The sequence below is a fragment of the Dyadobacter koreensis genome (assembly GCF_900108855.1).
In the GTDB taxonomy this organism is placed as follows: domain Bacteria; phylum Bacteroidota; class Bacteroidia; order Cytophagales; family Spirosomataceae; genus Dyadobacter; species Dyadobacter koreensis.
Window position 1 is genome coordinate 519,045 of sequence record NZ_FNXY01000006.1, and the last position, 57,381, is coordinate 576,425.

Genomic DNA, 57,381 nt, shown 5'->3' on the forward strand with positions numbered 1-57,381 from the left:
CATTGAAGAACGTGACGCAAACGGGCCGTTTAAAGATATTTTTGATTTTATTATTCGGGTAAATTTAAGGACTGTAAATAAGAAAACGCTGGAAAGTCTTGCTTACGCGGGTGGGTTCGATTGCTTTGAAGAATATCATCGTGCACAATATTTTACCTCGGAAGCGGGCGGTGATGTTGGAACATTTATTGAGCGTCTGATTCGTTACGCAAATAATTATCATGCAGAAAAAGCATCTGCCCAGTCATCGTTATTCGGAGCTTTTGGCGGAAACGAAGCTTTGATGGTGAAACCAAAACCAGCCGATGTTCAGCCTTGGGATGATTTGGCTAAATTGCGTTACGAGCAGGAGGTGGTAGGGTTCTACATTTCTGGCCATCCGCTGGATACTTTCAGAATAGAGCTCGATAATTTCTGCAACGGTACACTGGATGAACTGATGGTGATTCCCGAAGGTGAACGAGCGCCGAAACATTTTGGAAAGGATATCAGCGTCGGTGGAATTGTGACAAGTGTTATGGAGCGGATGTCGAAAAACGGAAACCCTTTTATTATTTTCAAAATAGAAGATTATAAGGGTTCTGTTGAAATGCTGCTTGGAGGCGAAGATTGTGTAAGGTTTAAGAACTACCTTGAAATCGGCCGCTTTTTATATATAAAAGGTAAAATTCAAAATCGATGGAAGCAAGAAGATCAGTTTGAATTTAAAATTTCTTCTATTCAGTTACTGACCGAAATCCGGGATAAGATGTGCAAAAAAATAAAAATTAGCCTGACGCTAGACCAGATCGATGCGGAATTTATAGAACTGTTAAGTGACACATTTAGTAATAATCCTGGTCAATGTCCTGTGAATATGACAGTTAAAGATCCGGAAAGTCACCTTGAAGTCGAAATGGCACTTAGAAGTTACCGCGTATCGCCGACGAATGAGTTATTTAAAACGCTGAAGGGATTTCCTGGTGTGAATTTTTATCTTAATTAGAACGGAAATTCAAGAATTCCGGAACTTTTATACCGCTTATTTCATTATTATCTCAACTAATTAATATCAAAAAATAGACACTTATTGACATGGGAAAAGCACTTGAAATTACCGATAGCACCTTCGAAGAACTTATTCAAGGCGATCAGCCTGTACTTGTTGATTTCTGGGCTGAGTGGTGTGGTCCTTGTAAAATGATCGGACCGGTTGTTGAGCAATTGGCTGGTGAGTATGAAGGAAAAGCCGTTATTGGTAAAATGGACGTAGATATGAATTCAGCTATCCCAGCTAAATTTGGTATCCGTAGTATCCCTACTTTAATGATCTTCAAAAATGGTCAGTTGGTAGATAAAGTGGTAGGTGTTGTGCCTAAAACTACATTGGAAGATAAATTAAATGCACAGATCGTAGCGACTGTTTAATTCAAGCAGTCTGAAGATTTATATAAAAAGGGCTCCTCACGGAGCCTTTTTTATTGATGTTCGGTATAGCGAAACCTGCCATGTTTTTTGCAGGAAAGAAAGCACTTGCGGAGCCAAACCGACAGCGTGGGAGCTAATTTTATTACCAGGAAACTCCATAAGCTTGCCGTAACGTGTTACTTTACATTCAAATAAATCATCTCCGAAATCCCGGCCAGCATTTTTTTATTTGATTTTTCATCATCCCAGTCTTTTGAAAGAAGAACAAGTACATATTTTCGTCCGTCAGGTAACAACACAATACCGCTATCATGTTGAACTTTTGAAATTGAGCCGGTTTTGTGGGCAACCCTAACATTCTTTGGCAGCTTTCCGGGAATAATATCATTGAATTTTTGGTCCAGCAGAATTTTAATCATTGCGTCACAGGATTTCTGATCAACAACCTTTCCATTCGCTATGCCTTCAAATATTATCTTAAGATCGTAGGCATTAACAGTATTGTTCAAATTCTGTTGGAACGCTTTGGAATCTTCAACGCCGCGCAGAATCTGAATATCCTTCGCTCCAAAATCCCGCATAGTCTGGGTAACATTCTTAGCGTCAATCAGATCGATAATAATATTAGTCGCCAGATTGCTGCTGACGATAATCATTTCGTATACCAAATCTTTGATTGCCCTTTTTTGGCCGATCTGCCGATAGAGAACATGGTCACTGTCCTGAATTGAATCAAGGCTGAATAAACTTCCATCGACAATACTTTTAAACTCATTTTTTATCGTAACAGAATCCGTCAGCGCGAATTTTCCCAAAGCTGCCTGTTTGAAAACTTCGATCATAACCGGTGTCTTCATTGTACTTGCAGCGTGAAAGTTCTCATGCTCATTGATCAGCAATTCATCACCAGACGACAAATCTTTGAAAGCGACGGCATACGTCCCTTTATATTTATGAAGTTCAGCTAAAATTTTCTGCTTCAGCTTAATTGTATTCTGCTTAGGTTGAGCAAAAACCGGCAAATAACTAAACCAGGCCAGGATAATAAAGAGACTCAGTTTCTTCATGAATTATTCTTTGATCTCAATCGAATAAGAGGCTTTAAATGTGTTGCCTGCATCCAGTTTCAAAATTCCTTCTTTTGTTTCAAAATTCTGATCACTATCAGCAGTTTCTGCAATACCCAGCCAAGGTTCGATGCACACGAAATGCGCATTTGGTTTGGCCCAGATTCCCAAATATGGAAAGTCTGAATATTCAACGTGTAAAACCTGGGAAGATTTTTTGCTTTTCAGACTCACACTTTTTGAATTCAGGTTTTTAAAAATTAATGCATCGTTATCAAACATGCTGGAATCCAGCGGAAGGATATTTGTGTTTTCGATCATCAGCTTAGTTTCCCTGCCGACCAAACCGTCTTTGGCCAAAAGCCATGTAGAGGCATTTTCTGTTTTTTCAAATTCGAGGTAATAATCCTCATATACTTCGTCGTCGTTGACCGGACATTTAAATGCAGGATGGCCTCCCAGTGAGAAAAACATTGTTTGCTTACCGAGATTGACAATCTTGTGAGAAACAGTGATTTTATTTCCTTCTAACGAAAAAGTGATCAGAAAATCAAATTCGTACGGATAAATCGAAAGAGTTTTTTCACTGAATTTCAGTCCGTAAGTCAAACTGTCCCTGGATTCTTCGATAAGTTTCACGTTCGGGTTGTTCCTCACAAAACCATGTCTGGGAACTTTAAATTCTTTTCCTTTTATTAAGACATAACCATTTTTAACTGCACCGATCACCGGAAAAAGCACGGGTGCGTAGCTACCCCAGATATCCGGATTAGCGTCCCACATATATTCTTTTCCAGATAATTTCGACTGGATCTGGCAAAGTTCGGCACCAAGTTCATTTACGCCTATTTTGAGGATATCGTTTTCTATTGTAGCCATGGTTTTGTTAGTTTAATAATGCCGGTCGTATTCTTTTAAATTAACTGAAATTTAACCCAATACTTCCAAAATAACAGCGCATCCCTCGCGAATTTGTTCTTCCGTGATAATCAACGGTGGAGCAAGCCGCATGGAATTGTCGCAAAACAGGAACCAGTCAGTGATCACACCTTTTTCGATACACTGATCTATGGTTTGTTTCAAGGCGTCGAATGATTCCATTTCTGCGGCAAGCATCAATCCTTTTCCACGAACTTCCTTTATCTTCGGATGAACTAAGAGTGACTTAAATAATTCGCCTTTGGCAATCGCTTTTTCCGGCAACTTTTCTTTTAAAGTAACCCGTAAAGCGGCAAGTGCTGAGGCGGAACTTACCGGATGCCCACCGAATGTAGTGATATGGCCGAGAATCGGATTGTTTTTAAAAACGCTCATAATTCTCTGAGAAGACATAAAGGCGCCGATCGGCATGCCACCTCCCATTCCTTTTGCGCTCAAAAGGATATCGGGATAAATGTCGTATTGTTCAAAAGCCCAAAAGGATCCGGTACGGCCGAAGCCGGTCTGAACTTCGTCCAGAATTAAAAGTGCGCCAACTTCGGAGCATCTTTTCCGTAACATTTTGATATAATCGGCGGACGGAACCCTAACACCCGATTCTCCGCCAACGATTTCAATAATTACGGCCGCGGTTTTTGAAGTGATTTGTAGTAGATCTTCTGGATTTCCGTGGGTGATATTTTTAATTTCAGGAAGTAGCGGGCGGAAGCTTCGTTTGAAATGTTCAGCACCGGAAAGGCTCAGTGCGCCTTGTGTCGCACCGTGGTATGCGTTAAAACAAGAAATAAATTCGGCGCGACCTGTGAATCTTTTGGCAAGTTTCATGGCGCCTTCCACTGCTTCCGTTCCGGAATTCGTAAAATAGACGTTGTCAATTTTCCCAAAAGGAGAAGCAATTTCAGGTTCAAAAGAAAGTGTGTCAACAAGTGCTTTCGCCAGCTGAACCTGTGTGCTTTGGACAAATTCGCCATAAACAAGCAAATGCATATGCTTATCAAGCTGCTGGTGAATTGCGGCAAGTACTTCCGGGTGACGATGACCAACGTTGCTGACACCGATTCCGGAAATTAGATCTAAATATTTTTTTCCATCGGTTCCGTACATGAAAACCCCTTCGGCACGGTCAATTTCAAGAGCAAGCGGATAGTCTGAGGTCTGGGCAATATGGTCAAAAAAATGTTGACGGTGCGAAATATGCATTTAAAATATTTTATACTTTTTAAAATTATCTTACTTATCCCAAAACCGGGTGGAACCTGATTATTTTTCAAAAAAACAAGCGGTTCCACCGACCCAGGTGAAATCCTTATTGAATCGAACTCCAATCATCTCACCACGGCTCAGTCGACTTAGACTGGTAACCAGTTCAGGTTGAGACGCTCGGTCCGGCCAAATGTACATCATCCTGATTTCGCATTTTACAAGTCCGTCGGGTGCCTGAATAACGGGCTCGTAGACAACCTTCTTTTGGAGAATATAATTACTTGGATCTGTTATACTATGAAGAATTTCTCTGGTAACATGTAATTGAACACCGGCTCCTGCAAACGAGAATAAGGGTTTTAAGACATAATTGTCAAGGTCAGCAGGAAAATTTCCCATATAGTCGGAAACGAATTTGGTTTCAGGAACATATTTACTTTTCAAAAAAGGTAAAGTAAACTTACTGATCCGAAAAAACCAGTTGGGGTGACCAACCCAGGTAACATCGACCTCATCCGTGAAATGATAGCTTGTTTCCAGGTCTGGATAGTTTTGAAGGTCGTCAAATATAAGGCGGTTGTAGATTCGTTTCACCTTTATCTTTCGCCCATCCTTTTCATAGAACAAACTTTTTCCCTCTTTGATCAGTTTGGTGTAACAGACAGCCTTTACGCCCAATAATTTTTCGGTTAAAGCAAAGTCAATTCTGGTTTTTTGCTTTTCCGGAAATATTTCAAGCAGGATCACTTGCTCGGGATTTTCTTCTCCAATAATAAGATCTCTCAGTTTTCCTACGTAAGCGTTAAGGCTGTCAGCGCCGAAAGTATACTGAAAGTTATCCTGAATCGAGAAATGAGCTTTAAACTTTTCGGACAAATAACCCTGGTAGGCATAAATGGAAGCAAACCCCTGGAGTTCAATTAATTGAGGAATCAGCCCGCCATTTTCGTCTTTGCAAACCGCGAAATCAATAGCCAGGAACGAAGAATGTTCATTTTCGCCCGGAACGTTTTGGTCAGCGGGAATCGCCCGTTGTGTCTTGCCTTTAAAGTCATTTGCAGTAATCGTCGCAATGATTTCTTCACATGCTTCGATAAGATTTTCCTTCAACTTTGCAGGAACGAAAACAGGAGTTTCCGCAACGCGAAAGTCCAGCTCCCCAGGGTAATCTGACTCGATAGCCTGTAAAAATGCCTGATATTTATTTTCTGTAAAAGATTCGTTGTAAGCCTGGCGCGCTTCTTTATGCATCTTTTGAGCTGGTTAGTGTGAAGGTGAAGCAGTTCGTTACCGAATTTCCTCTGCTGATACTGCTACTGGCATTTTATCCAATGCAATTTTTAAAAACGTCGGGATGACAGTCGCTTCCGTCATCCGGATCTTATCCGGGTCGTTCAAATGCTCTATCATATCGTTATATTTTGCCTCGCCGTGGTTTGTAATTATGCTGGTTTTCTTGTCTTCTCTTAAAAAATACCGCAGCATACCTTCGGCGTCAGCTTCCGGATGAAATTGTGTTCCCACAATTTCCTTAGAAAAACGAATAGCCATTATGGCGCGTTCAAGACTGACATGCGGCCGGATCTTTTCCAGGCAAAGAATCTTGGCGCCCATGTTGTCTATTACCTGCTGGTCTGGCTGGATAACCTGGAAATCTCTGGAATCAACAATCCAGAAGGGATCATTCAGGGGATTTAGTAATGGATCTTTTCGGCCACCGGATGTTTTGTGAACCGGAAATGTCCCGAAAGAGGTTTTTCTTCTTTTTCCAACCGCACCGATCTGCCAGTGGATACAGGCCATTTGAAAAGAATGGCAAATCAAAAACAGATGTTTTTTTGTTCGGTTATGCCTGCTTGCATTATATTCAGTTAATGAATCGAGAAAACGGAAAAATTTCCTTTCCCAAGCTTCTCCGGCAGGCGCAGGATTTCCTGGTCCGCCCGTGGAGATATAGGCATCGAAATTCATTCCAGGAACTTCCAGTTTCTGGCGTACGTCAAAAATTTCGTAGCTGAGATTTAATGATTCTTTTTCACCAAACTCTGTAATAATTTTCTTAATACAACGCATCCCCTCATTTTCAAAGCCGTTGTACATATCCAGAATAGCAATTCTGAACTGTGTCTTGTCGTTGTTCATTTTGTTTTTTGGGCCCAAAAATCTGATAAAATAACCTTGGCATTCCCTGTGTTTACATAAAATAAAACGCAAATTTCCGTATTTGATTCAATAAAAAGAAGAATTCTCTTCGCACAGGCAAGAAAAGAATTCTTCTTAGTTACAGAAAAATCGAAGATCCGGTTCTTAAATAATTCCGATTTTCGTCTCGGAAACAATGTAGTCGACTACCGCTTTCAGGTCATTGGTTTGCTCAAAAACTGCCAGCTGTCTGTCTGCTCCTGTGCCCATTTCCAGGATCTGGTGAATATATTCTATTTCTTGACGACTTCCGAGTTCATCTACGACGTCGTCAATAAATTCGAGCAGCTCAACCACGAGCAGCTTGTATTCAACTTCTTCCTGTTTTCCGAAATCAATCAATTTCCCCTGTATGCCGTAACGGGCAGCCCGCCATTTATTTTCGTTGATCAGCATGCGGTGATATGGGCGAAAACTTAAATTCATACGATGAAGTTTGTGAATTTTTGCCACGAGAGCCTGCATGATTGCGGCCAGGCAAATCGTCTCATCCGTGCGCATGGGCACATCACACATCCTGAACTCGATCGTATTAAAAAATGGATGAAGCCTGATGTCCCACCAGATCTTTTTCCCGTTATCGATACATTTAGTTTTAACCAGCAGGTTGACATATTCGTCGTACTCGGCCGCGCTTGAAAAATAGTCAGGAATACCAGTTCTGGGAAATTTATCAAAAACTTTTGAGCGATAGGATTTAAAACCGGTGTTACGACCGCACCAGAAAGGTGAATTAGTAGAAAGTGCGTAAATGTGCGGTAAAAAATAACGGACCGCATTCATTATCTCAATACCTTCATTCCGGTTTTCTATTCCCACATGGACATGCAGACCAAAAATTAAATTGCCACGCGCAACATCCCGCATCTCGTCGATAATTTCGTCATATCTGGGATCGGGCGTGATCAATTGTTCGACCCAATCGGCGAAAGGATGTGTTCCGGCTGCCGCAACCTGCAAATTCTGCTTCGCTGCAAGATCCAGTATCATCTTTCGCAGGTAGGTAACTTCCTCTCTTGCTTCCTGGATATTATGACAAATGTTAGTACCAACTTCCACCACCGCCTGGTGCATTTCAGCTTTTACCCGCTCTTTCAGCGTTATTTTCCCGTCCTCAACCAATTTGGACATGTGGGAACGCAGATTTCTTGTATCAGGATCGATTGTTTGAAATTCTTCTTCAATACCGAGTGTGAAAGTCGCCATACAATGGAGCTTGGGTTAAAATTGTTAGCCTTATTTTTTCTTCGGTGCCTTTGTGCCTGCTTTCTTTGCCGACTCCGGCGCCGGAGTTTTAGGTGTACCCGCTTTTTTTGCGGGAGCAGGGGCAATAGCTTTTGTTTCAGCCGCTTTTTTGGCCGGTGCTTTTTCTTTGGCTTTCACGGGAGCAGGCGCTATTGGCTTAGGCTCCTCCTTTTTCTCTGCCGAAGGTTTTTTTGGTATATCCTCAAAGGGAACCGGTGCTGGTGCTCCAGCTTTTGTAGTAGCAGCTGGTTTTTTCGTTTCCGTGGCTGGCGCTTTAGCCGGTGCAGCTTTTTTAGGCGCTGCTTTTTTAAGTTCAACTGGTTCGGCGACCTGAATTTCAGCCGACGGTTTCGGAGCGCTCGCGACAACAGAAACAGAATCTTTGACAAAGGTTCCCCACGTAAGATTCGTCTGACCTGGCTTATGCTGTTTTGCTCTCTCGATGGCCATATTGGCAGCAGCTTCTACAACCCATTCAAAATTATCTGCACCTACCGAATTTACATCCGCATCCGGCGCAGGATTACAGAAATCGATAGCAATTGGAATTCCATCGCGAACGGCGAATTCTACGGTATTGAAATCGTATCCCAGTGCGATATTAAGTTTTAGCGTATAATCTTTTACAGTCGCAAGAAGTTTTTCAGCTTCCTCGCCCTGCGCTTTAATTTCCGACGCATAACGAAGGTGGTGCGGATTTCTTGGTTCATAAGGCATAATCAAAACATCCTTTTGACCGATGCAATAACACCTGAAATAATCTGTAAACTGAATTTCCTCTTGCAGCATCATGATCAGCTGGCCAGTTTCCTCATGTTTTCTCCACATATCGTGCGGATCATTTACCTGGTAAACACTTTTCCAGCCGCCACCGTCGTGCGGTTTCATATAGGCAGGAAAGCCGATATATCTAAACATTTCCTCCCAGGCCAGTGGAAAAGCGAGGTTTCGAAAGGAGGTTTCGGAAGTATCTGTCGGACGCTCCTTTGAAGGGATAAGAACTGTCTTTGGAACAGGAACACCGATTTTTTCTGCAAGTGCGTTATTGAAAAATTTCTCGTCTGCGCTCCACCAGAATGGATTGTTTATTACGGCTGTTCCGCTAAGTGCAGCATTTTTAAGATATGCTCTGTAAAACGGAACGTCCTGAGATATTCTGTCAATAATTACTGCATATTCTGTCGGATCTGCCTGAACAACTTTTTCTATGGTAACGGCTTCTGCAACAATTCCTTTTTCACCTTTGCTGTTTACACGATCTATAAATGCTTGTGGAAAAGTATTTTCCATTCCGTAAAGTATGCCTATCTTTTTCATGATCAATTGATTGTTAATGAATTTGTTTACAGGTTGTTACTACATCATTTTACTCAAATATTCGGGGAACATTCTATTCCAAAGCGGCCAGTCATGTTTTTCCCAACCCCTGATGTCGAGCCAGTGATCAATCCCTTTGGTATTGAGAATATCGGACATCTTTATATTGCTGTTCAGGCAAATATCCCATTCAGAGGTCCCCAAGATAATTTTCATGTGATTAAATCGCCAGCTTTGTTCATTCGGCATAAAATCTACCGGGTTGCTGAAATAGACATTATCATCATAAAATCCATCCATAAAGCTTCTGACATCGAAAGCGCCGCTCATGCTGACAAGATATGCAACCGCCGATGGATGCCTGAATGCAAAATTTGCTGAATGGAATCCGCCGAAACTGCAACCAGCGACGCCGATTCTATCAACGTTACACTCATGCCTGATGTATGGGACGAGCTCCTGGTCCAGGAATTTGTCATACTGGATATGGTTCAGAACCCGTGCCTCGGGGTTGAGATGTTTGGCATACCAGGAGTCTGCGTCCATAGAATCTATACAGTAGATTTTGTATTTGCCGGATTCAACCAGTCCGCGGACCGACTCAATCAGTCCCATGTCCTTCGCCTGATAATACCGGCCAAGCGTAGTGGGGAAAAGTAGGATCGGATAGCCCCAGTTTCCAAAAACCAACATGTCGATATCACGACCGAGGTGGTGCGAATAGTACTTTATGTGCTTCTCCTCCAATATGATCTGTTTTTAGTTGTTTCTGAAATATACGAAACAAATTATAACAAGCAAATTATAGTGAAAAGAGGTTTTTGACATAACTGGAATGTGTTTTTTGAGTTTTCTTTTAATAGTTATAAAACGAAGACATTGATTTTTGATCTCATTTTGTATGAAAAAACTGAGGTATGTTAAAATTATTTCCTCCGTTGATCAGAGTGTTAAAAATCACTGAATTTCGTCGATTTTTATAAGATTCACATTTACATTATCTTGCAGTTTTATTTTGATATAATTGTTTTGCTTTCATCCGATCCTCAACTTTTGTCCATCGAACAAAGTATTTCTTCTTTGTTTCTTCTCCGGGAAGTTCATGTTTCTGTCAGGTTGCCGCTGCATTATAATGACGCCGGTATTTATCCGTTGTTACTGATCAACGACGGGCAGGATTTTGAACGATTAAACCTGAATACGATCCTGACTGACTTACAAAAAGAGGGAATTATTGATCCGGTAATTGTTGTCGGGATTCATGCCGGCGCCGATCGCTTGCAGGAATACGGGACAGCGTACAAACCGGATTATGCAAACCGGGGGAGCAAAGCCGGAAATACCACCGATTTTATCCTGAAAGAATTACTTCCCTTTCTGGAGAAACATTATGCTTTTGACAATGCTGACATTTCATATGCCGGTTTTTCGCTCGGCGGATTGATGGCTCTGGATATCGCCTGGAATCACGATGCAATTTTTTCAAAAACAGGTATTTTCTCTGGTGCACTTTGGTGGAGGCAAAAGGCTCTCGACGCGGGCTATCGCGATGCAGATAGAATTATGCATGAGCAAATCCGTAATTTCCCGATCAAGCCCAGTTTGAAGTTTTGGTTTCAGACGGGTACCAATGACGAAACGGACGATCGTGATCAGGATGGGATTATTGATTCAATTCAGGATACTTTGGAATGTATCGCTGAATTGGAGTATAAAGGATATAAGTGGGGGACGGATATTGCTTATTGTGAAATAGCGGGAGGAGAGCATAATCCGGAAACCTGGTCGGTAGCGATGCCGGAATTTTTGAAATGGGCTTTCGGTAAGAACAAATAATGATAAGTGAAAGGAGAAACTCCCCTCACTCATTTGTTATAAGTTTGTCAGGAACGCCATCGTGTCAACTGAATCTGCATAATCTGAAATTTCAGGCTGCTGTGTTTTTCCATAGGGAACCGTATTTGGGATCGCCTCAGCACTACTCACGATACATTGAATTTTCTCAGCATTTTCGGTCAGATACTGTTTTACGGTATCAAGCTCTTCATAAGTCTCATAATGTACAACACTGATGGGAGACACTGTCGCTGCGCTTTCCGTTAACATTAAAAAGCCGTTATCGTAGTGTGGTACGCCGTTAATCAGCAAAATGGACTTGTTGTATTCGTAATTGTTAAAATACTTATGATGGTTAAGATACAGTTTATCAGCGGATTGTATGGCTTCGAAAAACTTGGTAAAATCATATCCTTTCGGCACAAACAGCTTGGAAACGTTGCGGCATCCCAGCCCGTAGTACTGTAACATATCCTTTCCCAGTGCAGTCAGTTCCTCATCGGTTTCCAGGCCGGTAATGACTGCAAGCGAAGTCCTGTTTTTACGAATAACATTGGGTTTCTTCGAAAAATAATAATGAAAATAGCGTGCAGTATTGTCGCTTCCGGTAGCAATGTATGCGTCAGAATCGTTTAGTCTTTCAACAAAATTTATGTAATCCGCATAAGCCGGCTCGATTTCTACCAATTTTTTCAGCAGCGCAGGGATAAGGACCGGATCGTCAGAGCTGGTTTTTGCCAGCAAAGTATGCCCCGTGATTAACACGCAAAGTACATCGTGAAAACCGACGGCTGGAATATTCCCTGCCATGATAACCCCGATTTTTTGTGGTGATCTGACTTCCGGATACTGATTTAACCAGGGAAGAATTTTCTCTTCAGCAAGAAACTTTTCACCGATGGCTTTTAAGGATTCAATCGTATTTTCAGGCGTAAACCAGTTGTTTTTTCTGTATGCAGCAGTTGCCAGTTCTTCCAGATAATCTGCATTCAGAGGATCTGTGAGAAATTTTCCCAGATTAATAAAGGCATTTATTCGTTGATTTCTTGATATCATTCCAGGGTAACTAAAAATAATTAAATTTAAAAATGTGTTTTTATTTTTCTGATTGTCGGGAAACTATAAATAGTTATATTTGTTAGTCTATTAAGGAGAAAAATAGGAACAAATATAAACAATCCGGCGACTATGGCTATAATGATAACCGATGAATGCATAAATTGTGGGGCGTGCGAGCCAGAGTGCCCCAACACTGCTATTTATGAAGGAGGTGTGGAATGGACTTGGGGAGATGGAACGAGTTTGGACGAAGTGGACTTTGGTGATGGAACCGTAATTAGCGGTAAAGAAAAGCAATCACCGGTTTCTGACGAATTCTATTATATAGTAACAGATAAATGTACAGAGTGTGTCGGCTTTCATGAAGAACCTCAATGTGCGGCTGTTTGTCCGGTAGATTGCTGTGTACCTGATCCGGACAATGAAGAAGAAGAAGAGACTTTATTTGCTAAGAAAGCATGGATGCATGGTGAATAGTTAATATGTACTCGTTAAAGAAATTTGAAAGCCCGCTATCAGCGGGCTTTTTTTGTGCCCCACCTTTTTTAAATGGTAAAATTATAATAAAAAATCTTCGGCCGGTAGCATATTGACTATTAAGAATATTTTGTATATCACACCAAAAACAGAATAAATTAAAAATTCTTAATAAATGTCATTTGCCTTATTTATGTTTATATATTTATAGAAAAGAGTAAAAAAAAAGGAAAATTCAATTTTTTATGATAAAAACTGACTATTATATTTGATAAATATATTTTTAATACAATATTTGATCCAAAAATAATCCGGATAAGTAACAATAACGTAAACAGAAGAAAATTATGAAAAAGGTCTATTGTACAGTATTATCTTTAATGATCCCCTTTTTGGGTTTTAGTAAGTCGGAGTTGGATGAGGAGAAAAAAACCAAAACAACAGAAGCAAGTAAAATCGAAGAGGTCAAGGAAGGTGAAGAAGGAAAAGGATCTTTTGCGTTTTCAGGTTATCTGGATTCTTATTACATGGCTAATTTCAATAAGCCGGCATCCAGGTCGAACCTGGGTCAGGCAGGAACAGCCCGTGTATTTGATCAGAAATCAGGTCAGTTCCAATTAGGGTTGGTACAGGCAAAAGTTGCTTATACAAATTCAAAATCTGAGGCAGTTGTGGATTTGACGTTCGGTCCCAATGCAAACCTTGGAAACTATGGTAACGCTGCTTTCAATACAGCATTAGCAATCAAACAAGCATATTTTACTTACAAGTTTACAGACAAGTTCTCGATGACCGCAGGCCAGTTTGGTACGCATATCGGCTACGAGGTAATTGACGCGCCTGCTAACTTTAACTACTCACTTTCAAACTTATTCAACAACGGGCCTTTTTACCACACAGGTCTGAAAGCAACTTACGCGTTTACAGACAGAGTTTCTTTAATGGTCGGTGTTGTTAACAACGTCGATGGATTAGGAGACAATAACCGTAAAAAGGGGATTATTTCTCAATTCTTTGTTTCTCCTGCTGCAAACTGGAATGTGTATCTTAACTTTATTAATAGTAACGAAGCAAATCCTGACGAAGAAGGAGATTCTCCAAGTGCTCACTACCGCGTATTTGATGTAACAACCAGCTACCAGGTGACTGAGAAATTCCTTATCGGTCTGAATGCGGCTTACGGTTCTCAAAAAGGTGATTATCAGGGTGCTGGTGGTCCTGTTGGATCTGAATCCTGGGGCGGTGCTGCCATTTATTCAAATGTAGCTGTTTCTGATAATTTTGCAATTGGTGCTCGTTATGAGTACTTTAATAACGATAATGGCGTGAGAGGTTTGCTGGCGTATCCTGACGGAACTGAGACTGGAGACCCGGTTGGAACTCACGTAAATTCTGTAACTTTAACAGGTAACATTACTTTGGCAGACGGACATATCTTGCTAAAACCTGAATTCCGCCTGGATGCATATCCAAAAGCTGCGAACGGAAAGCTGGAGCAATTTGAAGACTCGAAAGGAGCATTCACAAAAAGCAGTCAGACAACCTTCGGTCTTGCATTTATTTACAAGTTCTAATTCATCGAATACCTTCTTAAATTATATAAAAACAATCTCTACAAAAAACAATGGAAAAACGTAATTATCTACCACTAATTATCCTGCTGGTCATTGCTCTTCTTGGAGCCTTTGTTCCCAGCGTGCCGACCAAAATTGTTACGGAAGGCTTGAATTCAGGTGATATTGCCTGGATGTTAGTATCATCCGCACTGGTACTATTAATGACGCCGGGTCTAGCTTATTTCTACGGGGGAATGGTAAACAACAAGAACGTTATCTCGACAATGCTTCAAAGCTTCATTGCAATGGGGGTTATCAGCGTTCTTTGGGTAGTTGTTGGTTTCAGTCTTGCATTTGGTGATGACTTCGGCGGATTTATCGGCGACCCTACGACTCACTTCATGTTCAAAGGTGTTTTGGATGGTCCTGCTTTCGGAACAATTCCTTTCGCTCTTTTCGCGATGTTCCAGATGAAGTTCGCTGTGATCACGCCAGCGCTTATCACAGGTTCTATGGCTGAACGTGTAAATTTCCGTTCGTATGTTCTTTTCATGATCTTGTTCTGTATCTTCGTGTATGCGCCGCTTGCTCACATGACATGGCATTCAGAAGGAATTCTTTTCAAAATGGGTGTGCTTGACTTTGCTGGTGGTACTGTTGTTCACATGTCTGCTGGCTGGGCTGCATTAGCTGGCGCGCTTTACCTGAAAAGACGTAAGTCGGTACTTGACGCGCATGTATTGCCTCCTGCAAATATTCCTTACGTTCTTTTGGGAACAGGTTTACTTTGGTTCGGATGGTTCGGTTTTAACGCTGGTTCAGCCTTGACCGCTTCTCCTTTGGCTGTTTCGGCTTTCGCTGCTACGAACACAGCTGCTGGCGCTGCCGGTTTGGCTTGGGTATTGTTTGATGTTGCAAGAGGCAAAAAAGTATCTGCTCTTGGTTTCTGTATCGGAGCGGTTGTAGGCCTTGTGGCAATCACACCAGCTGCTGGTTTCGTAACGGTTCCTTCTTCAATCTTTATCGGTGCTGTTGCAGCTTGTATCAGTAACTACGTAGCTCACCTACGCACACGTTCAACTTTGGACGATACACTTGACGTATTCCCTTGCCACGGTGTTGGCGGTATGGTTGGTATGTTGATGACAGGTATCTTTGCAACAGGCGCAGTGAACCCATTGGTAACTGATCAAGGTCTTGCTTTCGGTGAAACTACTCTGTTCATCAACCACGTGATCGCTTTGGTAGGTGTGTCTGTATTCGCTTTCGGAGGTTCGTTCCTTCTTTTGAAAATCACAGATCTTATCATGCCACTTCGCGTATCTGAGTCAGATGAAAAAGCTGGATTGGATATCAGTCAGCACGACGAATTTCTTGTAGAAGCATAAGAATTCAATCATATAAAGAAAAACACCGGACAGTATATTCTGCCCGGTGTTTTTCTTTATATGATGTTTTGTAAAATTATCCTGATAAAAAACAGGAGTGATGAACCGAGATTCTAATTGAACTGATCTGAAAATTAAAAACTAGGTAATCAGTGTGCAGGTTCGTAATGCTCAGATTCCATTACTTCCATTAAACCGGCATCATTCTGATAAATGTACTGAACCTCCTTGGTTTCGTTGATCAGCAAGGGATCATATTTAACAGCAACACGTACATAATTTTCAGTGAAACCCAGCATTTGTCCATTTTGAATTTCGTCTTCAAATAAGACAGTTCCGGTTTTACCAATCTGCTGATCGTAGAAATGTCTTTTTTTCTTCTCAGAAAGTATATGCAGCATTTTTGATCTTTCAGCTCTCTCAGATTTTGGTACAACAGGTTTGATCGTCGTAGCCAAAGTATTTTCTCTCTCAGAATATGTAAATACGTGCAGATAAGAAATATCAAGTTCGTTCAGGAATTGATAGCTTTCCAAAAACAACTCATGGGTTTCACCTGAATGTCCCACAATCACATCTACGCCAATGCAGCAATCCGGCATTAGAGACTTTATTTTTGCAACACGTTCCACATACAATTCTCTGCGATACCGGCGTCGCATTAACGACAAAACTTTATTAGAACCTGATTGTAACGGGATATGGAAATGTGGCACGAAACGTTTCGACTGCGCAACAAATTCAATTACTTCGTCTGTCAATAAATTAGGCTCAATTGACGAAATCCTGAACCTGGAAATTCCTTCTACTTCATCCAGTGCCTTGATCAGATCAATAAATGTTTCTTTTCTTTCTCCGTTCTGGATACCAAAATCGCCGATATTCACGCCCGTTAGAACAATTTCTTTCACATCTCTCGCGGCAATATCTTTCGCAGCCTTGACGATATTAGCGATACTATCCGACCGGCTTTTGCCACGCGCAAGCGGAATGGTGCAGTATGCGCACGGATAATCACATCCATCCTGCACTTTCAGGAATGTACGTGTCCGATCGTTAAGTGAGTAGGAAGTATGATAATCTACTGCATCTTCAATGGAAGAAGCTAATATTTTAGCCGTTTGATTCACCGGCTCTTTCTCAAAAGTATCCAGTAACTCGACAAGACGAAACTTTTCAGCTGCACCCAGAACAGCATCGACGCCAGGAATTTCCGCGATTTCTGCCGGTTTTAACTGCGCATAACAGCCAATGATCGCAACATATCCGTCCGCATTTATTTTCTGCGCTTCCCGGACAATCTTGCGGCATTTCTTATCTGCATTTTCAGTGACTGAGCAGGTATTGATTATAAATATATCTGGCTTGTCGTTGAATTCTACCTTTGAATACCCCTTGTCTTCAAACATTCTTCCGATCGAAGAACTTTCAGAGTAATTAAGTTTACAACCCAACGTATAAAAAGCGACTTTTTTCATAGTATTGACAATAAGGTTGCAAATTTACACCTTTTCCTTTTAACGCTTCAAATAATCACCAAAAGAAGCTTGCAAATAGGATTTTCCATATTCCGTCTCGGCAGCTTTAAGAGCCCCGCCTTTTTCCGTAATATTTCCTCCGATGTTATCCCGGACAATAAATCCGTTAGGTCTCATCCATCCAAATCCGTTAGTAAATGCAAAATAGGCGAAAGGGATACGTTTTGGCATAAAAATATCGTTGCTCCAGCTAAATGCTTTCGAAGGAAGATTTAACTGGTTTAACAAGGTAGACGCCAGGTCCGTTTGTGAGCAGAGAGAATCAACGGTAATATTCTTTTTTTCTAAAACGCCACCCAGCCATAACATCGGAATGTGGAATTCATTTGGTTTTGATGCTGGCTTTTCCGGAAGTGGGTGTCCGTGGTCCGCTAAAATCACGACCAATGTGTTTGCCCACCAGGATTTGGTTTTAGCCTGCCGGATAAAGTCCCCGATTGACTGGTCTGAATAATGATGAGCGTTCAGAAACAAATGCTCCGGATCATTACCGGGAATAACGGTCTTTACAGGTACTTCGAAAGGTTCGTGACTGCTTAATGTAAAAATCGTTGTAAAAAATGGTTGCTTTTGCTTGTCAAGATCAGCGAGCAGGCGATTTAGCACCACATGATCATGAGCTCCCCATTTCGAATTCATATCTTTTTCTTCGAAAGCATTTTTATCAACGATTGTATTAAATCCCTGTTGCAGAAAATATGTTTTCATATTGGCAAACTCCGTTTCTCCGCCGTAGTAAAAGGAAGTAGTGTAACCGGCGTTTCGAAATTCTCTCGGCAGGGACGGCAGCGAAACTGTTTTTGTCGGAATCTTGATAATAGAAGTCGTCGGCTGTGCGGGATATCCGCTCAGAATTGCAACCATACCTTTATCGCTGCGGTTGCCGCTTGCGTACATATTTGTAAACAAGATCCCATCCTTTGTAAGCGCGTCGAACTGCGGCGTTATACCTGGTACTCCATTTAACTTGGCAACGACTTTAGCGGTGAAACTTTCCCAGATAATCACAAGTACGTTTACCGGCTCTGCCCCGACTTTTATGATCTGATCATGTAAGGGATTTTGGTGATAAAATGCTGCCACCTGTTCATTCGCCTGCTTGTCTTCAAAATAGACAAATGGATTTTTCTTGTTATAACCTTCGTGAAGCACCGAGCGGCTGTAATTCCAAGGAACATTGACAGCCGCATAATTTGCAAAACTTTTATCAGAAAAGAATACAGCACTTTCGTTCATGGGGGCAAGTTGAAATCCTCCCCTGATCGGAATGATCAGCGCGCCGGCCAGAAATATGAAAAGCAAGGCTGTGAAAATCGGAGAAGATCTGTCAAAAAAAGGAATCGTCCTTTTTTGAATAGTTAGAAGTACTCTGAAAACAAGGAAATAGAGCCCTGCTAGTAACAGTAAAAGCGGGATAATCGGTGCAGCGCCCATAGAAGCAAGCGCTTCTTTGGGTGTTTTTAGGTAAATCAGTGACGATGCATCAATACGATAACCCCAGGCCCGGAATAATTCAAGATCAAAAACAGTCAGAGTAACAATGAGGAATGTAACAATTCCTGTAAACCACACCATCGTTTTTTCGTACCAGTTCCATCTTACACTTGACGCGACGATCAGTAAGGTTGGAAGCATAATAATATAACCGGCGAATGAAATATCCATTCTAAGTCCATGGAACATACTTTGTACCAATAAACTTCCGCCAAGTTCAACTGATTTCTGTGAATGATAAGCTAAAAAAAGAATACGGAAAAGCTGAAAAAACAATATCCAGCTTAAGCCGTACAAGGCAAGAAATTGAATTCTTTTAAGCATGATAGGGGACAAATAATTTGCAAAAATTCAAAAAATATCTTGAATTTGAGTGGTGTACTAATTTATAAAGTGAAAATTCAGAAAATTTCATGCAGTTTTGGTACTTAGTGTGCCGAATTAAATAATTTTGGCAAGAAATACTATAAAATCAATATCCTTATGACATTTCGTTCCAAAGCTTTTGAGATCGCATTAAACCGTATAGCCCCGGTATTGACTCCGCCACATGAAAAAGTAGCGGACCTGTACGGAAGTAACACGTTTAGTGACGATGTAATGAGAACACTACTTTCTCCGGAAGCTTATGTTAAAATTTCAAATGCAATCCGTTCTGGTTCTACTATTGACAGAGAAGTTGCAGAAGAAGTTTCCGCAGCGATGAAATCTTGGGCAATTTCCAAAGGCGCGACACATTATACGCATTGGTTTCAGCCACTTACAGGGAGTACGGCCGAAAAACACGATTCGTTTTTTGACCTCACAATCGATGGGAAAGCGGTCGAAAAATTTAAGGGAAGTGCGTTGGTGCAGCAGGAGCCAGATGCTTCCTCGTTTCCAAGCGGAGGCTTACGGGCAACTTTTGAAGCAAGGGGTTATACTGGCTGGGATCCAAGTTCACCGGCTTTTTTGATGGATAACGGGGCGGGAGGGAAGACACTTTGTATTCCTTCCGTGTTTATATCCTATACAGGTGAGGCGCTCGACTACAAAGCACCGTTGCTTCGCTCACTGGTAATGCTCGATAAAGCGGCAACTTCCGTCTGTCAGTTTTTTAACCGTGATGTTGATAAGGTAACACCGACACTGGGTATTGAACAGGAATATTTTTTAGTCGACAAAGCTTTATACTATGCCCGGCCTGATTTGTTGATGACAGGCCGTACAGTTTTCGGTCATAGTCCGGCCCGTGGGCAGCAGTTGGATGACCATTATTTTGGATCCATATCTCCACGTGTAAATGCGTTCATGGTGGATTTTGAGTTTGAAGCATTGAAACTTGGCATTCCCGTTCGCACCCGGCATAATGAGGTGGCTCCGGGACAGTTCGAATGTGCGCCAACTTTTGAGGAAGTAAACCTGGCGATCGATCATAATGCTCTGCTGATGGATTTGATGCAGAAAATTGGTGAAAAACATAATTTCCAAGTCTTGTTCCATGAAAAACCTTTTGCTGGAATTAATGGCAGCGGAAAGCATAACAACTGGTCTTTGTCAACAGACACAGGAATTAATTTGCTGGCACCAACAACGAAGCCAAAAGAAAATCTTCGTTTCCTGACGTTTTTGCTGAATGTGGTAAAGGCCGTTCATGATCACGCTGATTTGTTACGTGCTTCTATTTCATCTGCCGGAAACGAGCACCGTCTGGGTGCAAATGAGGCCCCGCCTTCGATTGTTTCTGTATTTTTAGGCGGAGAGCTTACGAGCATGCTGGAAGAACTGGTAAATAAGGGCGAAATTACACTGGAAAAAGGAGAGAATTTCTACTATAAATTAGGCATAACGCGTATACCGAATCTGCAGCGGGATAACACAGACCGGAATAGAACTTCACCTTTTTGTTTTACGGGTAACAAATTCGAATATCGTGCTGTTGGAAGTGCCTTGAACAGTGCCTCTCCAATGATCGTTCTGAATACAATTGTGGCTAACCAGCTGGCGGAATTCAAGCGTGAAATGGACGAAAGGCTAAGTTCAGGAGAAGAAAAGAAGGTTGCGACAGTAGCGATTTTGAAAAGATATTTTACAGAATCGAAAAAAATACTGTTTGAAGGAAACGGATATTCCGAAGAATGGGTTGAAGAGGCTAAAAGAAGAGGATTAAGTAATATCAGTGCGACGTATGATGCATTGTATGCTTACGTGACGGAAAGCACAATCAGAGCCTTTGAGAAAACAGGTGTATTGACTTCCAGAGAGTTGCATGCACGATATGAGATTGAGCTTGAAAATTATGTAAAAAAATTGCAGATCGAATCGCGTGTAATAAGTGACCTGGCACTGAACCACGTCGTCTCTACGGTTGTGAAGTATCAGTTTAAACTGGCGCAAACGGCCCGGGCATTGACAGATCTCGAAATGTTGGAAGAGGCGGAGCCGATTAAAGAGATTATAAAAGACATTTCATCGCACGTGGTGGTCATTAAAAAACTGGTGCATGAAATGACTGAAAAAAGAAAAGTTGCCAATAATCTGGAGGATCTTCTGGAACGTGCGCGAATGTATGGTTCTGAGGTGAAAGGATTTTTTGAAGAGATCCGTTATCATGTAGATAAACTTGAATTATTAATTGACGACGAAGACTGGCCTTTGGCAAAATACCGCGAAATGTTATTTTTAGAATAATTTTTACCCATTGCTTAAAAGAACAATAATCAAATTAAAACTATGAATCCGGGATTCGATCCAGAAGAAATTGCACAGCTTAAACGGGAATGTAAAGCTGAACGATTGAACTTTGTGTATGTGACAGACGAGTTCGAAGACGAAGAAGAAAATAATGAACATGCCCACGTTCAATTTGTCGGTTATTATAAGGACAAGGAAGTGGTTTATGACGCATTGATCTACACTCTGAGATTGCATCATTCGACCTTGGTATACGACGCAGCACTGGAAAGATTGAAAGTCCAGATGCCCGACTACGTTTCTCCGGACGAAAGAGGTGAAACTGATCCGGTTGACTTTGAGCAAGATGAAGAAGCCGAAATTCTTCTAACAGAATTTATCGAGGAAATTGAAGAAAATGAAGAGATAACCGTACGCGAGCACGTTGAGGTTGATGATAAATTTGACTATGGTATTGGTCTTGAAGTTGGCCTGAATAAAACCGAAATCAATGAAAAAATCATCAACGATTTTATCATTCGTTTCAATTCAGGACGTTTGCAGCTTGATACGAATGTATATTCGTTCACGACGGAAGACGAAGAATAATTTTTTTCAGAAATTACTGATAACAAAAAAACCACCATTAGGTGGTTTTTTTGTTATCAGTAATATGTATCTCTTAAAGAGCTCCTTTTACAGTTTTGATAATACGTGCTGCTACTTTGTAAGGATCAGCCGCTGAATTTGGACGACGATCTTCAAGGTATCCGCTCCATCCTTTTTGAGGAACAAGAACAGGGATACGGATAGAAGCACCACGGTCAGAAACTCCGTAGCTGAAATCATGAATACTTGCAGTTTCATGTTTTCCTGTCAAACGAAGATGGTTGTCTGCACCGTAAACTTCGATGTGTTCTTTAACAACAGGACGGAAAGATTCGCAAACTTTGTCGAATACTTCTTTGCTGCCGGCAGTTCTCAAAGCAGTGTTTGAGAAGTTTGCATGCATACCGCTACCGTTCCAGTCAAGGTCGCCAAGAGGCTTGCAATGCCAGTTGATAGAAACGCCATATTTCTCACCGATACGTTCCAAAAGGTAACGTCCCAACCAGATTTGGTCACCAGCTTCTTTTGCGCCTTTTGCAAAAATCTGGAATTCCCACTGACCTGCAGCAACTTCCGCGTTGATACCTTCAACGTTAAGACCTGCATCAAGACAAGCATCCAGGTGTTCTTCGATAATTTCACGCCCGTATGCATTTTGTGCACCTACCGAACAGTAGTAAGGGCCTTGTGGTGCCGGGTAACCATTTGCCGGGAATCCAAGAGGTTTGTTTGTTTCAATATCCCAAAGGAAATACTCTTGTTCAAAACCGAACCAAAAATCATTGTCATCATCTTCGATAGTAGCTCTGCCGTTTGTAACGTGAGGTGTTCCGTCAGCGTTCAAAACCTCGCACATTACCAGGTATGCATCTTTACGTTGCGGATCCGGAATAATGTAAACAGGCTTTAAAAGACAGTCAGAAGAACCGCCAAGTGCTTGCTCAGTAGATGAACCATCAAATGACCAGTTGCTGCAATCTTCCAGTTTACCACTAAAGTCGCTTTCGATTTTTGTTTTGCTGCGTAAACCTTGGGTTGGCTTGTGGCCATCCAGCCAAATGTATTCCAGCTTAGATTTTGACATAATAATACTAGATAAAGTGGTGACGAATTGATATTACGACACAATATTAATGCTAAATTGTATTTCTAAAAAATAAAATCTAGGAAAATTTACTCGAATACCGAATATAATTGTGTTTATGGTAGTATTGTCAGTAATTAATGTATTATTTTAATAAAATCGGCCAGGATTTAAAAATAAACCTTTCAAAAGGCAATTTTATCCTTTGCGCAAAATCGGGCTTTTATATTCACGGTATTAATTAAAAAAATTGAAAAAATACAAAAAACAGGATTTGATCGAGGCCTTTGTAAATCTTGGTATTGTCACTTTTTGTATTGGACTGAATATATAATAAATTCCTACTTTTGGGAAGTAATCAGGAGAGCAACCATACCTGGAATTTAAATTATCTTTATGCATTTGTTTTATCAGCCCGATACCCGGATTTTTGAATTAGACGAAGAAGAGTCGCGCCACTGCACAAAAGTGTTACGGCTTTCAACAGGTGATATTATTCACGTGACAAACGGAAAGGGCCTTTTACAAAAATGTCGTCTTAATATAGGAAGGAAAAATGTTACCTATGAAGCGGTTGAGTCCATCACCATCCCGAAGCGGTCCTATTCGATAAGTATTGCGGTCGCACCGACCAGGAAAGCGGAAAGAAATGAGTGGATGGTAGAGAAAATGACCGAAATGGGTGTCGAACGAATCGATTTTATAGTCACCGAGCACACGCATAAAGAGACTGTTTCCCGCGTTGTTAATCTTGCAAGATTGAAAAGAATCGCAGCCTCTGCAATGAAACAATCACAGCAGTATTATATGCCGGAAATTTCGTTAATTACAGATTATAATTCTTTTATAAACGAAACGGACGCAACAACCCGGTTAATTGCATACGTTCCCGATAATCATCTGACGGAACATGTTGTAAAAAAGGTTGTTAAAGATTCGGGTACCATTTTGCTGATCGGCCCCGAAGGAGATTTTACTCCCGAAGAAGTAAAATTGGCGATGGAAAACGGCTTTGAAGCGGTTTCCTTGGGAGCTACCCGACTGAGAACGGAGACTGCTGCTGTGGCGGGCTGCCATTCGATTAATGTGGCACAACTATTATAAAGTTTGTTAAAAAATATTCATCAGCTATGGCGCGCGGCATTTTCAGGATTACGTATTGTATAATGTTTTTTTTGCTGGCTTCTATTACAGCAGGCCGGGCTCAGTCTTCTTTAAAAATTGCCAAGCTTAAATATGGCGGGGGCGGAGATTGGTATGCAAACAAAACCTCATTGCCAAATTTGATCAGTTTCTGCAATTCAGAGCTGAAAATGAATATAAATCCTGCTGAAGATGTTGTGGAAGTCGGCAGTCCTGATCTCTTTACGTACCCGTTTGTGCATATGACCGGGCACGGAAACGTTGTCTTTACAGACGCAGAAGCAAGAAATTTACGAAACTATTTACTGGCTGGCGGTTTTCTCCATATCGATGACAATTACGGCCTGGATCCTTACATCCGCAGGGAAATGAAAAAGGTTTTCCCCGAATTATCCTTTGTGGAGCTGCCTTTTGATCACCAGATTTATCATCTCAAATATAATTTTACCAATGGGCTTCCCAAAGTTCATGAGCATGATGGAAAGCAGCCGCAAGGTTTTGGTTTAATTTATCAGGGGAGACTTTTATGCTTTTACTCTTTTGAAACAGACTTGGGTAACGGCTGGGAAGATCAAAGTGTGTACAAGGATCCGGAAGAACTAAGGAGGAAAGCCTTGCAAATGGGAGTTAACCTTATGGCTTACGCTTTTACAATTTTGTAATTTTCCAAGTCAAGTATGGTACTTTAAGTGTTTTCTAGAATGAATATAAATAAGTAGCTAAATTAACCGGTAACAATGATGGGATTTCGACTTCTTACACTTAAATTTGTGATTATCGATTTTTAACCATCATACCTTTTCATGTATATAGTTCTTGCCGTCTTTGTTGTACATTGGTATTTGTCTCTATTCTGCCAAACATTCTTTTTGCACCGTTACTCTGCTCATAAAATGTTTATCATGAGCAAGCCATGGGAGCGGTTTTTTTACCTTTTGACCTATTTATCACAAGGTTCTTCGTATTTAAGTCCTCGTGCTTATGCGATCTTACATCGTATGCATCATGCTTTCAGTGATACTGAAAAAGATCCACACTCGCCGCACCATACAAAAAATGTGTTTACGATGATGTGGGAAACCAAAGATATCTATAATGCTGTCTTAAACAGAAAAAGAGCAATTGAGTCCCAGTTCGAACGTAATTATCCAGAATGGAGACTAATTGAGAAATTGGGTGATTCTTGGGTTTCGAGAGCCGGATGGGCAATTCTTTATTCTGCTTTTTATATTCTTGCGTACCTTTACCTGGATATGCACTGGGCATTTTTCTTCTTGTTGCCAATTCATTTTTTAATGGGACCGATACATGGAGCTATCGTTAACTGGAGTGGTCATAAATATGGCTACCAGAATTTTGATAATGACGATAAATCTAAAAATTCATTAATTTTCGATTTCCTGATGATGGGAGAGTTGTTTCAGAATAATCACCACAAACGTCCAAACAGCATTAATTTTGGATCAAAATGGTTTGAAGTCGACCCGACTTATCCGGTAATCAAAATGCTTAATAAGCTGAAAATTATAGAGATTAGAAAAAAGATCTAAATACAGATAATTTTATATGGAAAAGCAGTGGACAAAAATGTTCACTGCTTTTTTGATTGCACTGCTGGTCAAAAGCTTTTTCGACATTTCCTTATTATAATTCACAGGGAAATCTATTTGTCAATCGCCTTAAAAAAACTTTGGCAGGTGTGAGAGACACCTGCCAAGTTTGCTTATTAACACCACAAAAAATGAAATCTAATTTTACGCGTTCGATTATATTGTCTGACGCTTAAAAGAACACTACAAATAAAGAAAGTAATACTTAAGATGGGCTTAACAATAAATTAGAATTTGCTTAGAAGCGTAAAAAATTCAGTATGAAGGTAGTTCCCTTTGGCTGATTCGTTTGAATTGACACATTCCCGTTGTGCAGTTTCACAATTCTTTCAACCAGCGACAGCCCGATTCCATAGCCTTTTACATTTGCTGTATTGTCGCCCCGATAAAATGGTTGGAAAATCAAGCTTTGATCCTGGGCGGGAATACCTTTGCCGCTGTCTGCAAATTGTAGAACTAGCTTTTTTGCGGAAGCCCTCAATGTAACTTTTACAGTCTGGTTTTCGGAAAATTTACAGGCGTTGTCCATCAGGTTCAAAAATGCTGTTTTAAGCAATGTCGAGTTTCCTGCAATTTCAAGCCAAGTATCGTCTTCCGGAAGTTCTTCCAGATCAACCTGAATGTTATATGCTGCGTTTGCCTGGCTCAGGCTTTGACGGCAGTCCCATAGCAGATCATCAATCCGGACAATTTCGGTCAACAGGTCGCGCTGATCTTCGCTGACTTTCGCGAGTTCCAGCAGGGTATTAGAAAGTTGAGCAAGTTCCTGAATATCTTCTAAAACAGATTGGATCGTCACCTTATAATCTTCCGGACTCCGTTCTTTAAGCATACTGACTTCTAATTGTGACCTAATCTTGGTCAATGGATTTTTGAGCTCGTGAGATACATTAGCCACAAAAATTTTCTGCATTTTAAAGGCTGTTTCGATTCGGTCCAGCAACTTATTGAAAGTCGTCGAAAGGCGGCCTATTTCATCTTTCTGATTCGGTATATCCAGGCGCGTGTCCAATTTCTGAGGCAGGATACCTTCTACCGCATTCATTACTTTTGAAATGGGGCGAAGGGCACGTTTTGCGAAGACCCATCCGGCGAGCCCGACGATGATGACAACAATGAAAAAGATGACCGTAAGCAGCGTTTTTAAGTTTGCAAGGTTAGCTTGTCCATACAGATCCTGGGCACCAAGCATAACGACTGCGCGTGTAAACGGATATTTGTAATAAAGTCCGACAACCTTATAATCTCCATCGGTGTAACGGATCTGGCCAGACTTTCTAATCTGATCGAGCCAATAGTTAGATACGTGAATTGATTTGGTTTTCGCCGTAGTGTTGGTATAGATAAGCCTGTTTTGCTCATCAAAAATAAAAATGTTCTCGTTGTATATGAGGTCCCTGTTTGATCCTTCAAAGGCCCTGAGAACATCTGTGTTCACCTGCGGTACAGTTGATAACAATTCCGTTGTCGACCGGGCTTTTGATCGAAGCCGGTCGTAGAAATCTTCCGTTACGTTATAATACGTGAAGAAATAAATTGCAAAAAACGTCACCGCGAGGATACCGCTTACCAGCAAAAGAAATTGGAAAGTAAGTCGGGTGCGGATCTGCATAACTACTCGATTTTTAAAACATAACCCATTCCAAACTGCGTGTGAATGAGCTTGACAGGATAATCTTTATCGATTTTTTTACGTAAATAATTTACGTAAACTTCGATAACATTTGTTCCCGTGTCAAAACCAATATCCCAAACCTGTTCTGCGATTTCGACTTTAGAGATAACTCTTCCCTGATTTCTTATAAGGTATACCAGCAGATTAAATTCTCTCGCAGTAAGATTAATCTTGTTGCCTGACCGATGGACCGTTTTGGCATCCATAGAAACTTCCAAATCAGCAAAACGAAGAATTTGTGCAGTCTGCGAAATTGTTGAACCGCGTTTTGTCAGTGCTCTTACGCGTGCCAGTAATTCTTTGAATTCAAACGGTTTAACCAGGTAGTCGTCTGCGCCGGCATCGAGTCCTGTAACCTTGTCATCTGTCGAGCCGAGAGCAGTTAACATAAGTATAGGTGTCTCGTCTCCCCAGTTTCTGATTTCACGACATAATTCGATTCCATTGATACCAGGAATAATAATATCACTGATAATCAACTGATAACCTCCTTTTTTTGCCAGCTGTTTTCCAATCAGACCGTCATAGGCGATATCAACTTCGTAACCATTTTCTTCCAAACCCTGTTTCAGGGATTGCACTGTTTTAGGTTCGTCTTCTATTAGTAGTAATTTCATTTATTCGGTAAGAATAATTCAGCAACTTCTTTCCAATTCGCTACTCTTCTATGTGACCTATCGCGGAGATTATGCGCTGCTGAGAATAAAATTCCTTCCCCTTTAAAAGCATCCAGATTCCGAACCTGGTCATCGATCAGGTAGTCTGAGTGGATTATGCTTTTGTGACCGCAAAAAACAATATTGGACCAGGGGATGAAATCGAAATGTTTTTTTAACCAGTCAAATTTATCTTTAAATGAATTAGGAAATTCCATAGCTGCCGTGGCAACGTAGATTTCATAATAATGCGATAGTTTATATATGGTTTCTCTGGCATCCTGCTTAACTTCAATATCAGCAAAGAAACCAGGCTCGTCCATGATTTTCCTCAGCCTTGCCAGTTGTTTTGGATGAAGCAGTTCCCGGATCGGTGTTGCCTCAAAATCTTTTTCAAATAAAGTTGTTTTAAAATCTTTCAGGATAATGCCGACCAGCTTTTTATGTGTGTCGGCCATGACATCGTCCATATCAAGTGTTAGTCTCAGCATTACAATAGCGTTCTGTGAGCATCATAATTTTCAAGGTAATCAGATACTCTTTTCAAAAACATTCCACCCAGTGAACCGTCTACAACGCGGTGGTCATAAGAGTGGGAAATATACATAAGGCTTCGTATTCCCAACAAATCGCCTTGTGGAGTTTCAATTACAGCAGGTTTTTTCTTGATAGCACCAAAGGCCATGATGGCGACCTGCGGCTGAACAATGATAGGGGTTCCCATCAGGTTTCCGAAAGCGCCGATGTTGGAAACGGTGTATGTCCCACCGGCAAGATCATCTGCTTTCAATTTGTTTTCTCGCGCCCTTTTCGCGAGCTCATTAACTTTTCGCGCAAGTCCTGCCAGGTCATACTGGTCGGCGTGATGAATAACCGGAACAATTAAATTTCCGTCAGGCAAGGCGACGGCCATTCCAATGTTAATATCTTTTTTCTTGATAATGTTATCGCCTTCAACTGAAATATTAATCATCGGATAATCTTTAATCGCCTTCACAACCGCCTCGATCAGGATAGGCGTGAACGTGATACTGTCACCTGATTTTTTTCTGAAATCATTTTTTACCGCTTCCCGCCATTTTACGACCGTAGTCATATCAGACTCGATAAAAGAAGTTACGTGGGCAGAAATACGTTTTGATTCAACCATTCGGGATGAAATCATTTTACGCATGCGATCCATTTCGATAATTTCAGTAGCCCCGTTGATCGAAGCCGCTTTTTTAGGAGCAACATCTTTCCTCGTTCCGCGATCGCTCAAATAAGCAATAATATCGTTCTTTGTAACGCGATTTTCAACGCCTGTTCCTTGGATACTGGATAGTTCCTGCGCACTTAGTTTTTCTTCACGTGCAATACTTAAAACCAATGGAGAATAAAATGTATTCGAGTCTGCGTCATTTTTTAAAGCTGATGGAGAACTTCCCGTTTCATTTGTCCGGTGAACTGCTTTATGCAGATCATTTTCAAGAAAAGCGACCGCATCAAACTCTGGCGCTTCTTTATCCAAAACAGGCTCAGAGCTTCCTTCTTCCTGGTCAACATCGTCTTCAACCTGAAAATTAGCAACAGGACTACCGATTGCAACTACGTCACCTTCCTTGACCAGCCACTCGGTTAATACGCCTGAATATGGGGAGGGAACTTCGGTATCCACTTTATCAGTAGCTACTTCCAGAACGGAATCGTCGGCCGTTATAGCGTCGCCAGCTTGTTTAAGGCGCGTCAGAACGGTGCATTCCATGATACTCTCACCCATCGGGGGCATTAACATTTCAACTATTTTCATATTTTTCTATATTTCATCCCAAACTTCCGGCCCCTCGATACGAATACTATATCTACAAATAAAATTAAAATATCAGATTTTTTCAGCTGCCGTTTTCAATATCGTTTTTCTCAACAGATTTAAAACGTAGGAAGAAGTCAGCTCAATATTTACTTTTCTTATACTTCTCAAAGTCAATAACTGTGTTACGGTTTCGGTAGGTGTTGCGCAGGCGATCCAGACAGTTCCGACAGGTTTTTCGGGCGTTCCGCCATCTGGTCCGGCGATTCCGGTGGTAGAAATTGCATATGTAGTATTTAAAACTTTACGCGCACCTTCCGCCATTTCCCGTGCCGTCTGTTCACTGACTGCGCCGAAATCTTCAAGAGTTTGTTTTGAAACACCGAGCACATTCATTTTGATCGTGTTGCTGTAACTAACCACCGAACCCTCGAAATATCGCGATGAGCCCGGGATATTGGTCAGCTGGCTCGCTACAAATCCTCCCGTGCAACTTTCCGCAGCACCAATTGTGGCATCCCTCTCTATTAATAACCGTCCGATCACCGATTCAAGTTCATCTGCGTCATAACCAAAAACAAAATCCTGAATTAAAGGCAGCAGTTTATCAACCTGATGTTTTAATTCCGAATCAAGTATTTCCTGATTATTTCCAGTCGCCGTCAGGCGCAATTTAACTTGGCCGAAATGAGGTAAGTAAGCCAGTTTAATATGGGTTGGCAAGGCATTTTCCCAATCCTCAATGGTTTCTGCCAGAAAAGATTCACCGATTCCGATTGTCCGGATAATTTTATGCTGAATAATGTTGGCAACGAAACGGTCTTTAAGTCTGGGCAGAATCGCGTGTTCCATCAGACTTTTCATCTCATATGGAACGCCGGGAAGCGAAACATAAATGACTTTATCTTTTTCAAACCACATTCCTGGTGCCGTTCCCCAAAGGTTTGGAATGTAAGTACAGTTTGTAGGAAGGGCCGCCTGTTGTATATTAAGCTCGGTCATTTCACGGCCTCTCTTCGCAAAGAATTCCGTGACCAATGCCAGCGCATCTTCATTTATTTTTAATTCTGAACCAAAATATTTGCAAAAAGTATGTTTTGTGATGTCATCTTTCGTCGGTCCGAGACCTCCGGTGACAATAATAACGTCCGCTCTTTGGCTTGCTTCTGTCAACGCTGATATGATATCTTCCTGAAGATCTCCAACCGAAGTTTTGCGAACCGGCCGAATGCCAATATTAGTGAGCTCAGCACCAATCCATTGTGTATTTGTATCCGTGATTTGTCCAAAAAGAATTTCATCACCGATGGTAATTATTTCGGCCCTGATAATGGGATTCATAAATGCGAATGAGGTTGAATTGAACCGTTTATTTTTCCAAAAATAAGTAAAATTAATCGTTATTGATTACGTTTGAACCTTAGTATGCATTAAACAGAGTAACTCCTATGAATAGAAAAATAACATTAATAATCTTTTTGATGATTTCATCCAGCTGTGCTTCAATGGCTCAGTTCAATCTTGGAAAGGTATTGGACTCATTTAAAAAACCAGAAGGGAATACTTCATTGTCGGAGGGAGATATTGTTAAAGGACTGAAAGAAGCATTGACTGTCGGAATAAATAACGGCTCTGCGGAGGCTTCTAAAAAGGATGGTTTTTTCAAAAATGAGCTTATCAAAATCGTAGTGCCTCCGGAAGCACAGAAAGTAGCTGAAACATTACGAAAACTGGGTTTGGGAAAACAAGTTGATAAATTTACACTGTCGCTTAACCGTGCTGCTGAGGACGCTGCGAAAAAGTCAAAACCGATTTTCGTGAAGGCAATTACTTCTATGACGATTACAGATGCTGTCAGTATTTTGAAGGGCGAAGATGATGCGGCGACTAAATATCTGCAAAAAACTACTAACCAGGACCTTTATAACACATTTTTTCCGGTTGTCGATAGTACGCTAAATTTGAATAAAGCGACTCAGTATTACGGAGATATGGTAAAGACCTATAATGAGATTCCATTGGTTAAAAAAGTAAATCCGGATTTAAAAGCATACGCGACGCAGAAAACTATTGATGGATTATATCTGCTGATTGCTCAGGAAGAAAAGAAAATCAGGAAAGACCCGGTTGCACGTGTCAGCAGTATTTTAAAAACTGTTTTCGGACAATCAGGAAAGTAACGAACCTGAAATTGTCAGGAATTGTTACTTTGTCTTACTTTTGCGAAAAATATTAATCCTTTTATGAAAAATTCTGAGATACATTTCACCGTTGAACTTGACAATCAAAATATACCTGAAAAAATTCACTGGAACGCGACAGACAATCCAAACGAAGGGATCAATGACACGCGCGCGATTGCGATCGCTGTTTGGGATCACTACCACAGGGGAACTCTAAAAATTGACCTTTGGACAAAAGATATGGAAGTGTTCGAGATGAAACGTTTTTATATCGAGATCATGAGTGGAATTGCAGACACATTGCTTACTGCAACTAACGACAAAGTTATGGCTGACGCAATTGAAGGCGTTTGCGAAACATTAAGCAAGAAATTGGATGAGGAGATGAAGGCTGCTAAATAATTTGGAGCTGAAACTAATGACAACAAAAAATGGCGACCATATTGGCCGCCATTTCTTGTTGTGCCATGCCATTTCTAAGACTGTTCTTGCAAAGCAGCCTTGTCCTTTTTTGGTAAACTATTTACAACCAGATCATAAGAATCTTTCACCCATGAAAACAAAATTTCCGAAGGAATATTTCCGGTAATGTAAACCGTATTCCAGTGTTTTTTATTCATATGGTATCCCGGCAGTACATCAGAAAATTTCTCTCTTAATTCCTCAGCTTTCTCAGGGTCGCACTTCGCATTGAACTGTGGCCTGGCGCCGTCAATAGGAGTCAACAAGAAAACTTTTCCCATCACCTTAAACACCAGTGTATCCGGCCCAAAAGGCAATTCTTCTGTAACCCCGGGCAGTTCAAGGCAAAAGTCACGAAGGGTTTCCAGATTCATCTTGTAAAGGCGCGTACGATCATTACAATTAAACAGAACAAGAACATAATGATTGAAATACGGTTAATGCCGTGCATCATCCTCAGGTTGAACGAACTTGGATCATTAGGATTTGGTTTTTTGAACACCCGGACGAAATAATAAAATACGTCTCCAAGCTGAAAATACTTTTTCATATCAATGGTTTTTAAATATGAGACTCTGTTAAGAAAGATTGTAGGTTTCGTCCTGGCCCGGATCAATCCAGCGACCGTCTTCACGGATCAGTTCGATAAGTTCTTCCACTGCTTTGGCAGCTGTCACTGAGCGCTTTATTACTTCCTGACCTCGGTACAAAGCAATCTTATCCTTGCCCATACCAACATATCCATAATCGGCATCGGCCATTTCGCCCGGACCATTTACGATACAGCCCATGATTCCAATTTTTATTCCTTTCAAATGTTCCGTATGTTTTCGGATCATGGCAGTTGTTTCCTGCAAATCAAATAAAGTACGACCGCAGGACGGGCAGGAGATATATTCTGTCTTAGACATACGGGTTCTGGCCGCCTGTAAAATTCCAAAAGCGATACTATTGTATGACGCTGCCGACTGAAGTTTTTCCTTCTGCGAAACCGGATATTGAAAATCCGGCGAGAGTAATGTCCCGTCACCAAAACCATCAACCAATAATCCGCCGATGTCGGTTGCAGAATATAAGGTCAGGCTATCGCCCAGATCAGTTTCGTAGGTACGCTGGATAATGACCGGTGTTTTTACCTTCATCTCGACCAGACGGTAAAAGAAACGCCTCATTTCCGGCATCGCATGGTGATTTTCCGAATGAATAAGTAGTACAATATTTTTTTCAGAACGGGTTTTTTCAAGAAAATCAATCGAGAAATTATGGATTGTTCCTTTAATAAAATTCAGTTGTGGAGATATCCTGGACTTGTCACTATTTTCCCACTCCTGCACATTGAAGAGAGGAAACTTATTTGACCGGTCGCTATGGTCGAGCCATTGTTCAAAATCGATGATCTCTTTTAGTCCGTTCGGAAGCATAAAAGGGATAGGATCTTTTCCGGAGTAGATAAAATCTGCCCCCTGATCATTCATCGCCCATTTATCAGGAACAGGTAAAAAGAAGTGTCCAATGCTTTTCAAATCCTCATGCTGCTCAACGGAGAGATCAGAATAATCGGCAATAACGCGGGGAACATTCAGTCCGCCAATATTGTAAACTTCTTGCGTTTCTCTTCTGGTATACTGAAAAGGATTAATCGGGCAGATTTCAACCGGATCGATCGGAGCGTGCGGGCTGCGATGTTCGTAGCGTTCAACGAGTGCTCTTGCAACAGGCGCTTCTTTTTCAGGCGCTTCCGTCAACGAAACACGGACAGTATCACCCAGCCCGTCTTCCAAAAGTGTTCCAATTCCGACGGCAGACTTGATTCTTCCATCTTCGGCTTCTCCTGCCTCAGTTACACCAAGATGCAACGGATAAGGTTTTAACCCTTCTTCGTCCAGTCTTTGAACAAGTAAACGATAGGCTTCTACCATCACTTGTGTATTGCTGGATTTCATCGAAAGGGCAATGTTGTAATAATTGAACTCCTCGCAAATTCGTAAAAATTCAAGAGCTGATTCAACCATTCCGAGCGGAGTATCGCCATAACGGCTCAAAATACGATCGGATAAGGATCCGTGATTTGTTCCGATTCGCATGGCTGTGCCATACTCCTTACAAATCTTGATTAGCGGAATAAACTTTTCGCGAATACGTTCAAGTTCTGCTGCGTACGAAGCGTCGGTATAATCAATCACCTCAAAACGCTTTCTATCGGCATAGTTTCCCGGATTGATACGCACTTTTTCAACGATACGAGCTGCTAGTTCAGCCGCATTCGGAGTAAAATGTATATCGGCGATCAAGGGAACAAAAATTCCTTTTTTATGCAGACCGTTACGAATATTCTCTAAATTTTGAGCTTCTTTAACACTAGGCGCTGTAATTCGGACATACTCACAACCTGAATCGACCATACGAACCACCTCATCAATAGAACCCTGTGTATCCATCGTGTCAACGGTCGTCATAGACTGAATCCGGATTGGATAGTCTGATCCCATGGGAATGTCGCCAATCTTTATAGTGATCGTTTCCCGGCGTTTGTATTCCGTCAGGGATGGGCAATATATATTCAATTTATTTTCTGGCGCTGTCAGGATGGACATTTTAATCTGTTGTTTTTCTCCGGCAATTTTTGACTTGCCAAAATAATTAGTCTCTCATTCTTCGATTCAGAATTTTCTGAAATCAAAGTACAAATTACACAAATCTAAAACACAAATGGAATTACAATCGTGCATTTAAGTTAAAATCTGAAAGATTCTTTATAAACGAAACCGGCCCGGGAATTAATTTCCTGAGCCGGTTTTTTATATTCTTGAACTGAAAGTGGGTTAGTCATCCACGCTACTTCCGGAATCAACGTTAATGATATAGCTTTTTCCTCCCGCTTTTTCAATAGCCTCTGCGACTTCTTCGGCTTTCGACGGCGCGTAAACAAACATGCAACCTCCACCACCGGAACCATTAATTTTCCCTCCTAATGCACCGGCAGATAATGCGGCATCCATCATAAGTTCAATTTTAGGCGTAGAAGTCCGCTTGTGATCGCGAAGATTTTTATAATGGCGGTAAAGCAATTCGCCGAGATTTTTATCAAACTCGGCGGTATCCGAATCCGCAATGGTCTGGGACAGCAATTCTTTCCCTTTTAAAAGAATATCACGATCATCAACATTAGCCTGCAGAAGGCTGAATTCATCTTGTGTCAAAACCTTTTTGTAGTCGGCGATCTGCGTAAGTTGCGTTTTGAAAATGGAAAAATAAGGATCATACTGCGTCACTTTTTTGATCACGTCTTCCATACCATACCGGCAACGCGCCAAAATTCCCAGCGTATCTTTGGGTTCAAGCGAATCGCCCAGCACAAATTTCCCCAGTTTTGGTGTCAGGGTTTCGACGTAGATCTGAGGTCGGGATTCCAGGTAAATCACATTCCCGATTGAGGTTGAATAATGGTCCATCATCCCGCCGGGTTCTCCGAATTCCAGCACCTCTGCTGCGTTAGCAATTTCTCCTAATTCCTTCAACGAAAAATTAGCGGGATCATCGCTCATTTTGTCAAGAAAATGAGCCCACGAAACGATCAGTGCCGAAGAACTTGAAGTCCCTGAATTGATCGGGATGTTTCCGTGAATCACACACTCAAAACCTTTTGAAAAGTTCAGGCCTTTTCTTTTCAAAACGTTTATAGTACTTCTGAAATAATCTCGCTGAATGATATACGGAAACGTTTCTTCCAATGAGAATTCGATTCTTTGATCTAAATCCGGAAGATTCAGAATAATTTGATCGTCGTTTCTATGACTTCCGTCAATACTGATTCTTCTGGAAATAGCCGCAGCAATAACCGGAAGTCCTAGATAATCCTGATGCTCTCCAAAAAAACAAATCCTGCCTGGTGTTGAAATTTTCATGAACTACCAGTTTTTCTTTTTGTGGCCTACAAGACCAAAGTATACGATAAAGGCGTAAAGAGGAAGAACCAATAGATATGCTTTTTGAGTGCTTCCGATTGAATCTGCAATACCTCCGTAAATTAGAGGCATAATGGCACCACCGGAAATACCCATCACTAACAAGGCAGAGGCAATTTTAGTAAATTTACCCAAGCCGCTAAGCGCAAGCGGCCACAACGCAGGCCAGATCACGGCATTTGCAAATCCAAGCACAGCAATACACATTACTGATGTAAAGCCAGTTGTCAAAAGTGCAATAACGGTCACAACCAGTCCCAGGGTTGCGGAAAAAATCATATAAGCCTGTTGGGACACATATTTCGGTATGAGCACAATACCGAGAACATAACCAAACATCATTCCGCCCAGAGTATACGCTCCGAAAACTCTTGCTTCACTTTCCGGTATGCCCAGGGAAACACCGTAGCTGATGATTGTATCGGCCGCAATTACTTCCACACCAACATAACAGAATAAGGCAGCTACACCTAATACTAAATTTGGATATTGAAAAACACTCGTTTTCTGAACTGTAACCTGATTAACACCCGCTGGTTCGTCTTCTTCTTCGCTCACTTCGACAAGGCCCTTAGTCATTCTGATAACCAGTGCCAGAGCAACAAGGATACCTGTCAGGATCAGATACGGAACCACAACCTTGTCAAGCTCGTCTTTCGGATCTGCTGATTCAACGCCTGCAAGAAGAAGCTTACCAATAACAATCTGACTGATAATACCCGCTCCCTTGTTGGCGATTCCCATGATACTGATTCTTTGCGCAGCGCTTTCACGAGGCCCCAGAATTGTAGCATAAGGGTTAGATGCAGTTTGAAGCACGGTAAGTCCAATACCGATGGTAAAAAGCCCAACGAGGAAAAGCGGATAAGAAGCCATTTCCGCCGCGGGAATAAAGATTAAAGTTCCGACAGCCATTACCATGAGTGCCAGAGACATACCATTTTTAAATCCGGTTTTTTTTACAACCATTGAACATGGAATCGCCATGATCGTGTAGGATATAAAAAAAGCGAAGGTAACAAGGTAAGAACTGGTGTTATCCAGAGAAAATGCTTTTTTAAAAAAGGTGATCAGCGTCCCGTTAACCCAGGTGATGAAACCCATCACGAAGAATAGAACACCAATAATGACAAGTGGGCCTAGGTAATTGTTCTTATTATTAGTCATTTAGGTAATTAGTTAAAAATTATAGGGTTATGATTGAACAAGTTATTAATAAATTAAAATTCATCTGTCAAGCCGAAAATACGTTTGTTTGTTTTCCATTTTCCTCTTGTAAAATCGGGTATTTCAACCGGTGAGCTTCCACGGGCAACCGATAATTCAGAAAGCGGACTTACTGCACTCCATACTGCCGCATCATACACATCAATCGGGGGAGCAACTTGTCTTTTTACGGCTTCAATGAAACCACGGAAAACAAAATAATCAATTCCGCCATGTCCCGCATTCTCGGCCTCTTTTTCATATTTCTTCCAAAGCGGATGATCGTATTTTTTTAGGTATGGTGCGTCCTGCTCGGCTTCATGCTGCTTTGGTGAGATACCTTCCAGGTATATCGTATGCCCATCGTTCATCCAGATTCCTTCAGTTCCCTGTGCACGGAAACCGAGCGAATAGGGGCGGGGCGAGTTGGTATCGTGGATCAATACAATATTTTCACCATTATGGCATTGGATAGTCGTCGTAACCACATCACCCAGTTTGAAATTTACCTTTGCATTCGGATGTTTTTCACCGCCATGATCTACGATATATTTATGGAGCCCACGCGATTTGGTAGCAGTGGAAGTCAGGTAATTAAATTTATTTCCGCGATTGATATCCAGCCAATGCGCTACTGGTCCTAAGCCGTGCGTCGGATAGATATCGCCGTTACGATCGACGGAATGCTGTGTACGCCACTTCGCTTCTGAGTATCCTTTCTCGCCAAATTCGACGCCGTAACCTTCGTTACTTTTTCCGTTGTTTAACTTGATACCGCGTAGATCATGCTGATAACCGCAATGTGCATAGGTCATTTCGCCAAACATTCCTTCACGTATCATTTTTAAAATTGCCATCACGTCACGGCGATAACAAACGTTTTCCAGGATCATACAATGCGATCCGGTTTTTTCATATGTATCGACAAGATCCCACGACTCCTGCAAAGTTACTGTCGCAGAGACTTCCACAGCTGCGTATTTTCCGGCATTCATTGACGCGATCGTCATAGGCACATGCCATTGCCAGGGCGTGGCGATCAACACTGCGTCCAGATCATCCCGCTTGACCATATTCAGAAAATCTTCGTCACCCTTTGAATAAACGGCAGGTTCCTTTCTTCCTGCTTTCTTAATCAGGTCTTTGGCAAAATTAATGGATGATGAATCGATATCACAGATAGCGTTCACCTCCACATCAGGCCGATATAAAGCTTGCTGTAAATGGTTGCGCCCGCGAAGCCCGACACCGACAAAACCGATCCGAACCTTATCTCGGGGTTTTCCGGTTTCTTCTTTTAATAGTATCGATGGCAAAATTCCGGTTGCAGATCCAGCCAATGTTGCTTTTTGAATAAAATTTCGTCTATCCATGAGAAAGCCTAAAGAAAATATTATAAGGTTTAGGAATTTATGCTGTAACCGCGCAAGATACGACCAAATACCATATTTTTAAATTTTTTTATTAATTAAAAATAATTATAAAATGAAGGCAGGAAAGAATGTTTCTCGATAATTACAGAACGTTTTGAACAAATTATGTTAATATCGTGTTGGGTTAAAAGTACACTCCGATGGGCAGAGACGATCCCGCCCGACGGCTTTAAGTGTGTTGGACACATACTTTGTTACGACATTTAAGGCATTTTTTTGTTTAACGTTATCATTATATATGGCTCATAAAGTGGCTGTGTTTCGTAAAGAACACTTTAATGCGGCTCACCGTCTCCATAATCCGGCATGGTCGGATGAGAAGAACGGGGAGATTTTTGGCAAGTGTAACAATCCGAATTTTCATGGTCATAATTATGAACTGATTATCCAGGTAGTAGGCGAACTCAATCAGGAAACTGGTTTCGTGATCGATATGAAGGAGCTAAGTGTTCTTATTCAGGAACATGTTCTGGATCGTTTTGATCATAAAAATTTGAATCTTGATGTTGCAGAATTTCACCATTTAAATCCATCGGCTGAGAATATCGCCATTGTTATTTATGACATTCTCAGACCAAAAATTGATGCAGAGCTAGCTCTGAAAATTAGATTATATGAAACAGAACGGAACTTTGTTGAATACCCAGTCGATTGAAAATTTTGATATTGAAGAGATTGGTGACGAGCATCTTTTTTCTTCTATTGAAACACCGATGCGTCCCGATGCTTTTGCGCTGGAAGACGAGGTGAAAATTGAACTGATCGAAAAACATTTTCGCCATATCATGGAGATTATGGGTTTGGATCTGACAGATGACAGTTTGAAGGGAACTCCGAAACGGGTTGCAAAAATGTATATCAAGGAAGTTTTCAGTGGACTAGATCCTAAAAACAAGCCGAGTGTAGCATTATTTGAAAATAAATACAAATACAACCAGATGCTGGTGGAAAAGGATATTTCGGTATTCTCGAATTGCGAGCATCATTTTGTTCCGATCTACGGTAAAGCGCATATCGCCTATATTTCAAGTGGAAAAGTAATAGGGTTGTCCAAGTTGAACCGAATCGTTGAGTATTTTTCTAAACGTCCGCAAGTTCAGGAGCGTTTAACGGTTCAGATTGCAAATGAATTAAAACAGGCATTACAAACCGATGATATTGCGGTGGTGGTTGATGCGAAACATATGTGTGTGCAATCCCGCGGTGTTCGTGATGCCGGAAGCTCAACAGTAACAGCTTACTACGGCGGTAAATTTGAAGAAGAAGCTACGAAGAAGGAATTTCTGACGTATCTGGGAATGTAATTATTGCTGGATATGTGAAAAATCAGAATAACGGATAACATAAGAAGCCGGAATCAGGATGATCTTGCATCGTCCTGGTTCCGGCTTTTATCTTTATACTAATGGTCCGACTCTTTCAAGAAGTGCTTTTGTCGCTTTAATTCCATCGCGTTCAGAAAGTTTGCTTCCTTCGTATTCTATACCGGCTATTCCTTTAAATCCGCTGTCTTTAACGATTTTAAGAATTTTTGTGTAGTCAGTTTCAATACAGTTCCCTTTTTCGTCAAAGTCATAAGTTTTAGCACTCACGCCTTTTGCGAAAGGCATAAGCTCTTTTGTCCCCTGGTAACGGTCATAAGATTCTTCACACTCGAAGCTTCCCTGTTTTCTTTTGATGCAGAAATTTCCGAAGTCAGGTAACGTTCCAACATTTTTCATGTTCACCTGCTTCATCACGCCAGAGAGCCATTTTCCATTAGAAGAAGAACCGCCATGGTTTTCAACAATTACGTTAATGCCGGTTTTCTTAGCGAATTCGCCAAGTTTACCCAGACCTTCTACCGCAGCTTTCGCGATTTCTTCGTCGCTTCCTTTACCAAATGCATTCACACGAATTGTTTTGCAGCCAAGGTATTTTGCGCATTCAACCCATTTGTAGTGGTTTTCGACTGCCTTATTGCGAACAGCAGCGTCAAGTTCCCCAAGACCGCCTTCTCCGTCGATCATAATCAGGTTGTTCGTCACGCCGTTGTCTTTACATCTCTGCAAAAGCTCGTTCAGATATGTTTTGTCCTCTGCTTTATCTTTGAAAAACTGGTTTACATATTCAACAATAGAAATGCCGAACTCCTTTTTAGCAAGTTCGGGGAAATCCATATTAACAATTTTTTTTGCGAATAATTCCTTATGCAACGACCACTCGGCAAGTGAAATTTCGAAGAACATTTTTTTTGCAGCCTGTTCAGCAAACAGGTCAGTAAGCGTTGTCGCGGCCAATGCAGTTGCACCAGCTTTTTTTAGGAAATCGCGTCTTGAAAAATACATTTTCGGTTAGAATTTAGATTTAGTAATAAAAATTGTGAGTCGGCTACATGTTCATGTAGTTGGGCTAGTCCGTAAAGTTTCTGATTTTTCTCGATATTCACAGCATTTTGGCCAATTTACTGAAAATTTTATTGGCGCGTTCATACCAATAAATATCAGAATTGAGATTTAGCTTTAAGTGTAACAAGCGCTACAAAAGATCAAAGTGTAACAGGTTCTTTACGGTTTTTTGGTTTATTTGCACCATTGAATGAGTGTCAATAAACCATGAATACATAGAAATGCGGGTTATGAGTACAGAAAATAATTGGAAAACGCTTTCCTCGGAAACTGTTTATGAGAATGCGTGGCTTGAAATCAGTCACCGTGAAGTGATTAACCCTGCCGGAAAAGATGGTATATATGGTGTGGTGAAGTTTAAAAATAAAGCGTTGGGAATTATTCCTGTAGATGAAAATGGGTTCATCTATCTGGTAGGACAATTTCGCTATACGCTGGATGAATATTCGTGGGAAATTCCGGAAGGTGGCGGTCCCTTTAATGAAGATGTGCTGGATGCCGCAAAGCGTGAATTAAAAGAAGAAACCGGTTTAATTGCTTCAAACTGGACTCGTTTATCCCGAATTCATACTTCGAATTCTGCGACAGATGAGGAAGGATTTCTTTTTATGGCAGAAGGATTGAGTCAAAGTGAAGCAGAGCCTGAGGAAACAGAAGAATTACAGGTAAAGAAAATTCATCTTTCAGAGGCGGTAGAGATGGTAATGCGCTCGGAGATTACTGATGCGATTTCGATTGCCGGGATATTAATGGCTGCGAGGCTGAAAGGAATCTAAGATGCTCGAATCACTCTTTTATGGTATCCTGACAGGTGTGGCGTTATGTCTGACTTTCGGAACCGTATTTTTTTCTTTGGTACAAAATAGCGTCGACAATGGATACCGAACCGGAATCAAAATCGCCTTGGGTGTATTTGTCTCGGACGTGATTTTTGTTTTTTTTGCCATTTTTGGCACTTCCTTATTGCCCGATATTCATAATTTTCAGAAGTGGATGGCAGGGGCGGGCGTATTATTTTTACTGATCTTGGGTTTATCAAATTTAATTAAAGGTCAGCCAAAAATTGCTTACCCGACGTCAAAATTGGGTAATCTGGTTTACTATTTCACGACTGGTTTTTTTCTGAATGCCTTAAATCCTGTGAATTTTATCAGCTGGGTAACCATCGCCTCCTATATCAGATCGACTTTGCATTATAATTATAATCAGGTGTTGCTTTTTTTCGGAGCAAGTGTAGTCGCCGTATTTTTTGTTGAATGCGCCATTGCAGTTTTTGCACATAAATTGAAGCGGATTTTTACACCAAAAGTGGTAACGATTTTTAACAAGGTAACCGGAATTGTTTTTATTTTGATTGCTTGTCAGATCGCTTATATTAATTTCCTAAAGTAGGTTTAATTAAAAATGGGATCAGACTTATGAATTCTGATCCCATTTTAAATATGATTCTTTAACCAATTCATTCCTCCGCAAAAACCTCATCCGAAACATACCCCTTGCTCTTCAAATAATCCTTCCAGTCCTGTATCAAAAAGTTTTTTAATACACGCGGGAATTTGTGCTGGCCTCCCATCTTGCCCTTAGACTCCATCCAGCCGTAAAATGCGCTGTTTGGAAGTACGGTAACAAAAACGTCTTTTAAAGCATGCTTCCGCTCGACTGCATAGTCATCGTTAAGCTCGGCGAGTTTTGCATCAACTTTATTTCTCAAAATCTCAGGATCGACATTTTCTTCTTCGACGCCGATATACCAGTGGTGTGCGAAAAGCGAGTCGTGTTCAACCCCGCAAACGGTAAACTCTTTCACGGTCAATCCCAGTTCGTCAGAAATCAGATCAATCGCTTTATTCATATTGTCAACGGAAAGATGTTCCCCGCAAAGACTTAAATAATGCTTTGTTCTCCCGGTGATCACAATTTCCGCTTTCGATTTATCGACAAATTTTAAAGTGTCACCGATCAGGTAGCGCCATGCTCCTGAGCATGTGGATAGTAAAAGTGCATATTCCTTTCCTTCCTCAACCTGGTCCACCATCAGTGTTTCCGGCGAGGGGAGAAGTGTTCCTTCTGAATCAAAATTATCCTGATTGAACGGGACAAATTCATAGAAAAGTCCGTTATCCAAAACCAATTCCATTCCCTGCGCATTCGGCCGGTTCTGATAGGCGATAAACCCCTCGGAAGCCAGATAAGTATTGATATAGATCAGCGGTCTTGCAAGTAGTTTTTCAAAACCTTTTCTATATGGCTCGAAAGAAACACCACCGTGTGCGAAAACCTGAAGATTTGGCCAGATATCGTGAATTGTTTTAACCTTATAATGAGAAATTATCTTTTCCATCAAAAGCTGGATCCACGCAGGAACACCGACAATAAAGCCAATATCCCATTCATGCGCCTTCAAGGTAATTTCTTCTAATTTCAGTCCCCAGTCCTTTTCAGATGCAATTTTTTCGCCAGGTTTGTAATAAGGGCGGAACCATGCAGGAATCTGACTGGCCGTGATACCGCTTAAATCTCCTTCATAATGCGAATCCTGATTGTTCAGATTTGTACTCCCGCCAAGCATCAAAAAACCTTTTTCATACAGATCATCGGGTAATTCTTTGTAATGACCCAGGGATAAAATCTGACGGATACTCGTTTTCTGGATCGCCTTGGACATTGCTTTTGTTACCGGAATATGCTTTGTCGCAGCCTCCGATGTGCCTGAGCTTAACGCATAATATTTAATTCGTCCCGGCCAGCAGATATCTTTTTCTCCATCCAGCGATCTGTGCCACCACTCTTTAAAGATGGCGTTATAATCATAAACCGGAACTGATTTTTTGTATTGTTCATAAAAAGAGCCTTTCTCCCCGAATAAAATCGTAGATAATAACTCGTCGAAATTGTATTTTTCGCCGAATTCTGTATACCTGGCCTTCGCCAGCAATTTTGCTAGAGTCTTTTTCTGTTGTTGATGAATAGTCGCCTTTCTCCGGTTCGCAACAATATTACTGATCCGGATTCCTCTCTTGAGCAAACTTCCTACAAGGGCCATAGCTATTTTTTCTAACGTGGGTTTATAAATCCCAAGTTTCCAGCTGTTTTAAAGCTTTATACTCGGTTAAATCGTATTGACAAGGCACTACGGAAATGTAATTATGATCCAATGCCCATACGTCTGTGTCTTCTTTTTCAGTGTCAAAATTCACGAATTGCCCCGCCATCCACAAATAGCCGCGACCATTTGGATCAACACGGTAATCAAATTTTTCCTGCCATTTGGCGTGCGCCTGTCTGCAAATTTTGATGCCCTTAATAGGTTCATCCGACTTCATCGGAATATTAACGTTCAAAGCAACGCCTTTTGGTATACCATGTTTCAGCGCCGATTCAGTAATTGACTTGATAAAAGGAACGCCATGACTAAAATCAGCATCTTCTCGGAAATCAGATAAGGAGAACCCGATAGCTGGAATTCCTTCAATCGCTCCTTCGATCGCCGCTGACATCGTCCCGGAATATAGAACGCTTATTGAGCTGTTGCTTCCATGGTTAATGCCGCTTACGATGAGATCTGGTTTTCTATCGTGCAACACATAGTTTTTTGCCAATTTAACACAATCTGCCGGTGTTCCCGAGCATTCATATTCTACAACTCCTTCAAAAATGTGTGTTTCATATAACCTTAAAGGCTCGCCAATGGTTATGGCGTGGCCCATTCCTGATTGCGGACTATTGGGAGCGACAACGATAACGTCTCCCAAAGTTTGCATAATGTTGACAAGTGTGCGGATTCCCAGGGAAGTTATTCCATCATCATTTGTAACTAAAATAAGTGGTTTCATATATTAATTCAAAATTTACCGGGCTTTTGATCCGTAGAGGCTATTTTTTTACGGAAGATATGTCGATGAATTTTATTTAGTTTGTGAATAAAAAACGTTTTACGGTTCTGAAAAATCAAATTTAAACAATATGCCTTCATTCTCAATAAAGCATGGAACTCTATCTGATATACCTGTCGTGATCGGAATTCAGGAGAAAACATGGGAACCGACTTACCGTGAAATCCTTAGCCCTGATCAGATCGATTATATGTTTGAAAAAATATATTCTCCCGAAGCGCTGGAAAATCAGATGACCGAGGGAGGGCAGCAATTTTTACTGTTATTTGACTCAGAAGTTCCGGTAGGATTTGCTGCAGTCGCACAGGGAGAATTAGGTTATTTCAAGTTACATAAGATTTATGTACTTCCCAACATGCAGGGTACCGGAGCGGGTAAATATTTACTTGCTGAGGTGGAACAATATGTTAAATCTGTTGGAGGAAAAAAACTTGCTTTAAATGTTAACCGCTACAATAAAGCCAGATCGTTTTATGAGAAAATGAATTTTGTTACGGTTAAAGAAGTAGATGTTCCAATTGGTCCATACTGGATGAACGATTTCATCATGCTGAAACAATTGGAACCGTAAATTTCGTCACTATGCTTTTGCAGCCAGTTTTAATTTTTTCAGCGTTTTTTTTAGGCTCTTCATTCCTTGCAGCGGATTGTAGTGATTACTGTTGCTGACATAGTAACCTGTTCCGTCATAGACTCTTTTATTTGGATGCGCTTTGCATTCCGGAGAACACGCGCCTTCCATTTCTTCGCCGCACTTATGGCAAACCGGAACGTGCGTATTACATTCCGCATTCGCGCAGTTGATCATCCTGTCGCAGGAATCATTACAGATGTAACATCTTGAAATAACGGTGGGATTGACTTGGTTCACATCGACTGTGATCCTGTTATCAAAAACATAACATTTGCCGTCAAAATCCTCACCACCCTCTTCCAGGCCATACCGAATGATACCGCCGTGAAGCTGATAAACATCAGTAAATCCTTTTTCAAGAAGGTAAGCACTAGCCTTTTCACACTTGATGCCTCCGGTGCAATACGTTACAATTTTTTTATCTTTTAAATGTTCGATCTCGTGAACATGATCCGGAAGTTCGCGAAGATTGTGCATATCAAAAGTGATAGCGCCTTTGAATTTGCCAACTTCATGCTCATAATCAGAACGCATATCGACCAATACGACATCAGGATCCTGCATCATTTTTTTCAATTCAGACGGTTCCAGGTGTTTTCCTGTCCGTACGAGCGGATTGACGTTCAGATCAGAGTTTACGATCTCATCCTTAACACGGACATGTAACTTTTGAAATGCAATTTCATCATGATAATCCACTTTAAACTGCACGTCTTTAAATCTTTCGTCCGACCGCACGTAATTCATATAAGCTTCACATGCCTCAGGTGTGCCGGAAACTGTTCCATTCAAACCTTCAGGTGCAATGATAATGCGACCCAAAAGATTATTTTCTACACAAAATAAATGATGCTCATCGCGATACACTTCGGTGTTTTCGATGGGTGCATAATAATAATAAAGTATTACTTGGAAAGGCTTCATTAATCTAATTTTCAGGGACTAAATAGGAGAGAAGCTGTTTTTACCTCTTTCCCGTTAAATCAAATGCAAATATACGAATATCTGAAGTTTATCGAAAATCTGAAAAACTAACTTTCGTCAGTCTTAGATTTCTCAGTCAATTACATATTTTTGCACATCAACGTTATGCTGCTTACTTATTAATCTACTTCTTAAAAAATTAATTCCATGCATATAGCAATTATTGGGAATATCGGCGCCGGCAAGACCACGCTGACGCAAATGCTTGGCCAACATTATGGATGGGAAGTGATGTATGAGGCAGTGGAGGGAAATCCTTACCTCGCAGATTTTTATGAGGACATGGAGCGCTGGGCATTTAATTTGCAGATATTTTTTCTAAATAATCGCTTTGCGCAGGTTCAAACGATCCGGTCAACCACGTATGCGACGATTATCCAGGACCGAACCATTTATGAAGATGCATTTGTATTCGCCCGCAATCTTTATGACTCGAAGATCATGACCGAGCGGGATTACAGAAGTTATTTGTTGTTGTTTGAATCAATTATGAAAACGGTATCGCAGCCGGATCTTTTGATTTATCTGAAAGCCGATATCCCTAAACTGGTTTCGCAGATCAAAAAGAGGGGACGAGAATTCGAGGCAGACATTTCTGAAGAATACTTGCGAAATCTGAATCACTATTATGAGGATTTTAGCCAAAATTACGACCATGGAAAATTGATCACCATTGATGTCAACCAAATGGATTTTGCCTCAAACCCCGACGACTTTGACTCAATCGTGAAAACGCTTAATAAAGAATTGTTTTACGTTTAACTGTAAATAAAAGAAACGCCTGCAAGTTTACTTTGCAAGCGTTTTATTTATAATGTTTTTAGGATCAAAAACGGTCTGTGATCGCTAATCCACGCTCAACAACAGCAATCAGATCTGTGGAGGTCTTTGCCTGATCAACCGCCGTTTTCATTGCCAGAAACTCAAACTTTTCCTTTTTATCCAATTTCATTTTTAGGAATTTCCCAATCGCTTTTGCCAGATAACCTTTCACCTTATCGAGCTGTTTGATATTGGAAGCCGCAAGTTTGCTCAGATCTTTTCCCTCTTCTATATCGATCAGGGTTGTCATCTGGATGCTGTGCTCGCCATTTTTCCCTTCTGATGTCACATTTTTAAAAGCACGACGAATGAAGGTCTCGTACGCGTATCCATCGTTATAAGCATTTTCATTCGTCATTATCTTTTCGATTTGAAATTGTAAAAAAGTGTTAGAAAACAAAAAGGACTTATCAATTCTGATAAGTCCTTTTTGTTTAAGAGCCTCCAGTCGGGATCGAACCAACGACCTACTGATTACAAGTCAGTTGCTCTACCAGCTGAGCTATGGAGGCGTCTTCTTTTTATGATGCCGTTTGTTATTCCGATATCATGGTGCAAAAGTAGAAGAATGAGATATATAACGCAAGTTTATGGGAGATTATTTTTTTTATGTCTATGAAATATTTTGGAGTCGATCCTGGACGTTCCTGGTTTTCAGAGTATTTGGTGTAAAAAAAATGCGATAATAATTCCTAAAAAAATAAATATATGCAATTGAATTGAATATAAGCTCGCTTAATTTTAATCTCATCCGGATACCATATCCCGAAATAATTTGCACGGGGAGTTTATGATTTGACGACGGATTTATTTCAAGGCAATGCCTAAATTGCTTAGCTCGATCTCAAACCTACGCCTGCCCGGCATTTTTTCTATTTTTCCAATCTGATTTCTAAATACAGTGCTATCTTCTTTTACCGCGATCGCCTCGAATAAACCGTTCTCTCTAACCTGAAAACTCTGGTCCAGGAACGCGATCTCTGCGCTTGAATAATACGGTATACTTGGAGTCTTTAAAGGATAGTGATAAACAGAATCGTAAGCGATGTGTTGACCATTTTCAACCGTATAAGCGATTACTTTAATTTCCTGAAATATGGTTTTATCTACATTGGTAAAAACAAAACTTATCATTTCCGGCTGCTTTTCCGGTTCAAATAAATTACATGAAAAGCAGAATGGTGCGATCAGGATCAGAGCAATTTTCTTATACATGGCGGGGTATTTGTATTCAGTGATTAAAATGTTTAGCTAACAATAATACCTAAAAGTATTTTATTGATACTCTGAAGATATTGATAATAAAATCAAATTGAACATATCGGTTGTAGGTATTACTTCAAATACTGAGGGCAAACGCGACGTACAGGTGCGGGGAGTGCACAATCCACCATGCGATCTTAAAAAATCTCAGAAAACAAAAAAGCACCTAACTTTTAAAGTCAAGTGCTTTTTTTAGAGCCTCCAGTCGGGATCGAACCAACGACCTACTGATTACAAGTCAGTTGCTCTACCAGCTGAGCTATGGAGGCCTCTTTTGCATTGCGATAGCGTTTGTTATTCCGTTATCGTGGTGCAAAAGTAGTAGAATATTTAGTACTACATAAACTTTAAGACAATTATTTTTAAAATATTTTTGTCGATTTATATAGCCTCCTGAATTATAGACAGTTGATGTTTCAACTCTTCCAGCTGCGCCTGAGCGCTGCTGATCTTTCTTTCGAATTCAGCTTTCAGACGGTCCGAAGTTTTCGATTTGGCAAAGAATTCGATGTTGTTTTGCCATAGAGAAATGTCGTTTTCAAGCTGCGATACTCTGCGTTTGATGTCGTTTTCTTTACGGAAAAGTCCACGGCTGCTTTCGCCGTCACGGACAAGTTCCACTTCGCTCTCCAGAACAGCCTGTTCCTTCTCTTTGGAAGATAACTTGCCAATTGCGCTCACATACGTGTTTACCGCGGCGATATACCGTTTTTGTGTGGCCTGCATATCCTTTTTAGGAACGAAGCCGATTGAACTCCATTCGCTTTTGAAGGCGCTCAAAAGGTCAAGAGAAGATTCATCCTTATTCGCAGCAGCGATCTCGATACGTTCGATCAGATCAATTTTGCGTTTCAGGTTTTCTTCAAATTCTGCTTCAACTTCTTTGTTCTTGGCACGTTTCTGATCGAAGTAAGAATCACAGGCTTTTTTGAAACGGTCATAAATCGTATCCTTATATTTTTCAGGAACCTGACCAATCGCTTTCCATTTTTTTTGAAGTTCGATAATTTTCTGCGTGTTCGATGCATTGTCTTCCCCTGTTGCCAGGATTGCTTCCGCGTCTGAACAAAGCTGGTTTTTCAGTTCCAGATTCTGCTCGCGTTTAGATTCCAGCTGTCGGAAAAATTCTCCTTTGTTATGGAAAAACGTTTTCAGTGTAGCCCAGAATTTCTTGCTCAACTCTTTTCCTTCCTCTCTCGGCATTATGCCTTTCAATGCAACCCACTGATCCTGGAACGCCATAACCTCTTTGGTTTTTGCATTCCATTCTTTTATACTGCCAGAGTTATAGGTAGTAAAAGGAACGATCGCTTCGTAAATTTTAAGCTTCTGATCATAATTTTCCTGCATGGACTTCTTTTGCTCGGCAAACTGACCGCGCTGTGCATCATACAAGTGATCCAAAGCAACTTTAAAACGCTGCCAAAGTTTTTCCTGCTCCTCTTTTGGCGCAGGACCAAGGTGTTTATATTCTTCAAAGACATGGTTTGCTTCAGCAAGAATTTCGCGCGTCATAGGACGGGATTCAAGGGATTTTACCAGCTCTTCAACTTTCTCACACAGCTCTGCCTTCAAATCGGCATTACGGCGGCGATCCAGTTCTTTTAACTCAAAATAGATATTACGATTGCTGAAATAGCGGTCAATTAAGGCATTGTATGTAGCCCAAAGCGTACCGTTATGAGGCGAGGCGATATTGCCGGCGGATTTCCATTCCTCCTGGATTTTCTTAAACTCCTCCCAGCTCGTTTTCATTCCGGAAGCGTCCGTTTCACGCGTTCCTTCATCTTCCAAAAGAGTGCGAAGCCGTTGTAGAAGAGATGTTTTAACAGTGAAATTCTTCTCTTTTTCTTTTTCTACACTTTGATAATAAGTATTTTTGAGCCCTCGGATTTCTCTGCTGAGGGCATCAATTTTTTGCGTTTCCGCGTCGTATTTAAATTCAAATCCATCTTCACTTCCCGAATCCGCAACGAAAGCTTTCAAAGCTGCTTCGCGGTCGGTTTGCTTGATATGATCCAGAACAGGACGGATTTCACGAGCCAAAGCTTCTGCTTTTTTCAATAATGTTGGTTTGACACCTTCACTATTGATTAGTGATAATTCGTTCTCTAATAAGTTAACGAGTTGTTCCTTAGATAATTGGCTATAATCTACATCTGGCGCTTCTTCTTCCAGTTCTTCCGTCAACTCATTGTTAAGATCAATTTCAAGGGTATCAATCGTTTTTTGTGTCAGGTCTTCCTGCGCATTGCTTTCGACCCCTTCTTGTTGTTCTTGTGCCATCGTGATTAATGTTTCGTAAGTACGTCCTGTTATAGAATACAAATCTAACAATCTTTCCTATGAATTGGCTAATTTTGAGCCCGTAACATTGATATATTACAGACAATGAATCACAAAATAGCAAATATCAGGTGCGAGTATAGTCTTAAAGGGCTGCACGAGTCGGATCTGGATAAAAATCCTTTGAATCAGTTCAATAAATGGTTCGATGAAGTGCTCAAATCAGAACTTTCAGAGCCCAATGCCATGCTGCTGAGTACCGTTTCCAACGGACGCCCGACAGGAAGAATTGTACTTCTTAAGGGAGTCGATGAAACCGGTTTTTCTTTTTATACTAATTACGAAAGCAAGAAAGGAAAAGAGATCGAAGAAAATCCCCAGGTTGCGATTACTTTTTTCTGGAAAGAGCTTGAACGTCAGGTAAGAATAGAGGGAAAAATTGAGAAAACATCAGCGGAAGAGTCAGATGATTATTTCGCAATTCGTCCTCGCGGAAGTCAGATCGGGGCCTGGGTATCCCATCAAAGTGAGAAGATTGAAAACAGGGAATTTTTAGAGCAGAAGCAGAAGGATTTCGAAGCAAAATTTGAAGGTCAAACGGTCTCACGTCCACCACATTGGGGAGGTTATCGCATTATTCCGCATTATGCAGAATTTTGGCAGGGCAGGCCTAGCCGGCTACATGACCGGTTAGCCTATACATTATCAGAAGGTAATGTTTGGAAAATCGAAAGGCTTTCACCGTAAACAGCGTCTGTCGGAAATAAAACAGGCCGCGTCAAGGTTATCCTGACGAGGCCTGTTTTATTATATTTTTTGCTAATTATCTTTCGCTGATAGCAACATAATCACGACGCGGAGCACCAACATAAACCTGGCGCGGACGGCCGATAGGTTCCTTATTAGCACGCATTTCTTTCCACTGAGCAATCCAGCCCGGAAGACGTCCAATAGCAAACATTACTGTAAACATATTTGTTGGAATACCCAATGCACGGTAGATAATTCCTGAGTAAAAATCTACGTTTGGATACAATTTACGCGAAACGAAATAAGGATCTTCCAAAGCCGCTTTTTCCAGTTTTTGAGCGATTTCAAGAACCGGGTCATTAATGCCAAGTTTATTTAGAACGTCGTCAGCTGCTTTTTTAATGATCTTCGCACGAGGGTCAAAGTTTTTGTAAACACGGTGACCAAAACCAAATAAACGGAAGCCACTTGATTTGTCTTTCGCCATATCTACATATTTCTGAACATCTCCGCCATCATTTTTGATCGCTTCAAGCATTTCTATAACTTCCTGATTTGCTCCGCCATGAAGTGGTCCCCAAAGCGCGCTGATTCCAGAAGAAATCGAAGAATAAATATTAGCCTGAGACGAACCAACCAATCTTACTGTTGATGTAGAACAGTTTTGTTCGTGATCAGCGTGAAGAATAAGCAATTTATTCAAAGCCGCCGAAACAACAGGATCAACCTTATATTCCGCTACCGGCAAAGAGAACATCATGCTCAGAAAGTTTGAACAGTAATCCAGACTATTTTTTGGATAATTTACCGGATGCCCCTGAGATTTTTTGTAAGACCAGGTGGCGATAGTCGGCAATTTCGAAAGCAAACGAATAATGTGAAGTTCCGTCGTTTCAGGACTGTCAAGATCAAGTGTTTCAGGATAGAATGCACTCATAGCGCTCACCAGCGACGACAAAACACCCATTGGATGCGCATTTACCGGAAAGCCTTCAAATATTTTGCGCATATCCTCATTAACAAGTGTATGCGTTGTGATCTCGTGTTCAAAAGCTGAAAATTGTTCCTGAGTCGGCAACTCACCATATATAAGCAGATAAGCAACTTCCAAAAATGAAGATTTTTCTGCAAGCTCCTCAATTGAATAACCACGATAGTTCAAAACACCTTCTTCGCCATCCAAGAATGTTATCGCACTTTTTGTAGCCCCTGTATTTTTGTAGCCCGCGTCAATGGTTATATATCCTGTTTGATCACGCAATTTGGCAATATCAATGGCTTTTTCTTTTTCACTACCTTCTATTATTGGAAACTGGTAATTTTTACCTTCAATGATTAATTCAGCTATTTCTGACATATAAATTAAGAATAAAATTAAAAGGTTAGTTTACTATATATATGTTGATGACGGTTGATTAGTCCAAAGACCCTTCATACCTCTGATATACTGTGACGATATGTTAAATTAAAAATAATTTTAAAATCGTGGCTAACCGTCGTAAAACCCGAGTCGCAATATCTTAAAAAACCGCGTACTTTCTATTATTATCGATGTTTAATTTGTGTGAATTCAAGAAAGCAATAACAAAATTTAATAATTTAAAGTAAAAATTAGAATATTCTATTGTCTCTTTTCAATATTTCTATTTGGAAGCAAAAAACACAGAAAATTGCGTTTGCAGATCAGGAAGCCATTTTTTTGCTGTCTTCAGACGTAGCTAGTTCCGTTTTTTTTCTCAAATGCAGTTGTGTCTTAACTAAATACCTTCCAAAAAGTCCGATCAAAATGATCGGGAGCAGATGCGCGCCATAGATAAATGCTTTTCCCGTGATCCGGTAACTGAATGAAGAGAATGTTACAAAGACATAACCGAACCAAAAAACGCTGATCGATAATAACACGCCATAAGACAACGTCGCTTTTTTATAACCTGTAAAACGATACAAAAGCTCTGCGATAAGTAATGATATTCCGACTACCAACAGAACAGTTACCAATGCTTTTGGGAAAGTTTTGATGTAGGAATGTTTGTAAACCAATATGCCTATTTTGCCGATCAGGTTGGGATGTGCAAGCAGGTATGCATCGGTGACACTTAAAACTAACAAAAGCAAGACGGTGCTTAATTTGATATTCATAACGGTAAATAATATAATTTCGAGAAGCCCTTTGGCGGCTACTCAGTTAATTAGTTTTGGTTGGTTCGTGAAAATAAATTATATGCCTGGATAATCTGCTGAATATTTTCCTCTTCTGTGTTCGATAGTTCAAGCCAGTTAATTATTATCCCGTCTTTTTCCATTTTGCGGAAAAAGGTCATTTGCCTTTTTGAAAAACGATGAATTTCTGTTTCAAGCTTTTTTGCCATTTGCTCATATGTCAAAACGCCGGTCAGGTATTCAGTAATGTATTTATATTCAAGCCCGTAATAAATGAGTTGTTCCGGCTCTAAACCAGATTCTAAAAGCGCTTCTACTTCCTGGATCATCCCATTATTTAATCTATAACTTAGCCTGCGACTGATACGTTCACGACGAATTTCTGATGAAGGGTTCAGGCCAAAAATAATAGGAGCATGTTGATGTGGAGGTACATCGGATATCTGCTTCTCAGTTTCAGGATGCTTCGTCAGATAGGTAGAAATTTCAATGGCGCGGATCAGCCTTTTTCTGGTCGAAGTATCTGCCAGATCCAGATACGAAGTCTCGAGTTGAATAAAATCCAATCTCAGTTCATCGTTTGTTTTAGCTTCCAGCGATGCCCGTAGTTTTTCATCCACGGGAATCTCGGTATACTGCTGGCTTTTTAACAAAGCATAAAAATAAAATCCTGTACCGCCGCAGGCAATCGGCACCTGTCCCTGATCGACTATTTTACAATATGCGTTCTGGAAATCCTGCTTAAACCGACTGACATTATATTTTTCCCCGGCGTCCACAATATCGATCAGATGATAGGGGACTGCTTTGCCATCCAGCTGATATTCGTCCAGATCTTTTCCTGTACCGATATCCATTTTTCGGTAAATCTGCCTGGAATCAACACTTAATATTGCTCCATTGATTTTTGCGGCAACACGAGCCGCTAAACGGGTTTTCCCTGAGGCAGTCGGACCTAAAATGACAATTAATGGATTCAATTTAAAATAAAAAAGCAGTAAGGATTACAACGTGTTGAACGAGGCGAAAATTTCCCTGACAAATTTACGACTTCCGCCATTATAAACCTCAATTAAATTGTCATTATCCATCTTTTCTGGTCTCCTGGTGCGTTTCAGCGTTTTTTTGTCCAGCCAAAACGGTATAGGGGCTTTATCGGATACTGCTTCAAATCCAAGACGCTTGTAGCTCGCTCCGTCTGACCATTCCATATCGGCATACGTCATGATGTCATCAGGTTTGCAGTCTTCCTCAAAAAATCGTAAAAGTTTATCCAAACCTCCGATCACGGTTGTATCAAGCAAATTGGCAAACCGGATCAGTTCATAGGAGCGGAAGGGTTTGCCCTCGCGTTCAAAAATACGCGCATGACTAAACGTTGCGACTGCTACCAGGAGTTCGGGTGCTGCTCTATTGAATTGATAATCAGCTTTAAGGACACGGAAATAGCGATTTGGAAGAAAGAGGCCGTATTTTACTTTGGACGTAACAGCTTGTTGCAGGTGGTTTTCGCGGAGAAACTTATCGGCTGTTGGTTTATCAATTCGGCGTACTGCTGTCGTCCGTGCCGGGATGCGGTGCGAAATACCCAGCATGGCGCTAAGTCTGGACTTTGCAACCGCGTTTTCTTGAATCCAGATATCTTCCCACAGGGTAACAACTGATATTCCAAATTCGCGGATTTCTTTTTGGTCCGCAGAAAAAGCTGCCAACTTTTCAAACGCCTTTTCCTGCAAAATTATCCAGGTACTCAGGTCGATCAGCCGTATCACCATTCGCAGTTGTTTATCCAGTTTTACTTCGATTATTTGAAATGAATCCGTTGAAACGAGCTCAACAGCAAATGACATCTCTAATGAAAGAAGCCATTGTTTAACTTGCTGCGAAAAGTCCTGTACAGCCTTCAATATTGCGAATTTTATGGTTGAAATAAGCGGCAAGGTAGAAAGCCAGAGCGTCTGAAACAAAACAAGACGCAGCTGACTGAAGCTGCGTCTTGTTTTTCAAGTAAGGACATTTAAAGTCTGCGGGCAGCTTATTTCTTTCCACCCAGGCCAATTATAAGTCCGACATTTACACCACCAAATTGCTTGGTAGATTCAAAATCAGCATTTCCTACGTTTCCAGCGTTAGCACTGTTGTCCTTATTTCCAAAGATAAAATGGTAAATACCTTCCACCTGCAGACCTAAATTGTCATTCAAAGCGAAGATAACACCTGCGCGAGGAGCAGCTCCGAAATTGCTGTGTTTCTTCGATTCTGCGATTTTATCTCCGTTAAACTTGGCATCGTATTTTGAGAAATAAACACCGGCATCACCACCAATATAAGGACGGATAAACCCAGTTCCGAAGTAGTAATCCAACGTTCCTGTAACCGGTACAAGATTTCCTGTATAACTTAAAGTCTGTCCGGCGACAGTGTAATCGGTTCCGTCTGAATAAATTTTACCGGCAACCCCTATTGCAAAGTTCGGAGAAGCAAACACGCGTAAATTTACACCACCTCCGGCAATCGTTTTTGAATCTTCAAGATCTGACTTGGCGATACCCCCTTGGAGGCCTAAAGAAAATTGCGCAAAACTTACGGAGTTCAGTATTAGCATCAGCGCCGCGACTCCTGTGAAACGAATCAAAAAAGTTTTCATATTCCAATTTTTAGTTATGTGGACGATTGGAAACCAGATAACTAATATTGATCCATCTCAGAATTATTTTATTGTCAGCTTAATCATAATTGCTGATTATCAGAATTATGTTTGCCTTTTGGGGAATTTGGTAGCTGGTACTTTGTGGTTAGAAACTGTGTAATCCGATGCAAATTTTCATCAACCTGGGGCAGATCAGCACAATTTTGTATTTTTACAAAGCCAAACCTGCGTCTGTTTTTGCCGCTTCCCAACCGATCAATGCCTTTTTTCTGAGACTTCCCCAACGATATTCTCCTAAAATCCCTTCTTTTCGAATGACCCTGTGACAGGGAATGAGAAACGCAATCGGATTATCGC

The 57,381-nt window shown here is 41.0% G+C and carries 56 protein-coding genes and 2 tRNA genes (2 of these 58 running past the window's edge); 20 read left to right on the forward strand and 38 right to left on the reverse strand.

Annotated elements, in window-relative coordinates; translation table 11 throughout:
• A protein-coding gene (gene dnaE / locus BMY70_RS20885; protein WP_090338215.1) for a DNA polymerase III subunit alpha crosses the window boundary here: on the forward strand, positions 1-985 show its 3' end. 2,669 nt of this gene lie to the left of the window's left edge; only the last 985 of its 3,654 coding nucleotides appear in the window; its start codon lies off the left edge, out of view; the stop codon is at positions 983-985.
• 89 nt (positions 986-1,074) lie between these two features.
• Positions 1,075-1,407 carry a thioredoxin gene (gene trxA / locus BMY70_RS20890; RefSeq protein ID WP_090338216.1) on the forward strand — a complete coding sequence of 111 codons (333 nt, stop codon included), beginning with the start codon at positions 1,075-1,077 and terminating at the stop codon, positions 1,405-1,407.
• Between the two features lie 176 nt (positions 1,408-1,583).
• On the opposite strand, the gene BMY70_RS20895 is transcribed toward trxA, so the two are convergent.
• The 8 genes from BMY70_RS20895 to BMY70_RS20935 form a co-directional block, all read right to left on the reverse strand.
• Positions 1,584-2,474 carry a serine hydrolase gene (locus tag BMY70_RS20895; RefSeq protein ID WP_090338217.1) on the reverse strand — a complete coding sequence of 297 codons (891 nt, stop codon included), beginning with the start codon at positions 2,472-2,474 and terminating at the stop codon, positions 1,584-1,586.
• Positions 2,475-2,477: 3 nt separating this feature from the next.
• The gene (locus BMY70_RS20900) at positions 2,478-3,353 is read right to left on the reverse strand and encodes an aldose 1-epimerase family protein (protein ID WP_090338218.1); all 876 of its coding nucleotides are present in this window, start codon (positions 3,351-3,353) and stop codon (positions 2,478-2,480) included.
• Between the two features lie 51 nt (positions 3,354-3,404).
• Positions 3,405-4,613 (reverse strand): aspartate aminotransferase family protein, encoded by a 1,209-nt coding sequence (locus BMY70_RS20905; RefSeq protein ID WP_090338219.1) that lies wholly within the window; start codon positions 4,611-4,613, stop codon positions 3,405-3,407.
• A 60-nt stretch (positions 4,614-4,673) separates the two neighbouring features.
• The gene (locus tag BMY70_RS20910) at positions 4,674-5,867 is read right to left on the reverse strand and encodes a hypothetical protein (RefSeq protein ID WP_090338220.1); all 1,194 of its coding nucleotides are present in this window, start codon (positions 5,865-5,867) and stop codon (positions 4,674-4,676) included.
• 36 nt (positions 5,868-5,903) lie between these two features.
• Positions 5,904-6,758, reverse strand: a complete 855-nt coding sequence (locus BMY70_RS20915; RefSeq protein WP_090338221.1) for a type 1 glutamine amidotransferase — start codon at positions 6,756-6,758, stop codon at positions 5,904-5,906.
• Between the two features lie 165 nt (positions 6,759-6,923).
• Complete coding sequence (locus BMY70_RS20925) at positions 6,924-8,024, reverse strand: carboxylate-amine ligase (protein ID WP_090338223.1); 1,101 nt, start codon at positions 8,022-8,024, stop codon at positions 6,924-6,926.
• Between the two features lie 30 nt (positions 8,025-8,054).
• A complete protein-coding gene (locus BMY70_RS20930; protein WP_229209714.1) occupies positions 8,055-9,380 on the reverse strand; it encodes an ATP-grasp domain-containing protein in 1,326 nt (441 codons plus the stop codon).
• 39 nt (positions 9,381-9,419) lie between these two features.
• The gene (locus tag BMY70_RS20935) at positions 9,420-10,127 is read right to left on the reverse strand and encodes an esterase family protein (protein ID WP_090338224.1); all 708 of its coding nucleotides are present in this window, start codon (positions 10,125-10,127) and stop codon (positions 9,420-9,422) included.
• Between the two features lie 306 nt (positions 10,128-10,433).
• On the opposite strand from BMY70_RS20935, the gene BMY70_RS20940 reads away from it, so the two are divergent.
• Positions 10,434-11,216 carry an alpha/beta hydrolase gene (locus BMY70_RS20940; protein WP_090338348.1) on the forward strand — a complete coding sequence of 261 codons (783 nt, stop codon included), beginning with the start codon at positions 10,434-10,436 and terminating at the stop codon, positions 11,214-11,216.
• A 36-nt stretch (positions 11,217-11,252) separates the two neighbouring features.
• Here BMY70_RS20940 and BMY70_RS20945 read toward each other — a convergent pair whose 3' ends face one another.
• Positions 11,253-12,272, reverse strand: coding sequence for an acyl-CoA reductase (locus BMY70_RS20945; protein ID WP_177197086.1), 1,020 nt, complete (start codon positions 12,270-12,272; stop codon positions 11,253-11,255).
• A gap of 132 nt (positions 12,273-12,404) precedes the next feature.
• On the opposite strand from BMY70_RS20945, the gene BMY70_RS20950 reads away from it, so the two are divergent.
• The 3 genes from BMY70_RS20950 (at position 12,405) to BMY70_RS20960 (ending at position 15,696) form a co-directional block, all read left to right on the forward strand.
• Positions 12,405-12,752, forward strand: a complete 348-nt coding sequence (locus BMY70_RS20950) for a 4Fe-4S binding protein (protein ID WP_090338225.1) — start codon at positions 12,405-12,407, stop codon at positions 12,750-12,752.
• Between the two features lie 347 nt (positions 12,753-13,099).
• Positions 13,100-14,326: a porin gene (locus BMY70_RS20955; RefSeq protein ID WP_229209715.1), complete on the forward strand. Its 1,227-nt coding sequence runs from the start codon at positions 13,100-13,102 to the stop codon at positions 14,324-14,326.
• Positions 14,327-14,376: 50 nt separating this feature from the next.
• Complete coding sequence (locus tag BMY70_RS20960; RefSeq protein WP_090338227.1) at positions 14,377-15,696, forward strand: ammonium transporter; 1,320 nt, start codon at positions 14,377-14,379, stop codon at positions 15,694-15,696.
• Between the two features lie 149 nt (positions 15,697-15,845).
• Here BMY70_RS20960 and mtaB read toward each other — a convergent pair whose 3' ends face one another.
• Positions 15,846-17,174, reverse strand: coding sequence for a tRNA (N(6)-L-threonylcarbamoyladenosine(37)-C(2))-methylthiotransferase MtaB (gene mtaB / locus BMY70_RS20965; RefSeq protein ID WP_090338228.1), 1,329 nt, complete (start codon positions 17,172-17,174; stop codon positions 15,846-15,848).
• A gap of 39 nt (positions 17,175-17,213) precedes the next feature.
• A complete protein-coding gene (locus BMY70_RS20970; RefSeq protein WP_090338229.1) occupies positions 17,214-19,052 on the reverse strand; it encodes an LTA synthase family protein in 1,839 nt (612 codons plus the stop codon).
• Positions 19,053-19,211: 159 nt separating this feature from the next.
• Here BMY70_RS20970 and BMY70_RS20975 point away from each other — a divergent pair, with 159 nt between their 5' ends.
• Positions 19,212-21,398, forward strand: a complete 2,187-nt coding sequence (locus tag BMY70_RS20975; RefSeq protein ID WP_090338230.1) for a glutamine synthetase III family protein — start codon at positions 19,212-19,214, stop codon at positions 21,396-21,398.
• A gap of 42 nt (positions 21,399-21,440) precedes the next feature.
• A complete protein-coding gene (locus BMY70_RS20980) occupies positions 21,441-21,989 on the forward strand; it encodes a hypothetical protein (protein WP_090338231.1) in 549 nt (182 codons plus the stop codon).
• A 73-nt stretch (positions 21,990-22,062) separates the two neighbouring features.
• Here BMY70_RS20980 and BMY70_RS20985 read toward each other — a convergent pair whose 3' ends face one another.
• The gene (locus BMY70_RS20985) at positions 22,063-23,073 is read right to left on the reverse strand and encodes a glutamine synthetase beta-grasp domain-containing protein (RefSeq protein ID WP_090338232.1); all 1,011 of its coding nucleotides are present in this window, start codon (positions 23,071-23,073) and stop codon (positions 22,063-22,065) included.
• A gap of 396 nt (positions 23,074-23,469) precedes the next feature.
• Between BMY70_RS20985 and BMY70_RS20990 the strand changes: the two genes are divergently transcribed.
• From BMY70_RS20990 to BMY70_RS21000, 3 genes are all read left to right on the forward strand, one after another.
• Positions 23,470-24,177 carry an RsmE family RNA methyltransferase gene (locus tag BMY70_RS20990; RefSeq protein WP_090338233.1) on the forward strand — a complete coding sequence of 236 codons (708 nt, stop codon included), beginning with the start codon at positions 23,470-23,472 and terminating at the stop codon, positions 24,175-24,177.
• Positions 24,178-24,239: 62 nt separating this feature from the next.
• Complete coding sequence (locus BMY70_RS20995) at positions 24,240-24,878, forward strand: DUF4159 domain-containing protein (RefSeq protein WP_177197097.1); 639 nt, start codon at positions 24,240-24,242, stop codon at positions 24,876-24,878.
• 141 nt (positions 24,879-25,019) lie between these two features.
• Positions 25,020-25,766, forward strand: coding sequence for an acyl-CoA desaturase (locus BMY70_RS21000; protein ID WP_090338235.1), 747 nt, complete (start codon positions 25,020-25,022; stop codon positions 25,764-25,766).
• Positions 25,767-26,064: 298 nt separating this feature from the next.
• Here BMY70_RS21000 and BMY70_RS21005 read toward each other — a convergent pair whose 3' ends face one another.
• The 5 genes from BMY70_RS21005 to BMY70_RS21025 form a co-directional block, all read right to left on the reverse strand.
• Positions 26,065-27,438 (reverse strand): sensor histidine kinase, encoded by a 1,374-nt coding sequence (locus BMY70_RS21005; RefSeq protein WP_090338236.1) that lies wholly within the window; start codon positions 27,436-27,438, stop codon positions 26,065-26,067.
• 2 nt (positions 27,439-27,440) lie between these two features.
• The gene (locus BMY70_RS21010) at positions 27,441-28,118 is read right to left on the reverse strand and encodes a response regulator (RefSeq protein WP_090338237.1); all 678 of its coding nucleotides are present in this window, start codon (positions 28,116-28,118) and stop codon (positions 27,441-27,443) included.
• On the reverse strand, positions 28,115-28,648 hold the full coding sequence (locus BMY70_RS21015; protein ID WP_090338238.1) for a 5' nucleotidase, NT5C type: 534 nt from the start codon (positions 28,646-28,648) through the stop codon (positions 28,115-28,117). The genes BMY70_RS21010 and BMY70_RS21015 overlap by 4 nt, the downstream gene beginning before the upstream one ends.
• Entirely contained in the window at positions 28,648-29,946 is a 1,299-nt protein-coding gene (locus BMY70_RS21020) for a dihydrolipoamide acetyltransferase family protein (RefSeq protein ID WP_090338239.1), read from the reverse strand. The genes BMY70_RS21015 and BMY70_RS21020 overlap by 1 nt, the downstream gene beginning before the upstream one ends.
• 72 nt (positions 29,947-30,018) lie before the next feature.
• Positions 30,019-31,287, reverse strand: a complete 1,269-nt coding sequence (locus tag BMY70_RS21025) for a competence/damage-inducible protein A (protein ID WP_090338240.1) — start codon at positions 31,285-31,287, stop codon at positions 30,019-30,021.
• Positions 31,288-31,394: 107 nt separating this feature from the next.
• On the opposite strand from BMY70_RS21025, the gene BMY70_RS21030 reads away from it, so the two are divergent.
• A complete protein-coding gene (locus tag BMY70_RS21030; protein WP_090338241.1) occupies positions 31,395-32,126 on the forward strand; it encodes a DUF4197 domain-containing protein in 732 nt (243 codons plus the stop codon).
• A gap of 63 nt (positions 32,127-32,189) precedes the next feature.
• On the forward strand, positions 32,190-32,531 hold the full coding sequence (gene gldC, locus BMY70_RS21035; protein WP_090338242.1) for a gliding motility protein GldC: 342 nt from the start codon (positions 32,190-32,192) through the stop codon (positions 32,529-32,531).
• A gap of 74 nt (positions 32,532-32,605) precedes the next feature.
• Here gldC and BMY70_RS21040 read toward each other — a convergent pair whose 3' ends face one another.
• The 6 genes from BMY70_RS21040 to BMY70_RS21065 form a co-directional block, all read right to left on the reverse strand.
• Complete coding sequence (locus tag BMY70_RS21040) at positions 32,606-32,965, reverse strand: MmcQ/YjbR family DNA-binding protein (protein WP_090338243.1); 360 nt, start codon at positions 32,963-32,965, stop codon at positions 32,606-32,608.
• Entirely contained in the window at positions 32,962-33,141 is a 180-nt protein-coding gene (locus tag BMY70_RS21045; RefSeq protein ID WP_090338244.1) for a DUF6728 family protein, read from the reverse strand. Before BMY70_RS21045 ends, BMY70_RS21040 begins: the two co-directional genes overlap by 4 nt.
• Positions 33,142-33,169: 28 nt before the next feature.
• The gene (gene ispG / locus BMY70_RS21050; RefSeq protein ID WP_090338245.1) at positions 33,170-35,185 is read right to left on the reverse strand and encodes a (E)-4-hydroxy-3-methylbut-2-enyl-diphosphate synthase; all 2,016 of its coding nucleotides are present in this window, start codon (positions 35,183-35,185) and stop codon (positions 33,170-33,172) included.
• 228 nt (positions 35,186-35,413) lie between these two features.
• On the reverse strand, positions 35,414-36,496 hold the full coding sequence (locus tag BMY70_RS21055) for a GHMP family kinase ATP-binding protein (protein ID WP_090338246.1): 1,083 nt from the start codon (positions 36,494-36,496) through the stop codon (positions 35,414-35,416).
• A gap of 3 nt (positions 36,497-36,499) precedes the next feature.
• On the reverse strand, positions 36,500-37,723 hold the full coding sequence (locus tag BMY70_RS21060) for a sugar MFS transporter (protein WP_090338247.1): 1,224 nt from the start codon (positions 37,721-37,723) through the stop codon (positions 36,500-36,502).
• A 53-nt stretch (positions 37,724-37,776) separates the two neighbouring features.
• On the reverse strand, positions 37,777-39,135 hold the full coding sequence (locus BMY70_RS21065; protein ID WP_090338248.1) for a Gfo/Idh/MocA family protein: 1,359 nt from the start codon (positions 39,133-39,135) through the stop codon (positions 37,777-37,779).
• A 298-nt stretch (positions 39,136-39,433) separates the two neighbouring features.
• Between BMY70_RS21065 and BMY70_RS21070 the strand changes: the two genes are divergently transcribed.
• Both BMY70_RS21070 and folE read left to right on the forward strand, forming a co-directional pair.
• Entirely contained in the window at positions 39,434-39,850 is a 417-nt protein-coding gene (locus BMY70_RS21070; RefSeq protein WP_090338249.1) for a 6-pyruvoyl trahydropterin synthase family protein, read from the forward strand.
• Positions 39,810-40,499, forward strand: a complete 690-nt coding sequence (folE, locus tag BMY70_RS21075) for a GTP cyclohydrolase I FolE (protein WP_090338250.1) — start codon at positions 39,810-39,812, stop codon at positions 40,497-40,499. Before BMY70_RS21070 ends, folE begins: the two co-directional genes overlap by 41 nt.
• 93 nt (positions 40,500-40,592) lie before the next feature.
• On the opposite strand, the gene BMY70_RS21080 is transcribed toward folE, so the two are convergent.
• Positions 40,593-41,522 (reverse strand): sugar phosphate isomerase/epimerase family protein, encoded by a 930-nt coding sequence (locus BMY70_RS21080; RefSeq protein ID WP_090338251.1) that lies wholly within the window; start codon positions 41,520-41,522, stop codon positions 40,593-40,595.
• A 281-nt stretch (positions 41,523-41,803) separates the two neighbouring features.
• Between BMY70_RS21080 and BMY70_RS21085 the strand changes: the two genes are divergently transcribed.
• On the forward strand, positions 41,804-42,358 hold the full coding sequence (locus tag BMY70_RS21085; protein ID WP_090338252.1) for an NUDIX domain-containing protein: 555 nt from the start codon (positions 41,804-41,806) through the stop codon (positions 42,356-42,358).
• A 1-nt stretch (position 42,359) separates the two neighbouring features.
• Complete coding sequence (locus tag BMY70_RS21090) at positions 42,360-42,974, forward strand: LysE family translocator (protein WP_090338253.1); 615 nt, start codon at positions 42,360-42,362, stop codon at positions 42,972-42,974.
• A 67-nt stretch (positions 42,975-43,041) separates the two neighbouring features.
• Here the strand turns inward: BMY70_RS21090 and BMY70_RS21095 are convergent, their stop codons facing one another.
• Positions 43,042-44,625 carry a GH3 family acyl-acid amido synthetase gene (locus tag BMY70_RS21095; RefSeq protein ID WP_090338254.1) on the reverse strand — a complete coding sequence of 528 codons (1,584 nt, stop codon included), beginning with the start codon at positions 44,623-44,625 and terminating at the stop codon, positions 43,042-43,044.
• A 22-nt stretch (positions 44,626-44,647) separates the two neighbouring features.
• Positions 44,648-45,415: a 5'/3'-nucleotidase SurE gene (gene surE / locus BMY70_RS21100; RefSeq protein WP_090338255.1), complete on the reverse strand. Its 768-nt coding sequence runs from the start codon at positions 45,413-45,415 to the stop codon at positions 44,648-44,650.
• A gap of 130 nt (positions 45,416-45,545) precedes the next feature.
• Here surE and BMY70_RS21105 point away from each other — a divergent pair, with 130 nt between their 5' ends.
• Positions 45,546-46,046 (forward strand): GNAT family N-acetyltransferase, encoded by a 501-nt coding sequence (locus BMY70_RS21105; protein ID WP_090338256.1) that lies wholly within the window; start codon positions 45,546-45,548, stop codon positions 46,044-46,046.
• A gap of 9 nt (positions 46,047-46,055) precedes the next feature.
• On the opposite strand, the gene trhO is transcribed toward BMY70_RS21105, so the two are convergent.
• On the reverse strand, positions 46,056-47,033 hold the full coding sequence (trhO, locus tag BMY70_RS21110; RefSeq protein ID WP_090338257.1) for an oxygen-dependent tRNA uridine(34) hydroxylase TrhO: 978 nt from the start codon (positions 47,031-47,033) through the stop codon (positions 46,056-46,058).
• A 207-nt stretch (positions 47,034-47,240) separates the two neighbouring features.
• On the opposite strand from trhO, the gene BMY70_RS21115 reads away from it, so the two are divergent.
• Positions 47,241-47,855: a deoxynucleoside kinase gene (locus BMY70_RS21115; RefSeq protein WP_090338258.1), complete on the forward strand. Its 615-nt coding sequence runs from the start codon at positions 47,241-47,243 to the stop codon at positions 47,853-47,855.
• Between the two features lie 64 nt (positions 47,856-47,919).
• On the opposite strand, the gene BMY70_RS21120 is transcribed toward BMY70_RS21115, so the two are convergent.
• From BMY70_RS21120 to BMY70_RS21140, 5 genes are all read right to left on the reverse strand, one after another.
• The gene (locus BMY70_RS21120; RefSeq protein WP_090338259.1) at positions 47,920-48,273 is read right to left on the reverse strand and encodes a hypothetical protein; all 354 of its coding nucleotides are present in this window, start codon (positions 48,271-48,273) and stop codon (positions 47,920-47,922) included.
• Between the two features lie 81 nt (positions 48,274-48,354).
• A tRNA-Thr gene (locus BMY70_RS21125) sits at positions 48,355-48,427 on the reverse strand.
• Positions 48,428-48,722: 295 nt separating this feature from the next.
• The gene (locus BMY70_RS21130) at positions 48,723-49,130 is read right to left on the reverse strand and encodes a hypothetical protein (protein ID WP_090338260.1); all 408 of its coding nucleotides are present in this window, start codon (positions 49,128-49,130) and stop codon (positions 48,723-48,725) included.
• Between the two features lie 244 nt (positions 49,131-49,374).
• A tRNA-Thr gene (locus BMY70_RS21135) sits at positions 49,375-49,447 on the reverse strand.
• A 112-nt stretch (positions 49,448-49,559) separates the two neighbouring features.
• A complete protein-coding gene (locus BMY70_RS21140; protein WP_090338261.1) occupies positions 49,560-51,464 on the reverse strand; it encodes a DUF349 domain-containing protein in 1,905 nt (634 codons plus the stop codon).
• Positions 51,465-51,569: 105 nt separating this feature from the next.
• Between BMY70_RS21140 and pdxH the strand changes: the two genes are divergently transcribed.
• The gene (gene pdxH / locus BMY70_RS21145) at positions 51,570-52,211 is read left to right on the forward strand and encodes a pyridoxamine 5'-phosphate oxidase (protein ID WP_090338262.1); all 642 of its coding nucleotides are present in this window, start codon (positions 51,570-51,572) and stop codon (positions 52,209-52,211) included.
• A gap of 76 nt (positions 52,212-52,287) precedes the next feature.
• Here the strand turns inward: pdxH and BMY70_RS21150 are convergent, their stop codons facing one another.
• From BMY70_RS21150 to BMY70_RS21175, 6 genes are all read right to left on the reverse strand, one after another.
• On the reverse strand, positions 52,288-53,571 hold the full coding sequence (locus tag BMY70_RS21150) for a citrate synthase (protein WP_090338263.1): 1,284 nt from the start codon (positions 53,569-53,571) through the stop codon (positions 52,288-52,290).
• 326 nt (positions 53,572-53,897) lie between these two features.
• The gene (locus BMY70_RS21155) at positions 53,898-54,353 is read right to left on the reverse strand and encodes a hypothetical protein (RefSeq protein WP_090338264.1); all 456 of its coding nucleotides are present in this window, start codon (positions 54,351-54,353) and stop codon (positions 53,898-53,900) included.
• 50 nt (positions 54,354-54,403) lie between these two features.
• Positions 54,404-55,354 carry a tRNA (adenosine(37)-N6)-dimethylallyltransferase MiaA gene (gene miaA, locus BMY70_RS21160; RefSeq protein ID WP_090338265.1) on the reverse strand — a complete coding sequence of 317 codons (951 nt, stop codon included), beginning with the start codon at positions 55,352-55,354 and terminating at the stop codon, positions 54,404-54,406.
• Between the two features lie 24 nt (positions 55,355-55,378).
• Complete coding sequence (locus BMY70_RS21165) at positions 55,379-56,281, reverse strand: hypothetical protein (protein WP_143072138.1); 903 nt, start codon at positions 56,279-56,281, stop codon at positions 55,379-55,381.
• A gap of 128 nt (positions 56,282-56,409) precedes the next feature.
• Positions 56,410-57,021, reverse strand: coding sequence for an OmpW family outer membrane protein (locus BMY70_RS21170; RefSeq protein WP_090338267.1), 612 nt, complete (start codon positions 57,019-57,021; stop codon positions 56,410-56,412).
• A gap of 214 nt (positions 57,022-57,235) precedes the next feature.
• Positions 57,236-57,381 carry the end of a methylated-DNA--[protein]-cysteine S-methyltransferase gene (locus BMY70_RS21175; RefSeq protein WP_090338268.1) on the reverse strand. 709 nt of this gene lie beyond the right edge of the window, so 146 of the gene's 855 nt are visible here — the last part of the coding sequence; its start codon lies beyond the right edge, outside the window; the stop codon is at positions 57,236-57,238.

What these genes read in the sequence shown, in the direction of transcription:
- gldC (WP_090338242.1), top strand. Translation starts at nt 32,190, where the DNA reads ATGAAAAATTCTGAGATACATTTCACCGTTGAACTTGACAATCAAAAT.
- surE (WP_090338255.1), bottom strand. Translation starts at nt 45,415, where the DNA reads ATGAAACCACTTATTTTAGTTACAAATGATGATGGAATAACTTCCCTG.
- BMY70_RS21155 (WP_090338264.1), bottom strand. Translation starts at nt 54,353, where the DNA reads ATGAATATCAAATTAAGCACCGTCTTGCTTTTGTTAGTTTTAAGTGTC.
- BMY70_RS20895 (WP_090338217.1), bottom strand. Translation starts at nt 2,474, where the DNA reads ATGAAGAAACTGAGTCTCTTTATTATCCTGGCCTGGTTTAGTTATTTG.
- BMY70_RS20995 (WP_177197097.1), top strand. Translation starts at nt 24,240, where the DNA reads ATGTTTTTTTTGCTGGCTTCTATTACAGCAGGCCGGGCTCAGTCTTCT.
- BMY70_RS20985 (WP_090338232.1), bottom strand. Translation starts at nt 23,073, where the DNA reads ATGTCAAAATCTAAGCTGGAATACATTTGGCTGGATGGCCACAAGCCA.
- BMY70_RS20960 (WP_090338227.1), top strand. Translation starts at nt 14,377, where the DNA reads ATGGAAAAACGTAATTATCTACCACTAATTATCCTGCTGGTCATTGCT.
- BMY70_RS20970 (WP_090338229.1), bottom strand. Translation starts at nt 19,052, where the DNA reads ATGCTTAAAAGAATTCAATTTCTTGCCTTGTACGGCTTAAGCTGGATA.
- BMY70_RS21010 (WP_090338237.1), bottom strand. Translation starts at nt 28,118, where the DNA reads ATGAAATTACTACTAATAGAAGACGAACCTAAAACAGTGCAATCCCTG.
- BMY70_RS20950 (WP_090338225.1), top strand. Translation starts at nt 12,405, where the DNA reads ATGGCTATAATGATAACCGATGAATGCATAAATTGTGGGGCGTGCGAG.
- BMY70_RS21090 (WP_090338253.1), top strand. Translation starts at nt 42,360, where the DNA reads ATGCTCGAATCACTCTTTTATGGTATCCTGACAGGTGTGGCGTTATGT.
- BMY70_RS20980 (WP_090338231.1), top strand. Translation starts at nt 21,441, where the DNA reads ATGAATCCGGGATTCGATCCAGAAGAAATTGCACAGCTTAAACGGGAA.
- BMY70_RS20915 (WP_090338221.1), bottom strand. Translation starts at nt 6,758, where the DNA reads ATGAACAACGACAAGACACAGTTCAGAATTGCTATTCTGGATATGTAC.
- BMY70_RS21000 (WP_090338235.1), top strand. Translation starts at nt 25,020, where the DNA reads ATGTATATAGTTCTTGCCGTCTTTGTTGTACATTGGTATTTGTCTCTA.
- BMY70_RS21005 (WP_090338236.1), bottom strand. Translation starts at nt 27,438, where the DNA reads ATGCAGATCCGCACCCGACTTACTTTCCAATTTCTTTTGCTGGTAAGC.
- BMY70_RS21070 (WP_090338249.1), top strand. Translation starts at nt 39,434, where the DNA reads ATGGCTCATAAAGTGGCTGTGTTTCGTAAAGAACACTTTAATGCGGCT.
- BMY70_RS20955 (WP_229209715.1), top strand. Translation starts at nt 13,100, where the DNA reads ATGAAAAAGGTCTATTGTACAGTATTATCTTTAATGATCCCCTTTTTG.
- BMY70_RS21120 (WP_090338259.1), bottom strand. Translation starts at nt 48,273, where the DNA reads ATGACGAATGAAAATGCTTATAACGATGGATACGCGTACGAGACCTTC.
- BMY70_RS21095 (WP_090338254.1), bottom strand. Translation starts at nt 44,625, where the DNA reads ATGGCCCTTGTAGGAAGTTTGCTCAAGAGAGGAATCCGGATCAGTAAT.
- BMY70_RS21105 (WP_090338256.1), top strand. Translation starts at nt 45,546, where the DNA reads ATGCCTTCATTCTCAATAAAGCATGGAACTCTATCTGATATACCTGTC.
- BMY70_RS20905 (WP_090338219.1), bottom strand. Translation starts at nt 4,613, where the DNA reads ATGCATATTTCGCACCGTCAACATTTTTTTGACCATATTGCCCAGACC.
- folE (WP_090338250.1), top strand. Translation starts at nt 39,810, where the DNA reads ATGAAACAGAACGGAACTTTGTTGAATACCCAGTCGATTGAAAATTTT.
- BMY70_RS21020 (WP_090338239.1), bottom strand. Translation starts at nt 29,946, where the DNA reads ATGAAAATAGTTGAAATGTTAATGCCCCCGATGGGTGAGAGTATCATG.
- BMY70_RS21015 (WP_090338238.1), bottom strand. Translation starts at nt 28,648, where the DNA reads ATGCTGAGACTAACACTTGATATGGACGATGTCATGGCCGACACACAT.
- BMY70_RS21150 (WP_090338263.1), bottom strand. Translation starts at nt 53,571, where the DNA reads ATGTCAGAAATAGCTGAATTAATCATTGAAGGTAAAAATTACCAGTTT.
- BMY70_RS21170 (WP_090338267.1), bottom strand. Translation starts at nt 57,021, where the DNA reads ATGAAAACTTTTTTGATTCGTTTCACAGGAGTCGCGGCGCTGATGCTA.
- BMY70_RS21045 (WP_090338244.1), bottom strand. Translation starts at nt 33,141, where the DNA reads ATGAAAAAGTATTTTCAGCTTGGAGACGTATTTTATTATTTCGTCCGG.
- BMY70_RS20990 (WP_090338233.1), top strand. Translation starts at nt 23,470, where the DNA reads ATGCATTTGTTTTATCAGCCCGATACCCGGATTTTTGAATTAGACGAA.
- ispG (WP_090338245.1), bottom strand. Translation starts at nt 35,185, where the DNA reads ATGTCCATCCTGACAGCGCCAGAAAATAAATTGAATATATATTGCCCA.
- BMY70_RS21085 (WP_090338252.1), top strand. Translation starts at nt 41,804, where the DNA reads ATGCGGGTTATGAGTACAGAAAATAATTGGAAAACGCTTTCCTCGGAA.
- BMY70_RS20900 (WP_090338218.1), bottom strand. Translation starts at nt 3,353, where the DNA reads ATGGCTACAATAGAAAACGATATCCTCAAAATAGGCGTAAATGAACTT.
- BMY70_RS21025 (WP_090338240.1), bottom strand. Translation starts at nt 31,287, where the DNA reads ATGAATCCCATTATCAGGGCCGAAATAATTACCATCGGTGATGAAATT.
- trhO (WP_090338257.1), bottom strand. Translation starts at nt 47,033, where the DNA reads ATGAAGCCTTTCCAAGTAATACTTTATTATTATTATGCACCCATCGAA.
- BMY70_RS21080 (WP_090338251.1), bottom strand. Translation starts at nt 41,522, where the DNA reads ATGTATTTTTCAAGACGCGATTTCCTAAAAAAAGCTGGTGCAACTGCA.
- BMY70_RS20910 (WP_090338220.1), bottom strand. Translation starts at nt 5,867, where the DNA reads ATGCATAAAGAAGCGCGCCAGGCTTACAACGAATCTTTTACAGAAAAT.
- BMY70_RS21140 (WP_090338261.1), bottom strand. Translation starts at nt 51,464, where the DNA reads ATGGCACAAGAACAACAAGAAGGGGTCGAAAGCAATGCGCAGGAAGAC.
- mtaB (WP_090338228.1), bottom strand. Translation starts at nt 17,174, where the DNA reads ATGAAAAAAGTCGCTTTTTATACGTTGGGTTGTAAACTTAATTACTCT.
- BMY70_RS20930 (WP_229209714.1), bottom strand. Translation starts at nt 9,380, where the DNA reads ATGAAAAAGATAGGCATACTTTACGGAATGGAAAATACTTTTCCACAA.
- BMY70_RS21130 (WP_090338260.1), bottom strand. Translation starts at nt 49,130, where the DNA reads ATGTATAAGAAAATTGCTCTGATCCTGATCGCACCATTCTGCTTTTCA.
- BMY70_RS21040 (WP_090338243.1), bottom strand. Translation starts at nt 32,965, where the DNA reads ATGAATCTGGAAACCCTTCGTGACTTTTGCCTTGAACTGCCCGGGGTT.
- BMY70_RS21030 (WP_090338241.1), top strand. Translation starts at nt 31,395, where the DNA reads ATGAATAGAAAAATAACATTAATAATCTTTTTGATGATTTCATCCAGC.
- trxA (WP_090338216.1), top strand. Translation starts at nt 1,075, where the DNA reads ATGGGAAAAGCACTTGAAATTACCGATAGCACCTTCGAAGAACTTATT.
- BMY70_RS21115 (WP_090338258.1), top strand. Translation starts at nt 47,241, where the DNA reads ATGCATATAGCAATTATTGGGAATATCGGCGCCGGCAAGACCACGCTG.
- BMY70_RS20925 (WP_090338223.1), bottom strand. Translation starts at nt 8,024, where the DNA reads ATGGCGACTTTCACACTCGGTATTGAAGAAGAATTTCAAACAATCGAT.
- pdxH (WP_090338262.1), top strand. Translation starts at nt 51,570, where the DNA reads ATGAATCACAAAATAGCAAATATCAGGTGCGAGTATAGTCTTAAAGGG.
- BMY70_RS20945 (WP_177197086.1), bottom strand. Translation starts at nt 12,272, where the DNA reads ATGATATCAAGAAATCAACGAATAAATGCCTTTATTAATCTGGGAAAA.
- BMY70_RS21055 (WP_090338246.1), bottom strand. Translation starts at nt 36,496, where the DNA reads ATGAAAATTTCAACACCAGGCAGGATTTGTTTTTTTGGAGAGCATCAG.
- BMY70_RS21065 (WP_090338248.1), bottom strand. Translation starts at nt 39,135, where the DNA reads ATGGATAGACGAAATTTTATTCAAAAAGCAACATTGGCTGGATCTGCA.
- BMY70_RS20975 (WP_090338230.1), top strand. Translation starts at nt 19,212, where the DNA reads ATGACATTTCGTTCCAAAGCTTTTGAGATCGCATTAAACCGTATAGCC.
- BMY70_RS21060 (WP_090338247.1), bottom strand. Translation starts at nt 37,723, where the DNA reads ATGACTAATAATAAGAACAATTACCTAGGCCCACTTGTCATTATTGGT.